Raw genomic sequence first — 54811 nt, forward strand, 5'->3', positions numbered from 1 at the left:
CGATGACGACGCCTATGACTTCGGCCAGGGTGCCGGCTTCTATGTCGACGCGACCCAAGCGCCCTGGGCGGCGCACTTCGCGATGCGGTCCTATATCGAGGAGGAACTATCAGCGCTGGTCGCCGCGGAATTCCCGGCCGACATGGATCGGCAAGGCATCACCGGCCATTCGATGGGCGGGCATGGCGCGCTCACCATCGCCCTGCGTAATCCGGCGCGCTTCCGCAGCGTGTCGGCGTTCGCGCCGATCGTCGCGCCGGCGCTGGTGCCGTGGGGCGAGAAGGCGCTGGGCGGTTATCTCGGCCAGGATCGCGCCGCCTGGGCGCGATATGACGCCTGCGCGCTGATCGGAAGCGGGGCACGCGTGGACGAATTGCTGGTCGATATCGGCGATGCCGACCAGTTCATGGCCGAGCAGCTGCGGCCCGAGTTGCTCGAAGCGGCCTGCGCAGCGGCCGGAATCCCGCTGACGCTGCGGCGCCAGCCAGGCTATGACCATAGTTATTACTTCATCTCGACCTTCATGACCGATCATGTCGCCTGGCACGCGGAGCGGCTGAAGGCATGACGCACTATGACGTGCTGATCGTCGGCGCCGGCCATGGCGGCGCGCAGGCGGCGATCGCGCTACGGCAGAACGGCTTCACTGGCACGCTGGCGCTGATCGGCGAGGAACCGGAACTGCCCTATGAACGGCCGCCGCTCTCCAAGGAGTATCTAGCCGGCGACAAGCCGTGGGAGCGGCTGCTGATCCGCCAGCCAGCGTTCTGGGAAGAGCGGAACGTCATCATGCTGCTCGGGCAGAAGGTAGTGACGGTAGATCCCGGCGGGCACCGCGTCGCCACCGCTGCGGGGGAAGCGATAAACTATGGCAGCCTGATCTGGGCGACGGGCGGGCATGCCCGGCGGTTAAGCTGCGCGGGTGGCGATCTGGCCGGCGTGCATACCGTGCGTAACCGGGCCGATGTCGACCGCTTGCTCGGCGAACTGCCCCACGTGACGCGCGTGGTGGTGATTGGCGGCGGCTATATCGGCCTGGAAGCGGCGGCGGCGCTGAGCAAGCTGGACCAACAGGTGACGTTGGTGGAGGCGCAGGATCGCGTGCTCGCCCGTGTCGCCGGCGAACCGCTGTCGCGCTTTTTCGAGGACGAGCACCGCGCGCATGGCGTCGACCTCCGCCTCGACGCGCAAGTCGACTGCATCGAAGGTGCCAACCGTGTGACCGGGGTCCGCTTGTCCGACGGCAGCGTCGTGCCCGCCGGCATGGCGATCGTCGGGATCGGCATCATCCCGGCGGTCGAACCGCTGCTCGCTGCGGGCGCGCAGGGCGGCAACGGCGTGCTGGTCGACGCGCAATGCCGCACGTCGCTACCGGACATCTTCGCGGTCGGCGATTGCGCGCTGCACGCCAATCGGTACGCCGAGGGCGCGTGCACCCGGCTCGAGTCGGTGCAGAACGCCAATGACCAGGCAAGCGTCGCCGCCAAGGCGATCCTTGGCCTGGACGCGGATTACGACGCCGTGCCGTGGTTCTGGTCGAACCAATATGACCTGAAGCTCCAGACGGTCGGCCTGTCGGCGGGCCATGACGCGGCGATCATGCGCGGTGATCCGGCAGCGCGCAGCTTTTCGGTCGTGTATCTGCGCGAAGGCCGAGTGATCGCGCTCGACTGCGTCAACGCGGTCAAGGACTATGTTCAGGGCCGCAAGCTGGTGGTCGAAGGTATCGCCGCCGATCCCACCGCGCTTGCTGACGCGAGCCGACCGCTCAAGGACCTCGCTTAACCCCGGCGGACCTGATAGCCTCTACCCACGCTTCCCGAGTGGAGAGACATGCTGAAATTCCTGCCGCGCGCATTTGCCGCATTGGCGCTGTCGGTGGCACCGACCGTCCATGCCCAGACCGTCACTGACTCCGACCCCGCCTTGTGGGTGGTGAAGGACGCGGACACTACCATCTATCTGTTCGGCACGGTGCATGTGCTGAAGCCGGGGCTGAGCTGGTTCGACGAAGCGGTGAAGGCTGCGTTCGACAAGAGCGACCAGCTGGTCGTCGAGATGGTCGAGCCAGACCAGGCGACCACCCAGCAACTGGTGCAACGAATTGCCGTCAACCCTGTTGGGCCGACGCTTACCGAGAAGCTGCCGGCAGACAAGCGCCAGGCCTATGCCGCGGCGATGGCCGATCTCGGCATTCCCGCCGCGGCGCTCGACCGGTTCGATCCGTGGATGGCGGCGATCACGCTGAGCGTCGCGGGGCTTCCCAAGCTCGGCTATGATCCCAACAGCGGCGCCGACAAGGTGCTGACTGCCGCTGCCATCGCAGCGAACAAGCCGGTGCTGGGGTTGGAAACCATCGAGCAGCAGCTCGGCTATTTCGACACGATGCCTGAGCCGTTGCAGGTGAAGTTCCTGGTCTCGACCCTCGACGACTATAGCAAGACTGGCGAGATCCTCGGCGCGATGATCAAGACCTGGTCGGCCGGTGATCCCGAGACGTTGGGCCGGACCATGAACGACGAACTGCGCGACACGCCAGAGGTCGCCCGAATCCTGCTCACCGAGCGCAATGTCCATTGGGCCGATTGGATCCAGAAGCGTATGGCTCAGCCCGGCACGGTGTTCCTGGCGGTGGGCGCGGGGCATCTGGCCGGCACCGACAGCGTTCAGGCGCAGCTCGCCAGGCGTAAGCTGATCGCCACGCGGATCAATTACTGATCCTGCGGACCCGGCGGCCATGACGGGCGTTCGGATCGTTCACTTGTCGGAGCATCAGCATGGCCAAGACTCCAAGACCGCTTGTTGGGCTGGCCGCAGGCGTGGCGGCGGGGCTGGTCGCGTCCGCGGCGATGGCAGCATTCCAGGGGCAGGCGCAAAAGCTGCTGCCGGATCAAGGCGGGAGCGACGATGATCCGTCGACGGTGAAGGCCGCAGACGCCGCCAGCGAAGTCATTGTCGGCGAGCCCGTGCCCGAGCCGTATCGCGAGCAGGCCGGGCAAGCGGTGCATTATCTGGTCGGCGGCGTTTTGGGCGGCATTTATGGTGTGCTGGCCGAGTACAAGCCGGAGGCGAGCGCAGGCTTCGGCACCGCTTATGGCATCGCCACCTCGGCGCTGCTGGACGAAGGCGCGGTGCCTGCCGCAGGGCTGGCGCCTGCGCCGACCGAGACCTCTCTGGTCACCCACATGTATGGGACCGCGTCGCACATGGTCTATGGCTGGGTGCTGGAGTCCGTGCGCGCGCTGATCGCCGGGCGGGGCTGAGCGCGGTATAGCTTAACGGCCCCGGAAATTACTCCGGGAGGGTGTCAGAACAGTTCCGGTTGCCTCGTCACCCGGCGCGTCACTGCGCCGCCGCCGGTGCGCCTGAAATATTCCTGCTCGGCTGTATGACGGACATCGACGTCACGGTCGGTAAGGAAGCCCGCGAGCGACTCCTCGCTGATCTCGTGCCATTCCTTGCCGCGGTCGGGGCCGTAGCGCACGCGCGGCAACAGGCCGGGCTCCTTGGACCACTGGATCAGCTGCTCGACGCCGACTTCGTTGAGCATGTCGCGCAGATGATGCGCGGTGACATAGGCGTCGGGGAAGGCGCGGTGCGCCGGAAGGCCGCGCTCATGCTCCAGCCCGTCGGGCATCCGCCAGTAGCGCAGCATCTGGTTGGAGAAGCCGGGCGAGCCCGGCCACAGCCGCATCGAGCACTTCCAGGTGCAGATCCAGTCGGCCCCGCGGGTGAGCGCGGCGGTGCAATATTGCTCCTCGAAGTCCGACCGATGCGCTGCCAGCGCGACCCGCCGCGGCCAGGGGTCGAGGATCGGTCGCGCGACATCGTGCCAGTATGGCGCATCGGCGACATCCTCGTTTCGGATATGGTGCACCGCCATGGTCAGCGGCGGGATTTGGCGGCCTGGATTGACCAGCCGGTGCCCGCCCTCCCCTTGCAGCTCCCAGCGCCCGTCCGACCCCAGTACGACATCCTGCCAGCCGATCTCGCACACGCCATGCGTGGGAGGAGCCTGGCCGGTGGTTTCGAGGTCGATGACGCGGATGATCTGGGGAGGTGGCGGAGCCATACGGCGGATGTGGGGCCTTGGCGCCGATTTTGCCAGCATCTAAGCCCCTCCCGCAGAACGGGAGGGGCTAGCGTTGGATCAATGCGCCGCTTGCGGCCCGCGCTGAAGGCCGCTCGCGGCCAGCTGTGCATCGATCATCGCCATAAGCCGGTCCAGCCCTTCCTGGCTCTTGGCTTCGGCACGCGCGACCAGCACGTCCTGCGTGTTGGACGCGCGCAGCAGCCACCAACCATCGGCGGTATTCACGCGCGCGCCGTCCGTGCGGTCGACATCGGCGCCTTCGGCTTCGAGCCGCTCGAGCACTTCGTCGATCACGGCGAACTTGCGGCTCTCGTCCACCTGGAAGCGCATTTCCGGCGTGTTGATCATCGCCGGCATGTCGTCCTTGATCTGGTTCATCGACTTGCCGATCGTGTGCACCGCGCGGATCAGCTGGACGGCGGCGAACTGCGCGTCGTCATAGCCGTAATAGTCGTAGAAAGGTTGGGCAAAGAAGATGTGGCCGCTCATCTCGCCGGCGAGCGGGGCGTGCGTTTCCTTCATCTTGGTCTTGATCAGGCTGTGGCCGGTCTTCCACATCACCGGCTTGCCGCCCAGCTCCGCGATGCGATCATACAGCGCCTGGCTGGCCTTGACGTCGGCGATCACCGTCGCGCCCGGCTCGGCCTTGAGCAGCGGCTCGGCAAGCACCGACAGGATCTGGTCGCCCCAGATCACGCGGCCCTGGCCGTCGATCGCGCCGATCCGGTCGCCGTCGCCGTCGAACGCCAGCCCGAAGTCGAGCCCCTTCTCGGCCACCAAAGCCTTGAGGTCGGCAAGGTTCTTTTCCTCGGTGGGATCGGGATGGTGATTGGGGAAGTTGCCGTCCACATCGGTGAAGATGGTGAAGTGCTCGCCCGGAAGCTGGGCAACCAGCTTCTCGATCACCGGACCCGCTGCGCCGTTGCCCGCGTCCCAGCCGATGCGGAAGCTGCCGCCGGCATAGCCTGCAAGCAGGCGACCGACATAGGCGTCTTCGATGTCATAGTCGGTAACAGTGCCTGCGTCGCCCGCTTCGACCGCGTCCCAGTCGCCCTCTGCCGAAAGCCGGCCGAGCCCCTGAATGTCCTCGCCAAAGAACGGGCGGTGCTGGAACACCATTTTGAAGCCGTTGTAATTGCCCGGATTGTGGCTGCCGGTGATCTGGATGCCGCCATCCACCTCCAGCGTCGCTTCGGCATAATAGAGCATCGGCGTGGGCCCCATGCCGATGCGCACCACGTCACATCCGCACGACGTCAGCCCCTCGACCAGCGCAGCCTCGAGCTCTGGCGACGACAGGCGGCCATCGCGGCCCACCGCCACGCGGTGCCCGCCGGCGCGGCGCAGCAGCGTGGCAAAGCTGCGGCCGATCGCGCGGGCGTCCTCGGTCCCGAGCGTCTGCCCCACGATCCCGCGGATGTCGTACTCGCGCAGCGAGGTGGGGTCGAAACGATGCGTCATGATGCCTCCGGGAAGATGTTGCTCGCCCAATCCGCGAAACGGGGAGAAGTTTCAATTTCGGAGGCGTAACAGGTGCCGTTTTCGCGGCGAATGGCGCGCAGTCGCGTCAGCGGCGCAGCAAAAGGTCGCGTGCGGCGTTCACGCGGCGCGTGAGTTCTTCGGATCCGCCGCGGTCGGGATGCACCGCGGACACCAGCCGGCGGTGCGCCGCCTTGATCTCGTCGCGCCCTGCCCCGGCCTGGAGACCGAGGATCGCGCGCGCTTCGGCCTCGTCCAGCGAAACGGCCACCGGCAGACCCCGCGCCCCGCCGCGGGGCTTTGGCGCCCGGCGCTTGATCGGCCGGCCCGCCGTGTAACGCTTGGGTCCCCGCCACAACAGATAGAGTCCATAGACCACCAGCAGCGCGAGGATCAGCTTGACCATCAGGCGACCGCCGGCAGCGCATGCTCGGGCAGCGCCAACCCGGCCATCATCTCACGCAGCTCCTGCCGCGCGGCGACATGGCTGAGGCCCATTTCGCCGAATTCGCGGGCATCGAGCATGGTCAGTCCCTGCGGGAACAGCTCGCGATAGATCACGCGCTCGGACAGGCCGGAGATCACGCGAAAGCCGACGCGCTTGGACAGTTGGTCGATCGCTTCCGACACGCGGCGCATGTTGCGTGCCTCGATATGCTGCATGCGGTTGCGCAGCACGACCCAGTCGATCGTCTCGCCATTGGCGCCCGCGCGGCGCTTGCGCGACTCCCAGATCAGCTCGGAATAGAAGCTCGGGCGCTGCACGCGAAAGGTTTCCGGGTCGACGTGACCGATCAAGTCGAAATCGACGAAGCTGTCGTTCATCGGCGTGACCAGTGTATCGGCGTTGGTCACCGCGATCCGCGCGAACTTGTCGTCGCGGCCCGGCGTGTCGATGACCAGGAAATCGGCGTCCTGCCCCAGCCGGTCGAGCGTCTCGGCGAAGAAGTCCATGCTTTCGCCGTCATGCGTTTCATAGACCGGGATCGGCAGTTCGCGGCCTTTGCGCTTGGCGGTGGCGTGGCGGTTATCGAGATAGCGGCCCATCGTCCGCTGGCGGTGATCCAGGTCGAAGCACGCCACGCGCGCGCCCTTGAACGCCAGCGCGATGGCGGCATGAACGGCAGTGGTGGATTTGCCCGTGCCTCCCTTCTCGTTTGCAAAAACGAGAACGTGCAAGCGCTTAGCTGCCTCGGTCACCCAGAAGACTTCCTTTGTTGATCGCGCCGCCTCCTGCCCATAGAAGGCCGCGCTCCTGCTTTATCGAAAGACCCAAGTCGTGCAAACCGTCCGTCAGCTTCCTGCCCTTCGCGAGGCCGTTGCCGCGTTTCGCGCCGCCGGGGAGCGTGTGGCGCTGGTGCCGACCATGGGTGCGCTGCATGACGGCCATCTGGCGCTTGTGGAAGCGGCAAAGCGCGCCGCGACTCGCGTGATCGTGTCGATCTTCGTCAATCCCAAGCAGTTCGGGCCGAACGAGGATCTGGCGAAATATCCGCGCAAGGAGCTTGCCGACTCGCGGATGCTGTCGACGGCGGGCGCCGACCTGTTGTGGCTGCCGCCGGTGGAAGTCATGTACCCCGAAGGCTTCGAAACCACAGTGTCCGTTGCCGGGGTGAGCCAAGTGCTGGATGGCGCCGCACGGCCCGGGCATTTCGACGGCGTGGCAACCGTGGTCACCAAGCTGTTCAACCAGGTGCAGCCGGACGTCGCGCTTTTCGGTGAGAAGGACTGGCAGCAATTGCAGGTGATCCGCCGCCTGGTCGCCGATCTCGACCTACCGGTGGAGATCCTGGGCGTGCCCACCTATCGCGACGATGATGGCCTCGCGCTCTCCTCGCGCAACGCATATCTGATCGCCGAAGAGCGGGCGCGCGCTGTCGCCCTGCCCCGCGCGCTGGGCTTTGCCGAACGCGCGATCGCCAAAGGCGACGATCCCGAGGGCGCACTGGCGCAGGCGCGCGAGACGCTGGCCGCCGCCGGCTTCGAGGTCGACTATGTGGCGCTGGCCGATGCTGAAACCTTGGGCGATCCGGTCGCGGGCCGGCCGATGCGCCTGCTGGGTGCGGCACGGATCGGGGGCACGCGGCTGATCGACAACATTCCCGTCACTACGAATGAACACGGTTAACCCCGTTAACCTTTTCTTCCGACTTCACCGCCAAAACCACTGATCAGAGGGATCAGATTTTTTGAGGTGACGTCATGGGCAGCAGCCTGAAGAGCGCACGTTTCCTGATCGAAAGCCGGCTGCGCGATGCGGCCAAGGGCGACGCATCAGCGTGCTACGACTTGGGAATGGTATATTCGAGCGGCGCCGATGGCGTCGACGTGAACCTTACCGAAGCGCACAAATGGTTCAACATCGCCGCCGTGTCGGGCAGCAGCGAGGCACAGTTGTGCCGCGCCGAGATCGCCGAGGACATGACCGCACGTGAGATCAACGACGCGCAAAAGGCGGCACGCGCCTGGCTGCGCGGCACGCAGCTGCGCGCGGCCTAAGGTCTCCCCAAATCTCATGATACCTCCCCGGAACAGGGAGGGGGACCATGCGCAAATATGGTGGAGGGGCCGCGCCGCCGCAGGCGCGGGACTTCTCAAGCACAGGGGATAACCGCCGCCGCTGGCTGTGGCCCTTCCACCCCGCAACTGCCTTGCGCGGTCCCCCTCCCCGTGCGGGGGAGGTATCTACTCCTCAGCCTCAGCCTTCTTCGGCGCAGCCTTCTTCGGCGCAGCCTTCTTCGCCGCCGGCTTCTTGGCCGCGGCCTTGGCGGGAGCCTTCTTGGCCGGTGCCTTCTTCTTCGCAGGCGCCTTCTTCTTGCCCTTGGCCGGCGCCGCCGCGGCGCGCGCGTCGATCAGCTGGGCGGCTTCCTCCAGCGTCAGCTGCTCCTTGTCGATCGACTTGGGCAAGGTCGCGTTGGTCTCGCCGTCGGTGACATACGCACCATAGCGGCCTTCCATCAGCTTGATCTCGGCCTCGCTGCGCGGATGCTTGCCTAGCACCTTCAGCGGCTCGCGCGCCGCGCCGCGTGCCGGGCGGCCGCCGCCCGCCGCCGCTTCGGCAAGCTTGACCACGGCGGCGTTCATGCCCGTCTCGAACACGTCAGCGGTGGACTGTAGCCGCGCATATTTACCGGCATGCGCCAGATACGGCCCATAGCGGCCGATGGAGGCGGTGATCGGCTCACCACTCTCGGGGTGATTGCCGATCGTGCGCGGCAGCTTGAGCAGCTTCAACGCCCATTCTAGGTCGAGTTCGATATCCTTGGGGATCGACGCCTTGGGCGCCTCCTTGCCGTCGCCAAGCTGGATGTAAGGCCCGAACCGTCCCGACTTGCGCTCGACCTGGAGCCCGGTGTCCGGGTCGGTGCCGAGCACTTCGGGTGCCGCATCCTCGCCCTCGCCGCCGGGCTGGGCGAAGCGGCGGGTGAACTTGCATTCGGGATAGTTCGAGCAGGCGATGAACGCGCCGAAGCGGCCGCCGCGCAGCGCCAGCTGGCCATTGCCGCAATTGGGGCATAGCCGCGGATCGGAGCCATCGGCCTTTTGCGGGAACAGGTACGGCGCAAGGAACTGGTCGAGCTCGGCGGTGATCGCCGAGGGCTGCTGCTCCATCACTTCGGACGTGCGCGGCTTGAAGTCCTTCCAGAACGCCTCGAGCACTGCCTGCCACAGCGCGCGCCCCCCCGACACGTCGTCCAGCTCTTCCTCAAGCTCGGCGGTGAAGTCGTAGGAGACGTACTTTTCAAAGAAGCGCTCGAGGAACGCCGTCAGCAGGCGCCCGCTTTCCTCGGCGAAGAAGCGGTTCTTCTCCACGCGAACATAGGCGCGGTCCTTGAGCACCTGGATGATCGACGCGTAGGTCGAAGGGCGCCCGATGCCGAGCTCCTCCAGCCGCTTGACCAGCGAGGCTTCGGAGAAGCGCGGCAGCGGCTGGGTAAAATGCTGCTCGGCATTCACTGCCTTCTTTGCCGGAGCGGCGCCTTCGCTCATACGGGGCAGACGGCGGCTGTCCTCGTCGCCCTCATCATCCCGCCCTTCCTCGTACAGCGCGAGATAGCCTGGGAAGAGCACGACCTGGCCGGTGGCGCGCAGCGCGTGCTGGCCGGTGCCGTCCTGCAATTCGATGGTGGTGCGCTCCATGCGCGCCGACGCCATCTGGCTGGCGAGCGCGCGCTTCCAGATCAGCTCGTACAGCCGGCCATGGTCGCCGCTACCGGCCTTGTCCTTGGAAAAGTCGGTGGGGCGGATCGCCTCGTGTGCTTCCTGCGCGTTCTTCGCCTTGGTCTGGTACTGGCGCGGCTTGTCCGGCACGTAGCTGCCGTCATAGCGGGTGGCGACGGCCTTGCGCGCTTCCTGGATCGCACCGCCGTCCATCTGAACGCCGTCCGTACGCATGTACGTGATCGCGCCGTCCTCGTAGAGACCCTGCGCGACGCGCATGGTGTGGCTCGCCGAGAAGCCGAGCTTGCGCGCCGCCTCCTGCTGAAGCGTCGAGGTGGTGAAAGGCGGCGGCGGGTTGCGCGTGGCGGGCTTGGTTTCGACCGACACCACGGTGAAGCGGCCTTCCTCGACTGCCTTCTTGGCGGCGAGCGCGGTGCCTTCGTCGCCGATCGACAGGCGGTCGAGCTTGTCGCCCTTGAACTTGACCATGCGCGCCTGGAACGGCGTGCCGTCCTGTTCCAGTTCCGCGATTACCGACCAATATTCCTGGGGTTTGAAGCTTTCGATCTCGCGCTCGCGGTCGACGATGATGCGCAGCGCCACCGACTGGACACGGCCCGCCGACTTCGCGCCGGGCAGCTTGCGCCACAGCACCGGCGACAAGGTGAAGCCGACCAGATAATCCAGCGCGCGGCGGGCGCGGTATGCGTCGATCAGGTCGGTGTCGAGTTCACGCGGTGCCTTCATCGCCGCGAGGATCGCCGGCTTGGTGATCGCGTTGAACGTGACGCGCTCGACTTCCTTTGGCAGCGCCTTCTTCAGTCGCAGCACTTCCTGGACGTGCCAGCTGATCGCCTCACCCTCGCGATCGGGATCGGTGGCGAGGATCAGTCGGTCCGCCTTTTTGGCCTCGTCGGCGATCGCCTTGAGCTGCTTGCTCTTGTCGGCATAGGTTTCCCACTCCATCGCGAACCCTTCATCGGGGTTCACCGATCCGTCGCGCGGCGGCAAGTCGCGGACGTGACCATAAGAGGCCAGGACGCGGTAATCCTTGCCGAGATACTTCTCGATGGTTTTCGCCTTGGCGGGCGATTCGACGATGACAAGCTGCATGAAGTTCTCGGAAGTCCTTACGTGTACGCGTACGAGAGTGGGGAGCCGACACGGCAGCCGTCAACCCGCGCCACTAAGCCGGGGGCGCGGCGAAGGCCAGCCGCCGGGGCAAGATTTCGGCCAAGCATCGGGAACGGCACGGGATTCGCTTCGTTCTCTCGCAGAATCAACACAGATCAATTGGAGATGAGCGCATGGTCCTTTTCGGCTCCGATGCGGACGGATCCGCGCGCCTGGACCACAGCATGCAGGAAGTGCTGGACGAAACCCAGAAGCTGGGCCTGACGCCGCCCTGGACGCTGTCGCCGGCCGAAGCGCGCAAGCAGCCGACACCGGCAGACGGCGCCAAGCAGGTCATGCGCAACCGCGGCATCGATCCCGACGCGGATCTGGGCGTCGCGACCAAGGACTTCACGATTCCCGGCCCGAGCGGCGCGATACAGGCGCGCCTGTATGGCCGCAAGAACGAGACCGGCACCAAGCCGGTGGTGGTCTATTTCCATGGCGGCGGCTGGGTCATTGCCGATCTCGACGTGTATGATTCGACGCCGCGCGCGCTGGCGCTCGCCACCGACTGCATCTTCGTATCGTGTCACTACCGCCAGGCGCCCGAGCACAAGTTCCCGGCGGCGCATGAGGATGCATGGGCCGCATATAAGTGGGTGATCGAGAACGCCGCCAGTTTCGACGGCGACCCGACGCGAGTCGCGGTGATGGGTGAGAGTGCCGGAGGCAACCTGGCCGCGAACGTGTCGATCCGCGCGCGGGACGAAGGCTTCCCGCTGCCTGTGACGCAGATCCTGGTCTATCCGGTCGCCGACAACGACACCAACAGCACCAGCTATCTCGAAAACGCGAACGCGGTGCCGCTCAACAAGCCGTTCATGGAATGGTTCGTGAGCCATGTCTTCGACGGTCAAGGCCAGACCGAGGATCCACGGCTGAAGCTGGTGTCGGCGAACCTCGCGGGCCTGCCACCGACCATGATCATCGCCGCCGACGTCGATCCGCTTCGTACCGAGGGCAAGATCCTCGCCGCGCGACTTGAGGCCGCCGGTGTCGACACCAGCTACACCTGCTATGAAGGTGTTACCCACGAATTCTTCGGCATGGGTCTCGTGGTGAAGGACGCCGCCGCCGCGCAGACCAAGGTTGCCGCACAGCTGAAGAAGGAACTGCGGGTGGGTATCCTCGGCAGGATCGCTGGCGCGTTCTCGTGACCGGAAAGTAGTTACGGAACCGAGACGAGTGATCCAGCGTATCGTGTGCGGATCACTCGTCCTCGGAGTCCGCCTTGGCCAGCGCGCAGCCCCTGCCCCATCGTCCCTTCGGCCGCCGGCGGTTTTGGATCATCGGGGTCGCGCTCGCCATGCTGTTTGTCAGCGTCGCCATGATAGTGGCCATCGGCAGCCACAAGGCCGAGCCGCCGCCGCGCGTGACTGATCCCATCCAAGCACCGCGCCAGCTTTCCGCCCTTGCCGTTCCGCTCGATGTCGACACCGCCATCCTGTCGCAAGCGCTGGAACGCGAAATCCCGCACACGCTCTGGTCGATCAACCGCCAGGTGAAGGAATGCGTACCGCCGGCGCGGGTCAAGCTGCTCGGCGCCAAGATCAAGGTCACGCCGGCACTGGGCTGCGCCGTGGTCGGCACGGTCACCCGCGCGCCGATCCGCCTGCGTGGGAACGGTGAGGAGATCATCGCCGACGTCCCCATTCACGCCCGGATCAGCGCCCGGGACGTGGGCGGCGTGCTGGCAGGCGAAACCGCAACCGGATCGGCGATGGCGCATGCCCGCATCCGACTGGCCCTGCAGAACGACTGGAGCGTCCGTGCGACCGTGCGGCTCGCTTATGACTGGACGGACGCACCTGGCATCGACTTTCTCGGGCAGCGAATCACCTTCACTGACCAGGCGGATGCCAGGCTTCAGCCGATCGTTCGCGATCTGGAACGCACTCTGCCGCGCGAAGTGGCGAAGCTCGACATCCGCGCTCGCGTTGCCGATGCCTGGGCACAAAGCTTCACGTCGCTACAGCTCAATGCTGACAATCCGCCGGTATGGATGCGGATCACGCCACAGCGGCTGCGCTATGGCGGATATCGTTTCTCGGGCAAGACGCTGCGGCTGCGCCTGGGAATGGAGGCGCTGACCGAGACCTTTGTCGGCCCACGTCCGCAGAACCCCGCGGCAATCCCGCTCCCGCCGCTGTCACGCGAAGGAGGCGGCGAGCAGCTGCGCTTCTTCATTCCGGTCATCGCGGATTATGCGCAACTCGAACCCGTCATCCTGAAAGCACTGGTCAAGCGCTCGCTGCGCCCGTTCCACGTGCCTGGCATCGGACAGGTCGTCGCCCGGTTTGAGAACGTGACCGCCTATGCCACCACTGGCGGACGGCTCGCGCTGGGCATCACGCTCGCGGCGCGGCGCGAAGCCCAGCGCGAACAAACGCGCGGCCTGGTATGGATCACGGCGCAGCCAGTAAACGCGGCAAATTCCCAGCGCGTCGGGTTCACGCAGCTTGCGGTGGATGGCGACACCGACGGCGTCGGTGGCGACCTGCTGGTTCGTCTGGTCAATGCGCCAGGTGTATCGCGAGCGGTGGCGGATTCGCTTACCCAGAACTTCACGGACGACTTTCACGAACTGCTCGGAAAAGTGCAGCGGGCCGTTGTAGAAAAGCGCGCGGGCGATTTTGTCATCCGCGCCGACATCGGCCAGGTGCGCACCGGCGTGCTGCAAGCGGGCGGGCAAGGGTTGTATCTGCCCGTCTGGGCGGACGGCTCTGCTCGAATAACCTATGTACCGAACGGCGGATCGCGTTCGCGCAGGTAGCGGCTTAGGCCAGACTCACACGTGCGCCGGCATGCCGTTCCAGCCGCCCCGCCAGTTCCAGCTCGAGCAGCACCATCTGCACCGCTGCCGGTGCCAGGCCGGCCTGGCGGATCAGCTCGTCGACTGAGACCGGCACTGGTCCGAGTAGCGCTTCCACGGCGCGGCGCTCAACATCGCTGGCATCCTGCGGCGGTGCGTTTCCGAAGCCGAAGGATGGGGAGCGTACCGCGCGCGCATCGATCGGCCGGATCGATTCCAGGACATCGTCGACGGTCTGGATCAGCGTGGCGCCTTCACGGATCAAGAGATTGCACCCTTGCGCACGCGGATCGAGCGGCGAACCGGGAACCGCCATCACGTCGCGCCCCGCCTCCGCGGCTAAACGCGCGGTGATCAGCGAGCCGGATCGCGGCGCGGCTTCCACCACCACCGTCCCCTGCGACATGCCGGCAATGATGCGGTTGCGCGAGGGGAAGAAGCGGGCGAGCGGCTCGGTCCCGGGCGGTTGCTCGGCGATCAGCAAACCTTCGCAGGCCACCTGCTCCTGAAGCTCGGCATTCTCCGGCGGAAAGGTGATGTCGATGCCACTGGCGATCACCCCCACCGTGCCGCCGCCGATCGCGCCGCGATGCGCGGCGGTGTCGATGCCGCGGGCGAGCCCCGACACCACCGTCACCCCCGCCTCGCCCAATCGAAACGCGAGCTCGCGCGCGAAGCGGCATGCCGCCGCCGAGGCGTTGCGCGCGCCGACCATCGCCACGCAGGTCCGCCGGGCAAGCGCCGGGTTGCCGCGCACGATCAAAGCCGGCGGCGCACTGTCGGTCTCGGCCAGGAGCGGAGGATAGCCGGGATCGTCAAGGAACAGATAGGCGGCGCCGAGCCGCTCGACCGCCGCGATCTCACGCGTGATCCGCGCAGGTTCGGAGAGTATCGGCGCCCTGCCGCCGCCACGCGCGGCCAGCATGGGGATCGCGTCCAACGCCGCCTCGGCACTGCCAAAGCGCGCCATCAACTGCCGATAGCTGACCGGGCCGATATTCGCGGAGCGCAGCAGCCTCAGGCGCGGCGCGCGCGGATCAGTCACGCTTGCTGCCAATCCGCGGCTCGGTACCGTTCAACAGCCGGTCGACATTCTCGCGGTGCTTCCACAGCACGATGAGCGCCAGCCCCAGCAGCAGCAGCACCAAGTCAATCCGGCCCCAAAAGGCAGCGCTCACCGGCGCGCTGATCGCCGCCGTCATGCCGGCCAGCGAGGAAATACGCAGCGCCGCCAGCAAGCCGAGCCAGACCGCCGCATAGACCAGGCCTGCGGGCCAATGCAGCGCAACCACGATGCCCATCAGCGTCGCGACGCCCTTGCCGCCGTGAAACTTCAGCCAAACCGGATAGCAGTGCCCCAGGAACGCCCCCATGCCGGCAAGCGGCGCGGTGCCGGGAAACAGCGCCTCGGCGAGCAGCACGGCAGCCGCGCCCTTGCCAAGGTCGAGCAGCAGCGTGGCCGCCGCCAGCCCCTTGCGCCCGGTGCGCAGAACATTGGTGGCGCCAATATTGCCCGAGCCGATCGTGCGCAGATCACCCGCGCCCGCGAAGCGCGTCAGCAGGACGCCGAACGGGATCGACCCAAGAAGATAGCCGAGCAGAATGGCGATCGCCGGCGCTGCCCATGGAATTTGCGTGAACAACAGCATCCCCCTTCGGACCAGAACATAGCCGATACGTGCGGCGGCGCAATGACGTGCCGCAAGCAAAGCGGGACGGCTCGCACCAGCATGTGCCACCCGTTGACGCGCCTTCGCACCATGGCCATTCGCAACGCCATGGCTGACTCGCGCCCGATCCTGTTCTTCGATTCCGGTGTAGGAGGATTGTCGGTGCTGGCACCGACGGCCAAGCTGCTGCCGCACGCGCCGCTCGTCTATGTCGCGGACTCCGCTGGGTTTCCGTACGGCACGCGCAGCGAAGCGGAGATCGCCGCGCGCGTGCCCGCGCTGCTCGGGCGGCTGGCCGAACGCTATGATCCACGGCTGATCGTGATTGCGTGCAACACCGCCTCGACGATCGCGCTCCAGCATGTGCGCGCCGCCCTGGACGTGCCGATCGTCGGAACGGTGCCGGCGATCAAGCCCGCCGCCGAGCAGAGCCGCACGCGCGTGATCGGGGTGCTGGGTACTAAGGCGACGGTGCGCCAGCCTTATGTCGATGATCTCGCCCGACGCTTCGGCGACGACTGCACGGTGCTGCGTTATGGCTCGGCGGCGCTGGTCGAGATCGCGGAAGCCAAGCTGGGGGGGCACAATCCCGATCCGGAGCGGCTGCGTGCCGAACTCGACGGCTTGTTCATGCAGGCCCAAGGCGACCGGCTGGACATGATCGTCAACGCGTGCACGCACTTCCCGCTGCTGGAGGACGAAATGGCAGCAGTCGCGCCGCATCGGGTGACGTTCGTCGATGGCGGTCCGGGCATTGCCCGCCGCGTCCAGCATTTGTTGGAAGGCCAGACCTGGCCGGACGAGCACGCCTCCGGGCGCGCCGTGTTCACGAAGCGCACAGCGCATACCGACGCGCTCGCGCCCGCGCTGGCACGGTTCGGGCTCAGCGCGACGGAGTCGCTCTAAGCAGCCGTTGGCAGCATGACGAGGTTTTGGAGCATCGTGGCATAGCGTTCCGCCATATCAAGGTGCACGCGGCGCGCGATCGAGCCTTTTGCCCGCTCCGCCCGCAACCGCTCTTCACGCTCTCGGCGAGTGAAATAATCGAAGTCATGGCTCGTCATGGCTACGCTCCATTTCAAGCGGGAGAACACTGTCTCTCGGCCGCAAACTTGCTTGAAGCAGCGAGTCGTCTGCGATGGCATTTCCATAGCATTTCCACGCTCCGGAGTCTTGACTGGGATCAACTTTAGCGACGCCAGCGCCGAATTGGGCGGGACGGGGGCCCGGGACAAACGGAACGATCGCCGTGATCGAATTTGGAAATCGCGCGAGACTGGAAACCCGTCGATTTTGAGGGTATTGCCCCCTGCCATGCAAAGCACTGACAGCGCCGTGCCCGCCGTCGATTATTCGCGGGTCTTCAATCAGGCGATTGATCGACTTCATGCCGAGGGGCGCTACCGCGTGTTCATCGACATCCTGCGCAACAAGGGCATGTTCCCCAACGCGCGCTGCTTTGCCGGCCATAACGGACCCAAGCCGATCACGGTCTGGTGCTCGAACGATTATCTCGCCATGGGGCAGCACCCCAAGGTCGTCGCCGCGATGGAGGAAGCACTCCACGATGTCGGCGCGGGCTCGGGCGGCACGCGCAACATCGGCGGCAACACCCACTACCACATCGAACTCGAGCACGAACTTGCCGATCTGCACGGCAAGGAAGGCGCGCTGCTTTTCACCTCCGGCTATGTCTCGAACGAAGCGACGCTGTCGACCCTCGCCAAGATCATGCCGGGATGCATCATCTATTCGGACGAGCTCAACCACGCGTCGATGATCGCGGGCATCCGCAATGCGGGCTGTGAAAAGCGCGTGTTCCGCCACAACGACCTGGCACATCTCGAAGAACTGCTCGCCGCCGACGATCCCAGCGTTCCCAAGCTGATCGCGTTCGAGAGCGTCTATTCGATGGACGCCGACATCGCGCCGATCGCCGAAATCTGCGACCTGGCCGACAAGTATAATGCGCTGACCTATTTGGACGAAGTCCATGCCGTTGGCATGTACGGTGCGCGCGGTGGCGGCATTTCGGAGCGCGAGGACGTGGCGCACCGGCTGACGATCATCGAAGGAACGCTGGGCAAGGCGTTCGGGGTGATGGGTGGGTACATCACCGCCGATCAAGTGATCATCGACGTTATCCGCAGCTATGCGCCAGGCTTCATCTTCACGACTTCGCTGTCGCCGGTGCTGGTCGCCGGCGCACTCGCCAGCGTCAAGCACCTCAAGGCATCGCGCGCCGAGCGCGACGGCCAGCAGGCTGCGGCGGAGCAGCTCAAGGCGCTGATGGCTGATGCCGGGCTGCCGGTGATGCAGTCGACCACGCACATCGTGCCGCTGATGGTTGGCGATCCGGTAAAGGCGAAGAAAATCAGCGACGTCTTGCTCGCCGAGTATGGCGTGTACGTCCAGCCGATCAACTACCCCACTGTACCGCGCGGGACCGAGCGGCTGCGTTTCACGCCGGGCCCCGCCCACAATGAAGCGATGATGCGCGAGTTGGTCGATGCGCTGGTCGAAATCTGGGGCCGGCTGGAGCTGCGCCGGGCGGCATGAGCGACGTCGGCCCTGATGCTGACGGGTGGCTGTTCCTGACCAGCGCGGCGGGCGAGACCCCGATCATCGCGCGGGTGCGTGCCCAGCCGCCGAGCGAAGTGGAGCGGGAGGAGAACCCCGATCTGGTGGTGATCCGCTGGCCGTTCGAAGCTGAAGCTGGCGCCTTCCCCGGCGAAGACCTGCTCGCCGAGATGACGGCGTTCGAGGAACAGCTTTTCGCCGCGATGGATCATGACGGCTGGGGCACCGGCGTTGCGGTGATTACGGCCAATGGCGCGCGGGAATGGCGCATCTACACGCAGGATTTCGAACGCTTTCAGGAAGGGCTCAACGAAGCGCTCGCGGGTGCCGCGCCCTATCCGCTCGAGTTCGCGACGTTCGAAGATCCGGACTGGACCGCCTATACCGAGCTGACGCGCGGCACTGCATAACCGCGCCGCGGGCCTTGCTTCACCCCTGCCGCAGCGCTCCCGCCCAGGCATAGCCGCGCAACAGCGGAGTCAACTCTGCGCGCAGTTGATGCTTCGCGGCGACTCGCTCCAGCACCTCCGGCAAGTCGCGGCGAGGATAGACATGAAAGTCGTTGAGCGACTTGAAGTGCAGGCGCCGCGCGACCGCCGGCAACCGCTCATATTGGCCGAAGTCGATGACGTGCAGGCTCCCGCCCGGCGCCAGCACTCGCGCGCCCTGTTCGATGGCCGCGATCCAGGGTGGGATCATCGACAAGGTGTAACTCATGAACACCCGGTCGACCTGCGGGATGCCGAACAGCGCGCCCAGGTCGAAATCGCCGGCATCGCCCTGCGCCAGCGTGATGCGGTCGCTTAGCCGGTGGCGCGCCACCGAAGCGCGCGCGGTTTGCAGCATCGCCTCGCTGATGTCGAAGCCGAAGAAACGTGCCTCCGGCCAGCGTTTCGCTGCGACGATTAGGTTGCGCGCGGTGCCGCAGCCGATCTCCAGCACCGTTCCGCCGGGGGGTGGCGCCAGCTGGCGGATCAATCGATCGCGGCCGAAGAGATAGAATTTCCGCGTGAAGTCGTAGATGTGGCGATGGAAGCCATAGGTCGTTTCCATCAGCCCCTTCTGGTCGGCAGCCGCTCCTGCGCCGCTCATGCGTGCGGCTTCAGCGTCCAGAGATGCGTCGCGCCGTACACCGCCGAACGATCGCGCCGGGTCCAGTCGTCGCGTAGCGCCTGAGGCGCATAGTCCCACTGACCGAGCAGCGTGTCGGGGATATGCCCTTGGACCACGTCGGGCGCGGCAGCGGTGCGATAGAGCACCCGCGCGCCCGGCTTGGCGGTGCGGGTGATCGCAGTCCACAGCCGGGTCAGCTGCGCGTCGGTCATCCAATCCTGCGCGTCGAGCAGGATATAGCGGTCGAGCGACTGGGCCGGCATCGATTCGAGATACTCGGCCATGTTCTGGTGACGGATCTCGACGCGCGATGCGCGGTCGCGCACCGTCTCGAAATTCCTGGCCTGAAGATAAGGCGGCAGCGGCGCCTCGGGCTCCTCGCCATAGCTGCGGCCGAACGCCTGCCAGGCGTAATAATTGTCTTTCAAATCGAAGTCGCAGGCGAGCTTGCGCAGCCGGTTCTTGAGCGCGCCGGTGATCCCGGCCTGGTCGTCGGCCTTGAGCAAGTCATACTGCGCCGGCGGAATGCCGAACCCGAACAGTGCCGCTGGTTGATCGACCAACCAGCGCAGGAACTTCCTGTCGAAAATCGGCGCGAGCTTGGCGTCGAAGATCGCCCGCTGCTCCTCGATGCTGCGCGCATGGAGGATCTCCTTAGGATCGATGCCATAGCGGCGCGCGAGCCAATGCACGAAGCCGATCAGCTTGCCGAGCAGCCCCTGCTTGTAGAAGCCGGTCTTGAACCCTTCGATCCGGCGCACCCCGGTGGCGGAGCGATGCTCCCAATAGGCGCGGGTCGCATCGTCGAGATGTGGGCGGAGATAGCGCCAATAGGCCTGGACGTTTTCAGCCTTGTCGGCCTGCCCGAAGAAGCGGTGGAACGCGGCATAATCCGGCAGGTGCCGCGCGGCGGCCTGCTTCAGCTTGTTGAGCGCCACGTGCGCGGGGTTGAGGTCCACCGCGGTGATCGCCTTGGGGTTGGCGGTCAGGTAGGAGAAGACATTGCACCCGCCCGAGGCGATGGTGACGACATGGCTGTCGGGCGTAATTGCCAGTGCCTCCATGTCGATGTCGGGATCTTCCCAGATCTGCGCATAGACCAGGCCACGAAAGGCGAAGGTGAAGGCGCGCTCGAGCAGCCCTTCCTTGCTCAGATGTTCGTGACGATGCACCGCGCCGCGGACGGCGCCGTTCTTGGGTGATTTGGCCGCAATACCCATCAGGCTTCCCCGCAAGGACGCTCCACGCACCGGAGCGCTTGGAAGCCGTGCTTAGCGGGCGGGTATGACGATCCGGCGTCCTGCCGTTTACAGATCGGTGTCGCGGAGCGATCATGCCGCTCCGCGACTTGGCCGATCAGCGGGTTTCGTTCTCGATCGAATCGCCAACGCGGTCGGCACGCTGGCCGACATCGTCCGCCGCGTTGCTCAGCTCGTCGCCCGCATCGTCGGCGACGTTGCCGATCGTCGCACCGGCATCGGCGGCCGCGTTCTGCGCCACATCGCTGGCGTCGGACGCGACGTTCTCGATCGCGTCGCCTGCGCGGTCGAGCGAGTTCTGCAGGTTATCGTCCGACGATTGCGAGCATGCCCCCAGGATCAGCAGCGCGGGGGCGAGGGCGAAAATCTGTTTGCGCATGTATCTCTCCAACTAGCCAGGACGGCCACTCCGGCGTAGGAGCGCGCGCATGTCGCGCCGCATCGCCATCGCCTCGGATCATGCCGCCTTTGCCATGAAGGCAGAACTCGCGGAATGGTTGCGTAACGAAGCATGGACGGTGTCCGATCTCGGACCTAGCAGCACCGATAGCGTCGATTATCCTGACTATGGCTATGCCCTCGCGCGTGCGATCGCCGCCGGTGAAGCCGATTTCGGCGTCGCGCTTTGCGGATCGGGCATCGGCATCTCGATCGCCGTCAACCGCGTGCCCGCCGCGCGCTGCGCCCTGGTGTCGGAGCCGCTGTCCGCGTCGCTCGCCCGCCAGCACAACGACGCCAACGTCATCGCGCTCGGCGCCCGCCTGACGGGGATCGAGATGGCCAAGGCGTGCATCTCCGCTTTTCTGTCCACCGACTTTCTTGGCGACCGTCACCAGCGTCGCGTCGAGAAGCTGAGCAACCCGCAAGGAGCCTGACCATGAGCACCAACCCGCAAACGGCAGGGCTCCAGCCCGACGGTTTCTTCACCAAGACGCTCGCCGATGTGGACCCCGCGGTATTCGCCGGCGTCCGGCACGAGCTTGAGCGTGAACAGTATCAGATCGAGCTGATCGCGTCGGAGAACATCGTCTCCAAGGCGGTGCTCGAAGCCCAGGGCAGCGTGTTCACCAACAAATATGCCGAGGGGTATCCCGGCAAGCGTTACTATCAGGGCTGCCACCCCTCCGACGAAGTCGAGCAGCTGGCGATCGATCGCGCCAAGCAGTTGTTCGGTTGCGGCTTCGTCAACGTTCAGCCGCATTCGGGCGCGCAGGCGAACGGCGCAGTGATGCTGGCGCTCGCCAAGCCCGGCGACACGATCCTCGGCCTCAGCCTCGACGCCGGCGGCCACCTGACCCACGGCGCGCGCGCGGCGATGAGCGGCAAGTGGTTCAACGCGGTCCAATATGGTGTGCGCGAGGAAGATCATCTGATCGACTTCGACCAGGTCGAGGCGCTCGCCAAGGAACATAGCCCCAAGATCCTGATCGCCGGCGGCTCGGCCTATCCGCGCCACATCGACTTTGCCCGCTTCCGCGCGATCGCCGATGAAGTCGGCGCGATCTTCATGGTCGACATGGCACACTTCGCCGGTCTGGTCGCGGGGGGCGTCCACCCGACACCGTTCGGCCACGCCCATGTGGTGACCACCACCACGCACAAGACGCTGCGCGGCCCGCGCGGCGGCATGATCCTGACCGATGACGAGGCGATCGCGAAGAAGATCAACTCGGCCGTCTTCCCGGGCCTTCAGGGCGGCCCGCTGATGCACGTGATCGCCGCCAAGGCCGTGGCTTTCGGCGAAGCGCTCCAGCCGGACTTCAAGAGCTACGCCGCCGCAGTCGTCGAGAACGCAAAGGTGCTTGCCGCCACCCTCAAGGAGCGCGGCGCTAACCTGGTCTCGGGCGGCACCGACACGCACCTCGCGCTGGTCGACCTGACCCCACTGGGCGTCACCGGCCGCGATGCCGACGAGGCGCTCGAACGCGCGGGCATCACTTGCAACAAGAACGGCATCCCCAACGATCCGCTGCCCCCGGTCAAGACCAGCGGCATCCGCGTCGGCTCGCCAGCCGGCACCACCCGCGGCTTCGGCACGGGCGAGTTCCGCGAGATCGGCAACATGGTCGCCGACGTGCTCGACGGCCTGCGCACCAAGGGTGAAGCCGGCGATGCCGCGGTCGAGGCCGATGTGAAGGCCCGCGTCCGCACGCTCTGCGAACGCTTCCCCATCTATCCGGAGATGTAATTGCGCTGCCCCTTCTGCGCCAATGAAGACAGCCAGGTAAAGGATAGCCGCCCCACCGAAGACGGGGCGGCGATCCGCCGGCGGCGCCAGTGCGAGGCGTGTGCGGCGCGCTTCACCACGTTCGAGCGCATCCAGCTGCGCGACCTGACCGTGCTCAAAAGCGGGGAGCGGCGCGAGCCGTTCGAGCGCGACAAGCTGCTGCGCTCGGTCTCCACCGCCTGCCGCAAGCGGCCGATCACCGCGGTGCAGATCGAGAAGCTGGTATCCGGCATCCAGCGCCAGCTCGAGACCCAGGGCGATACCGACATCCCGTCGCAGCGCATCGGCGAAATGGTGATGGAAGGGCTCAAGGGCCTGGATTCGGTCGCTTATATCCGTTTCGCCAGCGTCTATAAGGACTTCCGCGAAGCCAGGGACTTCGAGGAATTCGCCGGCAGCGTGAACGAAGTCGCCAAGCCATGAACCCGGTCATCGTCCTGGTCCGCCCGCAATTGGGCGAGAATATCGGCAAGGCCGCGCGCGCCATGCTCAACTTCGGCCTCACCGAGATGCGGCTGGTCAGCCCGCGCGACGGCTGGCCCAACCCCAGCGCCGGCCCTGCCGCAAGCGGCGCCGACATCGTGCTGGAAAAGGCGCAGGTGTTCGAAACCGTCGCAGACGCAGTGGCCGACTGCGCCCATGTCTATGCCACCACGGTACGCAAGCGCGGCGTCACCAAGCCGGTGGTGACGCCCGAAGTCGCCGCCAGCGACATCCGCGCCGGGCGGGGCCGGGCGGCGATCCTGTTCGGCCCCGAACGCTCAGGGCTTGAAACGGATGACGTCGCGCTCGCACGCACGATCATCACCGTGCCGATCAACCCCGAATTCGGATCGCTCAACCTCGCCCAGGCGGTGATCCTCGTAGCCTATGAATGGTCCAAGGGCGCCGCGCTCGAAAGCCCGCCGATGACCGACCTGGATCCACCTGCATCGCAGGAAGAGCTGGAAGGCATGATCGGCCATCTCGACGCGATGCTCGAGGATAGCGGCTATTACTTTCCGCCCGACCGAGTCCCCACCACGCGCCGCACGCTGCGGACGATGCTGACCAAGCCGGGCTGGTCGAGCCAGGAAATGCGAACGTTCCGGGGCGTGCTGTCGGCGCTCAACGGCAGGAAACGCCATCGAAGCACCGGCGACGCCGAATAGTTCGATTCCAGTTTGCCCGCCGGGCGGAAACTGTATGATGCACAGCTTCTGTACTTGTGGGAGTCTGCCGATGCGTCCCTTTCTGCCCGCTATATTGCTGATCGTTGCTTCACCAGCGCTCGCGCAACAGAACGATGCACCTTCCAGCCCGAAGCCCGGAACGGCGGAAAAGAAGATTTGCAGGCAAGTCCAACCTACCGGATCGCGCATGCCCAAGCGGACGTGCCACACCAAGTCGGAATGGGCGACGATCGACGCGAACAACGCCACCGACGCCAGCAGGGTGCAGGCCTATCAACGCGACCGCGGCGGGAACTGAACGGCTGCGGTTGCCGCCTGGTCGTTAACTGCACCAACGGTTCGCAAAGCAGCCCGGCTCAGCGGGCGGCGCTGCGCCGGTCAAAGCGATCAAGCTCATAGGCGATCGATGCTTCGACCAGGTTCTCCCACAGCTGCGCCACGGCGGCTTCGGGTATACCTGCCGCCCGCGCCTCGCTGACGGCATTGTCGATCACTTGGCGCTTGCGGGCCTCGTCGCGCACCATGTCCCGCTCCGGCTTGATGCGCGCCGCCGCGTCCATATAGCCGAAGCGCCGCTTGAGCAGCGCGACCAGTTCGCGGTCCACCGCGTCGACTCCCGCGCGAACTTGGGTCATCGTCTGACAGGCTTGCGGATCGCGGATCTCGTGCATCGGCGCTCCATGCCGACCCCTACGGGCGCTGTCCAGCTTGACTCGGCGGACCCCCGCCGCTAACGGCCACCGCTTCGCAATGGCCCTGCACCCCGGTGAAGCGGTGGCCCTGCCCTCCTTGTGAGATCAGCAGGCGAAGACCGGGACCAACGTTGTTAGCATTTGCCAAGGATTGAATATGTCGAAGCGCCACAGCGCCAAGCACAAGCTCGATCGCCGTCTCGGCGAGAACATCTGGGGCCGGCCCAAGAGCCCGGTCAACAAGCGCGAATACGGTCCCGGCCAGCACGGCCAGCGCCGCAAGGGCAAGATGTCGGACTTCGGCATCCAGCTGCGCGCCAAGCAGAAGCTCAAGGGCTATTACGGCGACATCACCGAGAAGCAGTTCAAGAAGACCTATGAGGAAGCGTCGCGCCTGAAGGGCGATACCGGCCAGAACCTGATCGGCCTGCTCGAGCAGCGCCTCGACATGATCGTCTACCGCGCCAAGTTCGCGCCGACGATCTGGTCGGCCCGGCAGATCGTCAACCACGGCCACGTGTTGGTCGATGGCGAGAAGTGCAACATCGGTTCGCGCCGCATCAAGCCCGGCCAGACCGTGTCGCTCTCGTCCAAGGCCCAGGAAATGGCGCTGGTGATGGAAGCGCAGGCCCTGTCCGAGCGCGATGTTCCGGAATATGTCGCACCCGACGGCGCCGCCAAGATCACCTTCAACCGCGTACCGACCCTCGACGAGGTTCCCTACCCGGTGAAGATGGAGCCGAACTTGGTCGTCGAGTTCTACTCGCGCTAAGTCTCGGGCGTCAGCCGAAACAATGGAGGGCGGTCCCGCGGGGCCGCCCTTTTTGCTTGGCAAGGCTTAGCGCGGCAGCGCCAGAGCCGGCGAATAAGCAAACGTTGCGCATGCCGTGCTTGGCGGAGAGCCCCCGCATATGCTCTCGGTGCGCTGCTGTGGCGGTCCCCTCAGCGGGAAATCGGCTGGTAATGTTGGATTTGCCCTGCTCTCATCCTTTTCATGCCCGTTCGACCTCCTTCTGCCCGCCGCACGAACCTGCGCCAGACCGCAACTTCCTCAACTTCACCAGCGGCGGAATGCCTCGAAAGCGGCCGGAATCCTCGGATTGTTCAACCAACCAAAAGGTTGGTTGTCGGCGCACCCCTCCGGCCCCGCGCTGATTCGCAAGTTCGCCCCGGCACCGGCTCTTCCCTCCGTCTTCTCCGCCTGTCAGACTGCCGCCTCTCACCTTCGTCAGGAGCCTGCATGCGCCTTGCCGCTTCCGCCCTTGCCCTTCTTTTCGCCGGCACGGCCGCTTCGGCGCAGACCGCGCCGGCCATTTCGCTCGACACGCTCAAGACCGTCACCAGGACGCTCTCGTCGGACGAATATGAAGGCCGCGCGCCTGCCACTGCGGGTGAAGACAAGACCGTGCGCTACCTGGTCGAGCGCTTCCAGAAGGCAGGGCTCAAGCCCGGCAACAAGGGCAGCTGGGTGCAAGACGTGCCGCTGGTCGAAATCACCGGCAGCAACGTCCAGCCGCTCACCTTCACCGGCGGGAAAACACCGGTCAGCCTCGACTATCGCAAGGACATGGTGATCGCGACCTATCAGGTGACGCCGCGCACCGACGTGAAGAACAGCGACGTCATGTTCGTCGGCTATGGCATCAACGCGCCTGAGCGCGGCTGGAACGACTATGCCGGCATCGACGTGAAGGGAAAGACGGTCGTCATCCTGATCAACGATCCCGACTGGCAGATCCAAGGGCTGGACGGCCCGTTCGGCGGTCGCGCCATGACCTATTACGGACGTTGGACTTACAAATTCGAAGAGGCTGCGCGCCAGGGTGCCGCCGCCGCGATCATCGTCCACGATACCGAACCCGCCGCCTACGGTTGGGGCGTGGTCCAGTCGAGCTGGACCGGCCCGCAGTTGGAACAGGATACCCCGGGCAACCACATGGACCAGTCCAAGGCGATCGGCTGGATCCAACAGGACGCGGCCAAGGCGCTGTTCGCCAGCGCGGGGAAGGACTATCCGGCGCTGATCGAAGCAGCCAAGCACAAGGGCTTCAAGGCGGTACCGCTGGGCGTGAAGGCCTCGCTCGGCTTCGACAATACGATCCGCCGACAGGCGTCGAAGAACGTCGTCGGCATCCTGCCCGGAACCGCTAAGCCCGACGAGGTCGTGCTCTACTCCGCGCATTGGGATCATCTGGGCCGCTGCGACGCAGTGAACGGTGACGACATCTGCAACGGTGCGCTCGACAACGCGTCGGGCACCGCCGGGCTGGTAGCGCTGGCTGAAGCGCAGGTGAAGGCGGGCCCAGCCAGGCGATCAATGGTGTTCCTGGCGGTAACGGGTGAAGAATCCGGTCTGCTCGGCTCCAAATTCTATGCCGAGAACCCGGTCTATCCGCTCGCAAAGACGGTGGGCGGCGTGAACATGGACGGCGTCAACAATATTGGCCGGGCCAGGGATTTCGTGCTGATCGGCGTCGGCAAGTCCGAGCTGGAGGATCTGGTGAAGCCGATCGTCGCGGCGCAGGGCCGCGTGATCGTCGCCGAGCCGACGCCCGAAAAGGGCTCCTATTACCGTTCGGACCATTTCAGCATGGCCAAGCTCGGCGTGCCGATGCTGTATGGCGAAAGCGGCGAGGACCTGCGCGTCGGCGGCAAGGAAGCGGGGCGCAAGGCGTCCGAGTCCTATATCGAGCTGCGCTATCACAAGCCGCAGGACGAATATTCCGACAGCTGGAACTGGGACGGCGCATTGGAGGATCTGGGGATCTTCTACACGCTGGGCCGCCAACTGGCGGAAGGCAGCACCTGGCCGAATTGGTACCCCGATGCCGAATTCCGCGCCGTACGCGACAAGAGCCGGGCAAGCGTGAAGTGACTTCGATCCTCCCCGGCACGGGGAGGAATCGAACGCCACCCCTCCCCTTCCCCCCTTCAACCCACTACATGGCGCGCCATGACTCTCCGTCCCCCCGCCGAATGGGCGCCGCACGACGCCGTATGGATCGGCTTTCCCAGCCACGCCGAGCTGTGGCTTGAGGATCTGGAACCCGCCCAGGCCGAAGTCGCCGCCTTCGCCAACGCCGTCCATGCCGATGGCCGCGGCGAGCGGGTCATCCTGGTCGCCGCCGATGATCGGGCCGCACAGGCCGCGCAGCGCCTCGCGCCGCATGCCGAGGTGGTGGTCGAACCGTTCGGCGACATTTGGCTGCGCGACACCGCCGCAATCCTCGACGGCAGCGGCACCGCGCACGACTTCGACTTCAACTATTGGGGCGGCAAGTACGACCTGCCCGGCGATGAGGACATCGGCGCACGCCTGGCGGCGCGTGCCCAGCTCAAGGCCGAGCGCCATGGCTGGATCCTCGAAGGGGGTGCGATCGACGGGGACGGTACCGGTCGGCTGGTGACGACCGAACAGTGCCTGCTCAACCCAAACCGCAATCCCGGCCTCAGCCGCGAGGACATCGAGGCGCGGCTCAAGGCCGATCTCGGCTACACCTCGATCCTGTGGCTTGGCGAGGGACTGGCCAACGATCACACCGACGGCCATGTCGACAATCTGGCCCGTTTTGTCGGTGAGAACCGGCTTCTGGTGCCGCAGGGCACGCAGGACGATCCCAACACTGTCATCTATGAGGACGCCGCCGCCCGCGCCGAGGCAGCCGGGACCGAAGTGGTCCGCTTCCCCTCCCCCGGCCGTGTGCTGGACGAGGATGGCGAGATCATCCCGGCGAGCTACATGAACTTCTACATCGGCAACGCCGTCGTGGTGGCGCCGGTCTATGGCCAGCCGAATGACCAGCCCGCGCTCGATGCGCTGGCGGCACTGTTCCCCGGCCGCGACATCGTCGGCGTACGCGCCGACCATATCTTGACCGGTGGCGGCAGCGTGCATTGCATCAGCCAGCAACTGCCCCGGCTCTGAAGGACGACCAGATGACCCAGATCACCGTCGGCGCGCTGCAGCTCGCCTTTACCAACGACATCGACGCCAACATCAAGGCAGTAAGCGAAATGGTGCGCGAGGCCGCCGGCCGCGGCGCGCAGGTCGTGCTGCCGCCCGAATTGTTCGAAGGCGAGTATTTCTGCCGGGTCGAGGACGAAGGCCTTTTTTCCAATGCCAAGCCGGTCGATGAACACAAGGCGGTGCTGGCGATGCAGGCGCTCGCCGCCGAGCTGAACATTCACATCCCGACCAGCTTCTTCGAAGCCGATGGCCCGCACCATTATAACAGCCTGGCGATGATCGGCCCGGATGGAAAGGTCGCGGGCGTGTACCGCAAGAGCCACATTCCCGATGGCCCGGGCTATGAGGAAAAGTTCTATTTCCGCCCCGGCAATACCGGGTTCAAGGTGTGGAACGGCCCGGGCGCAAAGCTGGGCGTCGGGGTGTGCTGGGACCAATGGTATCCCGAAACCGCCCGCGCGATGATGCTGATGGGTGCCGAAGTCCTGTTCTACCCCACTGCGATCGGCTCGGAACCGCATGACACCAGCCTCGACACCGCACGGCTGTGGCGCCGTGCGATGGTCGGGCATGCGGTTTCCAACGTCGTGCCGGTGGTCGCTGCCAACCGCGTCGGCACCGAACATGACCAGACCTTCTACGGCACCAGCTTCATCACCGACGAGCGGGGCGACATTCTGGCCGAGCTCGACCGCGAGGAGACCGGCATCATCACCGCTACGCTGGACCTCGATCGGGTGAAGCGTCACCGCGCCGCCTTCGGCTTCTTCCGCGATCGCCGGCCGGAGCTGTACGGCAGGCTGGTTGCCGACATCTGAGCCGGGGAGTGGCTGCCGCACGCTATGTGATCGCGCTGGGTTCCAACCGGCGGGGACGGCATGGCAGCCCGGAACGCGAGCTTGCCGCCGCATTGGTGGCGGTTGGCGGGGTCCAAGCGGTGTCACCGGTCCTGCGAACCGCGCCACTGGGGCCCTCGAAGCGCCGCTACGCCAATGCCGCGGCCGTGATAGAAAGCGACGAGGCTCCTCCCGCCCTGCTGCGCCGGCTCAAGGCGATCGAACGACGCTTCGGCCGGCGGCGGGGACAAATGTGGAGCAGCCGAGTGATCGATCTCGACATCGTGCTGTGGTCGGGCGGTGCTTGGTCGAGCGACGGACTGACGGTGCCGCATGCCGCGTTTCGGCAGCGGCGCTTCGTACTCGATCCGCTGCTGCGGATCGTTCCTCGCTGGCGCGACCCCCTGACCGGACGAACGGTCCGGCAACTCGCAACCCGGTTGACCCGCTCGGTTCCGATGCCTAGGTGCGACGATGTGGGTCCGTAGCTCAGTCGGTAGAGCAAGCGACTTTTAATCGAGAGGTCATGGGTTCGAATCCCATCGGACCCACCACTCGAAATGTGACGCCCAGCTAAGTCTGGGCCAATTCCCACTTAAGGTTGGGCCAAGCTCACGTCACTGCTTCAGTGAGGCGGGCCAAGTCTCCTCCGGTCGATCTCAGCCCGATTCGTGACCTCGGGCCTCATTCCCGCACTGCGGCGGCAAAGAAGCCTTAGGCGAGATAGGCGCCGAGTAGTTCGGTGCGGTGACGCTCTGCCCGAGTGATGTAGCGCCACCCAAAAGATTGCGAGTTTGCCCCCTAAAGCTTGCCAACGTCCCCCCATAAGCTTGCGGACTCCTAGTACGCTGATTCTTCCGGGATGAATGAGCTTACGGTGCGATATCAGTACAAGACGGGCACCGAGAAGAAGGTGAAGTCGCTCGAGCTTCCCCTCGCCAATCCTATCCTGCTTGCTGCCAAGATGAAACATGCAGGCAGTCACACCTGCATGTGAAAAGGATTACCCGCTAAGTCTTGAATCCTACAGTATGGATCGCTTTTGGCACGGCAGCGCGCCGAAATGATTTTTCATTATTCCGTAGAGGGAGACCTCCGTGATCTCGCTCCCCTGACCAACCTCGTCCTTGTCGATGAGCCTGAGTTTCCGAGCGGCAGCCACAAGTGCCGAGTGGCTCTGATCCGCCAAGGCAAGGCGTTCCCGCGCGGAGAGCGCGATTTGGGCGATGTTGTCCCATAGATAGCTCTGGAACCGACTGCCGAGCCATTTCCCGTCCTCGAAGTCGTTGACTAAGCTCAGGACACGCTTGTTCAACATCACCTTCAACTGGGCGACATTCATGATCTTCGACAGTGAGACGTCTATGATCGTCTCGAATGCGATCCTGCTCATCCGGCAGAACGCCTCTGAACAGATCGAACGAAGACAATGAAGCGCCTGTCTAAAGGATCGACCACCTGCTGCATCAAGAAAATCGCCAGCCCCAATCTTCTGTTCTCCGGCTCCCAATAAAAAGACGGGGTGTCAAGCATACTAGGTGCGGCCACTTGCATCGCACTTCCTCATCGATGTCGTCCAAAAATTTCGCGGGAGGTGCTGCTCTGGAACAGACACGGACACACGATGGGTCAAGCTTCGGCTGCGGGGAATTCGAGTTCGAATAGCCGTTCGGAGGATCGCCGCCACTGCAAGCCATGATGTTCCCGCCGGGGCTTAAACGATCGATCGCCAAAGTTGGAAAGCGAAGCGGGCGGCCTGAGTAGCGGCTTCTAGGTCAGCGCCAGTGCGAAGCGGGCGGCAGCTCTCGACCAGCTCAAGACATTCAGCGCCGTTGATGTGAGCGGCGGCTCTTGCTGAAACCCGCCATTCGGGTCACGCAAATCAGCCGGTCGGCTTTGCGCCAATTGCTGCCCTTCTAGACGCCTTCTCTGCTTCCCATAACCTGCCGTTCATTCAGGTTGAGATTCACGGGTCCTACGTCAACGTCTGGGTGGGGGAGCTGACCGTTTGCATCCAGGAAAGGATACCGCAAAGCGGAAATGCCTCATCCTCGCGGACTAAGTTCGAGATGTGCAGCCTAATGCGGTCGACGTCAGGGTTCCAGACCGCGGCATCTAAGGGCTAGGCCGACACTTAACCCGCGGCCTGGTGGGTAAACTGTCTGGCAAGGTGGCCTGCTCGCCAAGCCCGCCACATAACTGCCACGCCGACTAGGAAGCAGATGACCAGAGCTGGCAGGGAGGCCTCGGGTCCGAACGAACCGCCGGTCAGCCACTCCGGATAGCCTGCGCGCGCTGTGCTGTTGGCGATTGCTGGACCGAAATCGCCACCGGATACCGCCGCGCCAAAGATATAGCCTTGCGTGAAATTCCATGCGGCATGTGTACCTATTGACACCCAGAGGCGGCCCGTCAGCGCATAAAAGGCCCCCAGCATGATACCCGCCTCGAGTGCGATGCAGACCGCTGCAAAGACCGTTGCATTCGGATTGGCGATATGGCCGAAGCCGAAAAGGGCAGCGGAGCCGGCGAACGCCACCCACGGCCCGAATGCTCGCCAAACCAGGCGCAGCAGGACGGCGCGGATCATGATCTCCTCCACGACGCCGGATTGAATCGCCTTGCCCGCGGCAATCCAGGCCGGAGCAGCACCCAAAGCGCGGATCTGATAAAGCCCGAACAGCGCCATTATCGCCATAACGGCAGCGAACATGGCGGTGCCGATAAGCAGGCCGGCGGTAAGTTCCGGCAGAAGTGGTCGCAATGCAAGCTCCGAAGGCGCGCGGTTTTCGGCTAGCCGAACTGCAAGGCCATAAATGCCCAATCCCACCAGCGCTCCAATGAGATTTGCCACAAGCCGCGCGTAACCCGCTGTCTTGGGCCAGACACCACTCAGCAGTTCCGACGTGGAAAATGCGGTGAAGGCAACCAGGAAGAACAGCGCCACGGCCCATGCAATGGCTCTCAGCCAGCGCAGCCGCCCAGGATGCAAGACCCTGCGCTCACCGAGCGCGATCGAGTGGATACCCTGTCCATTGGTAAGAACGCGTGAGATCCTGCTCGGCAACGGCAGCGTCGAATGCATGTGATAACCCCCCGGATTTGATTGTTTACTTTGAAGGCGACGTGATCTGGCCTTCGCAGGCAATGCGCTCGCCAAATGAGCGGTGTTCCAGGGCGACGATCGCCTCCGTCAGGATGCCGGTAAGCGGCGCGGTAAGCTCGGCGTCCAATTGGTCTGCAGCGGCGTTGGTCGCCGCCCATTGACGCTCCAGAGCCGGGATCATCCTCTCAGCTTTATCAGTAAGGGCGATGATCCGCTCTCGACCATCCTTGCCCGGCTCCAGGGTGACCAGACCGTCCTTGCTCATCTGCGAGACGGTCTGACTTACCGCCGAGTGACTGACGCCAATCCTGACGGCTACCGCTTTGATCGACGCGGGGCCGGATTGCATTAAAGCGCGCAGAATGGGGGTATAGCGGGGCCGCCAGGTCAGAGCCGATGCGCGGTACGTCGCCTCAACTTCGCCGTCCAGCAGCTCGAGAAGGCGACGTACAAGTGTACCAAGGGTTCGGGAAGACGGAGCCATCGCCAGGATGTATAAGTGCTGTTATGTCTGGTCAAGCTCGGATGCTTGCGCGGTTGCCAAGCGCGATGGGTTCAAGCATGCAGATCGCCTGGCAGGGCCAAGTATCTTGAGAACGGCTACTGGGCCGGTTGTCCGCTGCTCGGCTGCCCTTTCTGCGTCGGCTCATGTCCAGAGTTGGATGTAGCCGCTAACTGCCTTGAAGATGACCGGCCGCTTCCGAGCAGCGCTGCGGCGATGTCGAACGACCGACGTTTGATGGACACCGGACCGGCGGCTTTTGAGGGCCTATTCGGATAGCCGCGATTGGTCGAGTGGAGTCACTAGGCCCTTTCCGCGAGCCGTTCATGAGCGCGCACCCCAATGCCTCCGGTTTACGGTCATGGATCCTGCGTGCTCAATCAATTGAGGTGCCCGGCCTTAGTGGCAAGTCTCTGTAACGTCGCGACGTGGAGCCGGAATGCCTTCGTTCCCCTTCCAGTCGCGCTGATCCAGGTCCGTTGGCGACCATTCACCGTCGCTTTGCGCAGCTCTAAATAGCCCGCCTCACTCAGTTGCGACAAATGCTTGGACAGAACCGAGTCGCTCACGTCCAGCACGTCACGGCCGGTGGCGAATTCGAGCTCTGTCATCTCGGCGAGCAAGGCCATCAGCTGCAGGCGCGCAGGCGGGTGGATCAGTGGGTCTAGCCCGTCAATTGCGCCCCTCGACACCGGCCAACTCCTCCCGATACAGCTGCTCCCAGCGCATGCTGCCTGCGGTGCACACAAGCGCGACGATAACGCCAAACGGCACCGGCGCCCAGGCGATGCCTAGCCGCTGGCGAAGGAACACCGCGATGCCAAGAGCCAGTATCGCCACAAGACCGAGACCGATGGTTAGCCTGCGCGTCGGCCCCGCCCGAGAGCCGCTTACGACGAGCCCGTCGCGGTTGGCGTCGTGGTCGATGACCACCGCGACCGCCAACATGCACAGCACGACACCCAGGATCGGCCAACCGCCGGGCAACGCATAGCTCGCCACCAGCAGCCCCATGAGTAGGCCGGATATGGCGTGCCGGCCCATCGACCAGCGAGCCCTCCGCGCCAATTCTATACGCGCCGCTTGCATTGTTTCCAGCGAGCGGGCCGCTTCCTCTTCGCCGATACGCATCTCTATCCTCGCCATACACAATCTGGAAAGGTGTAACTTGAAGACCTGGAAAGACACAATGGTGCGTCTTCTCTACCAGAGCTCCAATCGCGTAGGTAGCATGGTCGTGTGACGCACATGTGGAATGATCGTATCGACGCCGCTAAAGCCCGGTCATGTTCTCATTCTTTGACCGGCAATATGCCGCCCTCCTATTCGACATGGATGGCACGCTGATCGATTCTTCGGTCGCGGTTGAACGCACTTGGAGAAGTTGGTGCGGGAGGCACGGTATCAACCCGGAGCCGCTGCTTGCCGAATGCCATGGCGTCCAAGACGCCGAGCTAATCCAGCGTTTTGGCGGTGCTGGATTGAGCATCGTGGAGGAAGAGCGATGGCTGCTGGACACAGCGACGGCGGATGTCGAGGGCGTCGTCGCTATCGAAGGTGTTTCCGCCTTTCTCGCGAGGCTTGGATCAACCCCATGGGCCATCGTCACCTCTGCCTCCCGGAAATTAGCGGCAGCCAGGCTTGGGGCCGCTGGGATACCGTTGCCGAAGATTATCATAGCAGCGGAGGATGTCTCGCGTGGGAAGCCTGATCCCGAAGGCTTTCTCAGAGCTGCCCGGGAGTTGGGCGTTGAAATTACGGAGTGTCTGATTTTTGAGGACTCAGCCGCCGGTGTTGCCTCGGCCAGGGCCGCTGGAGGATCTTTAGTGATTGTCGGCGGCCTTGTAGATGCTGAAGCTCACGAAGGGGAGATGGCAAACTATTCAGATGCTTAGGGATACTCGCGCATTCACAGCGCAAGCTGAACGAAGCTGAGATGCAGCGCTAGCTCCAGCGGCATCGGATCCACGCGATCGGCTTCGGCTGCTACGCGCTGACAAGCCCGTTTACAGGAGCCAACCCATGACTTTCTAGGCCTCGTCCAAGCTGCGGATGTCCGACGTAGTTGGAGCTGTGTGAGGACGGCCTTGAGGAAGTGGCCGAGGTGACGCGAGCGACGCTGGTTGTTCAACCCTGCATCGCGGCGGTGGACCCTGTTGAAGTTCGCCTCCAAAGCGCAGCGAGAGCGGCACGCAGGCGTCGCATAGCCGTCGAACGTCAGCCCGTGTTGAGGGCTAGAGAGCGGTGACTCAGCGTCTGACCTGATGGTCAGCGATTTGTGTCGAAGGCTGCGTGAACAATGAAGTCCGCCTTCTGAATCGCTCCCATAGTCTTGGCGACGGAGGTGGGTGGAGTGTAGCATCTCGGGAACCCGAGAAATAGCCGGGGTCCGCCAGAGCCAACGCGATGCGATGCTCTATCATCTGCGCCATCTCGCAGCGAGCAGCATGCAGAGGCCGCTTCCGCAGATCGGCCCCAGCCCCATCAGCGTCACAAGAGCCGTCGTGTCGCCCCTTCGAAAATCGATAGTGTCGAATGCAGCACCTAAACCGAGTGCTCCTGCCGCGAGTCCGAGCTTCATACTGCCGGTGAGCAATCCGAAGCTCCAGCCCTTGCCGCCATTAGTCCGTTCGATCGCGTCCCCGAAGGACGCCCAGATCGCAATAGCCACGCCACCGCTGCCGGCGCCGATCGCGAGGGCTGCTAGCGGGGCAGCCACTGATCCTTCTGCAGCGGTCACCCAGAACATCAATCCCCCCATCAACAGGATTGAACATGCGAGCATGACGATCTCTCGACGCGTGTAGCGGCGGGAAAGCGCTGACCAAGCCGGTTGCGACAACATGGAACCGAGCGGAACACCGGCGCCGAGAAAGGTGCCCCAGAACATGGAGTTGTTCAGATAGTGAATCAGATAGGGCTGTGCTTTGCTGAAGATGGGGATCGTGAGCGCGGTTCCGAAAGCTAGGGCTAGCGGAAGGTGACACCCCCTTGGCAACGGTTCCCAAGCGCTTGTCCGCCCCGCGTCGGCCACTCCAGCCTCGCCTCGCGTGCCGCGGTGCAGGTAGAGAAGCCCAGCGCTGCCCGCGCCGCATATCGAAAGCGCAACTGCAATGGCGAGGAACCAAGGGCCAAGCTGGGACACGTGCGAACCTCCACTTCTGGCGAGCCAAGTGGTTAGCGCAGCGATGACCAAGGCAGCCAACCCGCTCAGGCCGAGGCGCAGCGCCGATACGGAGGTGCGGTCCCGCTGGGTAGTGGTTGCGACGCCAACCATCGCGTTCTGAGCTTGGTCGTAAATGGCATAAGCGCAGCGAAATGCGACGGCGGCGCAGAGAATGAACGCGAATCGCGAAGCTGGCGCGATCCAGCAGTTGAGGAATACCCCCGTCAAAGTGACGGCGCTGACGCATGCGCCTGTCCATTGAAGCGTGGCCGCCCCATGTGCCGTCGAGAGCGCATTCGCGAACGCCAGATCTGTGAGCGGGTCTAGTAGCGCACCGACAAGAAGGCCAATGCCGATCACCCACCCCATCGCCCAGGGGCTCAGCCCAGCAACTTCCGTAAGGTAATAGGCGAATACAATCTCGCTGGCATACCAGATCAGGCTCTTGCCGAAGTGGGCCAAGCCATACACGGCCATTTGCCTCCCGTGCTCATCCGGGCTCAAGACCAGCCTATCGTTGGCGCGCGGAAGATTTGGCATGGACGCAGGCGAATGCACCGCCCGCAAGACGGCAGCATGACTATCAGCGATCTTTGATGCGGCGGTTGAAGTTTATTGCCCCGGCCGACGTTACCCTTCATCCGCAACCTCGCGAGGATGAAAGCGAGGCGGATGACAAGACAGCGGCCGGAGATCAGTCTAACGGCGGAGCAGAAGCGCATTGTCTGGCGCCTTCGCACGGAGGGTCCCACGCCGCGCATCGTGCTGGCGAACGATCTGGGCATCTATTCCGGAGCAATGACGCGGATAACGCGAGAGATGATCGCGATTGGCGTTATCGAGGAAACGTCACCCGACGCCACGCCGCGCGGCAGGCCGGTAGTGCCACTCACCATCTCGGGACGCGCCGGATACGCCGCCGGGGTGACTGCCCATCCCGGCTGGATCGAACTGACGCTCGTGGACTTCGCCGGAACGGTGATCGCGCGAGACGTCGAACCCTTCGACAGTCCCGATCCCGGACCTTTTGCGGATGCGGTGGAGCGACGGTTGCGCGGTCTGGCAATGACTCACGGGCTGATGCGCTCGCGTTTTCTGGGAATCGGCGTAGCCGCGACTGGGCCTATGACGGTGCACGATCCGAACATCCGATGGGCGGTGCCATGGCTGTCCGGATGGCGGCAGGTGGAGCTGGAAAGCTACTTCGCGGATCGGCTTGGCATGAACGTGCGCGTCGAGAATGACGCGTCTCTCGCCGCGCTTGCAGAATATTACCACGGGGAACTGATGCGGAGATGCCGGACCGCACTCGTGTTCTTCCTCGGCCACGGCGTGGGGGGCGGAATCATCTTAGATCGTGCCCTGTTCCGAGGCGCGCATGGCAACGCTGGCGAAGTTGGCATGCTGTTCCCGGGTGACAAGCCACGCCCGTCAGGCATCGACCTTCTTGCCAATCTCCAGCAGGCAGGTGCGAAAATCCATTCTTTGCTTGAGGTCGCCACCGTTCTCGAAACGCATCACGAAGTGGTTGAGGAATGGATCGAGCGGGCGGCCGTTCAACTGGAGGATGCAGTTGCTGCCGGGGTCGCTTGGCTCGACCCAGACACCATCGTCCTTTCTGGCGCGCTGCCTCAACAGATCATGGATCGACTTGGAACACGTCTGGGGCAAGGCAGCTGGGCCCAAGATCATCCGATCACGCCCAAACCCGTTCTTCGCGTCACCCAGCTGGGTAGCTGGGCAGTGGCGGTCGGAGCGGCGCTTCTGCCGATACACGAGATCGCCTGATTTAATTGTTAAAAGAAAACTAAATCTGTCATTTCGGTCTGACAGGGCCTCCTCGGCATTATCCAGGGGGCTTACATGATCACCCATACCTTCAACCGCAATCGCGAATGGCGGACTCAATCTGCCAGAACGCGCACCGTGCTTATGCTCGCAAGCGCATCTGTCTTCGCCATCTCCGCTCCGGCATTCGCGCAGGACGCGCAGGTGCCCACACCTGCAGCGCAGGACGCGCCTTTGCCTGATGCAGCCAACCAGGAGGACGGTGGCGATATCGTTGTCACGGGCGTTCGCGCGAGCCTCAGTAGTGCGCTTAGCACGAAGCGGGACGCGACCGAGTTCGTCGATGCTCTCGTGGCCGAGGACATCGCGAAATTCCCCGACAGCAACTTGGGCGAGGCGCTTCAGCGGATCCCCGGGATCACGGTCGAACCCAACGCTGGAGGCGATCTGGGGTCTTCCGTCGGGGAAGGCGGCACGATCAACGTCCGAGGCTTGCAAGCCAACTTCACGCAGGTTCGCGTGAACGGATTGATCGCCACAAACCCGGGCACCGAGCGGGGTTTCTCGTTCAACGTGCTGGGCTCGGATCTGATCTCTTCGGCCGTCGTCCGCAAGACTCTGACCGCCAAGGATGACGAAGGTGGCCTGGCCGGCACGGTCGACCTTAAAACCTACCATCCGCTGGAGTATAGGGACCGCATTCTTTCAGTTACGGTGCGGGGCAATTATGCCGACCAGTCGGAGAAGCTCAATCCGGCAGCTACGGTGATTTTCGCCGACCAGTTCGCGGATGGCCGCTTCGGCATTGCCGCAGGGATCAGCTATGACTACCGCGACATCGTCGAGAACCGGCAAGGCCACGGTTTCACTCCGCTCATCAATTCCATCGGCGGCAATGCGTCGAAGCTCACACCAACCCAGCGGGATATAGCCAACGCCACGCTGATCCCGCTTGACCCCGCCGTGTTCTTGAACACGCAGGCCCGGCACCGCCTCAACGCCACGCTTTCGCTTCAGGCGATCCCCATCGACGGATTGAAGCTCAGCTTCGACAGCATCTACGCCAAGCTGAACAGCAAGGGTAACAACATCCGTCTCGATTTTCCGATCGAGGGCGCGCCGGCGACACTGGTTCCGGTCGACCTCACGCGGGACGGAGACGTCTTCCGATCCGGCACCTTCCCGGCGTCCAGCCAATTCATGCGCATCATCGACAATCAGATCGAGCGTCGCCAGGAGGTGTATCAGGGGGCATTGTCCGCCGACTGGGAAGTCGATCCAACTCTGACCGTGCACACGCAGCTCGGCTATTCGAACGCGGTCGAGGATTTTTCGCGCTGGAACCAGATAGATCTGCGCAGCGCCTTCACGAACATTTTCTACACCTTCGACGGCACCGGTGTGACCGCCACGCCAGCCCTTGGTGACAAGACGAACCCGGCTCTCTATACCGAGCTCAACCGCATCCGCGACCGGCCGTCTTATGACAGCGACCGGCAACACAGCGCGGATCTCGACTTCATCTGGAAGGTGGGCCTGGGCCCAATAACCTCCATCGAGTTCGGCGGCGGCTACCGCGACAGGACGAAGTCGTTCCGCTCCTATGATGGACGCGCCGCAGGCCTGCCGAGTTCGTCAGTCGCGAACCTGTCCAGCTTCTTGAATTATCGGCCTATCGACATCTCGGGCGATGCCGCCCAAGTCGCACCCGGGGTGATCCAGGTGGTCAACCGCGATCAGCTGATCGGCCAGGTGGCACCCAATGGTTATGCAGTGCCCGAAGTGCTGAGTGCGCACTATGACATCACCGAAGAGGTGGCGTTCAGCTACGCGCTCGCCCGGTTCGCAATCGGCGGGCTTAGCGGCAACGCGGGCATCCGCTTCGTGAGGACCGACCAGACCTCGATCGGGTACCAGGTGGTAGGCGGCGCTACTCTGCCCGCCCGCTTTACAAATCGGTATGCCTACGCACTGCCGAGCGTGCAGCTTCGGTACGATCTAACGCCAACGCTCGTGGCGCGAGCTTCGTTGTTCAAGTCGCTGACCCGACCGGAGCTGGCGAACATACAAACGGGGCGCCGCGTCGACACGTTCAACGGCGGCTCGGGCACCGCCGGGAACACAGAGCTGAACCCCTTCACCGCATTGAACTATGACGCTGGGATCGAGTGGTATTTCGGACGAGATGCGCTCGTGTCCGGATCCTACTTCCGCAAGGAGCTGAGCGGCTTCGTTGAGACCCTCACAGAGCGGGTTACGCTTACCGACCCGGTTGGGACGCCGTACACGATCTTTCTAACACGCCCGATCAACGGCAATCCGGCGGTGATCCAGGGCGTCGAACTTTCTGCCCAGGCTCCGTTCCGTTTCCTGACCGGTAGCCTTCGTAACACCGGCATGCTGCTGAACGCGACCTACACGGACGCATCGGGGAAGTTCGCGGCCGGAGATACCCGCAATCGTGCGCTACCCTTCGTCTCCAAATACAGCTTCAACGTGATCGGATATTACGATGCCGAGCCGTTCAGCCTTCGCCTCGCCTACGCTTGGCGCGACCGATATGTGACCGGCAGCAGCGTGGGCAGTATTGCGACCTCACGCGAACCTTATGGGCAGCTTGACCTGTCAAGCACCTACACCCTGAGAAGAAACCTGTCGGCAACGGCCAATGTCCAGAACCTGACGAACAGGCAGGATATCACCAGCGTAAATCTGCGGCCCGATCTGCAGGCCGGAGTCCGCCAGGTCGGACGCCGCTACAGTCTCAGCGCGACATACAAATTCTAACCCCACCATTTCGCGAACGAAGGACCCTCAAGATGTTTCAACTCATCGGTTGGGCCGCTGCGCTGACGGCGGCCCTGACTGCAGCCACGTCCGGAACGATTGCCGCTGAGCGGACCGACCGCACGACAGCGATACGCGCCAAAATTCTCGATCCTCAGGCAGGCCCGGTGATCATTGCGCATCGTGGCTGCCACAATCCTGCGCCTCGTCACGGCCTGGCGAGCACGCCTGAAAATTCCCTCGCGGCGCTCGAACAGTGCATTGAGATCGGCGTCGACGTCATGGAGACCGACATACGCCGCACCCGCGACGGCTACCTGGTGATCATGCATGATGAAACGGTTGATCGCACTACCAACGGGCATGGTCGCGTTTCGGCAATGACAATTGCGCAGATCAACGGACTGCGTCTGCGTGAGAATGAGGGCGGCGAGGGCGCCGCTCTGACGGACCAGCGCGTCCTGACTCTCGATCAAATGCTGACGCATGCCCGAGGCCGCATCATCCTCAACCTGGACGTCAAAGACGCAATCTTTGGCGAGGTTGCGGCTGCGGTTCGGAGAGCAAACGCCGTCGAGCGGGTGATCGTCAAGGCATACGCGGGGATCGCCAGCCCACCCTTGGCAGATCTAGCACCCTATGATGCCGCGCCCTTCATCGCCATCCTCTCCTCGGCCGACGCAACCGGCGCCGAACTCCCCACGGTTCTAGCACAACAGGGCCGCGCGCGGGTCCGGCCCATCGCTTATGAAGTGCCTCGCATGCCCGTCCGAGCTTTGCCGCCGCTGGCGGCTGCCGCACGATCGGTGAAGGGGCGCCTTTGGGCAAACAGCCTCTGGGAGGGCGCCGTCGAGGGCGTAGGCGGAGACATAGATGCTCTACGCGACCCCGATGCTGTCTGGGGCCGACTGGTTCGTGGCGGCGTAACCATGATCCAAACTGATGAGCCGGAGGCGCTGCGCGCCTACATCAAGCCAAAGGAGCGGTGATGATTTGAGAGGCGCTGACACGTCAGAGCCGTATCCCGAGCCGAGGATTGGATACCCAGCATGGGCTTAACCGAACTTTTGCTATCGATCGCAATCCGATCAGGGGGCATCACATAAAAGGGGCACAGATATACGGTAGCGACGATCATGCTGGCAGTCGGGTGGTCTGACGCAGGGGCCGCAGCTTACCATCTGATGTGCCGGGGCCGGCCCAGAGATAGTCGCCGGTCAGGTTGATGTGCTGCCATCCGAGCGGGGAGAGGTGCTGGAGCAGGGCGGGCGGCACCGGGCGACCCTGCCGATCGAGGTGACGCATGGCGACTTCGAGGTAGGTGGTGTTCCACAGCACGATCGCGCCGGCGACCAGATTGAGCGCGCTGGCGCGGTGTCCCTGGGCTTGCAGGCTGTGGTCGCGGATGCGGCCGGTGCGATGGAAGAAGATCGCGCGCTTGAGAGCGTTCTGCGCCTCGCCCTTGTTCAGCTCGCGCGTGGCCTGGCGTCGTTCCTCGGGACGTTCGATCCAGTCGAGCGTGAACAGCGTGCGCTCGACGCGACCGATTTCGCGTAGCGCCAGCGCCAGACCATTCGCGCGCGGGTAGGAGCCGAGCCGTTCCAGCATCACCGATGCGCTGGTGACGCCGGTGCGGATCGAGGTCGCAAGCCGGATCACGTCCGTCCAGTGATCGGCGATCAGCGCCTCGTCGATCGGCTGTGCCGCGAGCGGAGCGATGTCCGGTCCGGGCCGCATGTCGGCGAACAGGTGCAGGCGTCGGGCGGCGATATTGGGGATGCGTGGCGCGAAGCGGAAGCCGAGCAGGTGGCATAGCGCGAAGACATGATCGGAGACGCCGCCCCCATCGGTATGGTGGCGTTCGATCGCGAGGTCGGCACCGTGATGGAGCAGGCCGTCTAGGACATGCGCCGCTTCGCCGGCACCGGCAGAGATGACCCTGGAATGGAACGGCGCGTAACGGTCGGAGACGTGCGTGTAGAAGGAGACGGCGGGATCGCTGCCCTTGTGCGGGTTGATCGCGCCGGTTGCCTGCGCCCGCCTGTCGAGCGGGAAGTTCTGCCCGTCCGAGCTGGACGCGGTGCCGCTGCCGAACATCGCCGCGAGCGGCATGCGGTGCTGTGCCTCGGCCAGTCTCGCCAGCGCCGTGCCATAGCTATCCTCGCGCAGGTGCCAGGCGGAGAGCCATCCGAGCTGGCGCTGCGTTACCAGCCCGCAGGCTTCGGCCATGCGAGCGTGGCCGAGATTGGTAGCATCGGCGAGAACGGCGGTGAGGATCGCGCGCGGATCGTCATGCGGCCGACCCGTCGTCAGATGGGTGAAGCAGTCGGTGAGGCCGGTCCAGCGATCCACGTCGGCGAGCAGGTCGGTGATCCGGATCGACGGCAGGTGCGCGTAGAGCGGGGCGAGCACGCCTTCCGCTTCGTCGGGCGTGATCGCCCGCAGGGGTGAGATACGCAGACGACCGTTCGCGAGCTGCACGTCCTCCAGCGTATCGGCTGCAATCTTCGCTTCGACCTCTGCCAATCGACGCGCGAGCAACGCCTTGCGTTCGGCCAGCCAGCCCATGGGCGTATCAGCGACGGGCACGGGCAACGGCCCTGCGTCGCGCATCGCGGCGAACACCGGTGCAGGGATGAGCTGTTGTTCGACGGCACGATAGCGTCGGCTGCCCTCGACCCACATGTCGCCGGCGCGCAGCCGATCGCGCAGCTCGGCCAGCACGCAGAACTCGAACGTCCGCCGATCGAGGACGGCGCGGTCGATGCGTCGTCGCCAAGTTGTGCGAAGGAAACCCAGCGCCACGCCGGGTGGCAGCTTGCGCAGGTGACCGCTGCCGAGGTCGCGCATGACGGCGACGGCATGGGCGAGCGGAGCGCAGGCCGGCACCGCGCCGAACGTGAAGGCGGCGACGAACGCCGGCCCGATCTGGCGGAGAATAGGTGCGTTCGAGCGGGCAAGCTCGACCGGATCGAGCGGGTCCGGACGGACGAGGTGGCGTGCTTCCTCAACCTCCGTCGCCAGTGCGTGCCAACCAATGATGCTCTCGACGGCTGCGAGAGGGTCGGCCCTCTCGGCGCGCGCCGTCATGATCGCCTCGCCGAGCTGGGCGAGCAGGCGTATCTTGGTATTGATGGTGCGGCGGTCGCGCTTCAGCGCAGCCTCTTCGCGACGTTCCGCACGTCGGAACAGCTGTCCGAACAGACGCTCGAACATCAGCACGGCATCGTCGGTCAGCGTCACCTGCGTCTCGATCGCGGTGGCGACCAGCACCGCACGCCTGCGTACCGGGTTGAGCGTGGCGAGATGCTGGGCGGTGAGCCGGGCGCCTTCCTGTGACAGGCGACGCAGCCGCTCGGGGTGGATCGCGGCAACGAGCCCTGGATCGAGGTGGATGGCGCGCAGGATCGCCAGACGGTCGAAGATCGCGGCAAAGGTGCGACGCCCCGGCTTGCCTGGCGGCTGACGTACCCACGCCAGCACGCTGGTTGATGTCCGGTCATGCCGGTCCAGCAGCGCATCGAGCCGGTCGCGCTGCATGACGGTGAGGTTCCGGGTAAGCAGGTCGCCGACATGGCGCTCGGCATCGAGCAACGCCTTGCCGACCAACCGCTCGACAGGCGTGATGCCGGGTACGATGATCCGGCGCCGACGCAATTCATCGAGCAGCAGCCTCGCCAACGCCGCGCCATTGGTCGTCGTCAGCGCGGGCGGTAGGAGCCACGCCTGTAGCTCGGTCCGCACCGGCCGGGAGAAGGGCTGGAAGCCGAACACATCGCGCAGCGTGTCGAGCTGCTCGTAGCGGGTCGGACCACGCGCCGCATAGTCAGCCAGCACTTCCGGCGCGATGCCGAGCTGCTCGCCGACGAAGGCGAGCGGGGCGTGGCGAATGACCTCGCCCGGCCGAAGCAGCCGCCCCGGATAGCGCAACCCACATAGCTGGATCGCGAAGCCGAGCCGGTTGTGCGGGCGCCTGCGGCTGACGATGATGCGCAAATCCTCCGCGCTCAGCGTCCAGTGCCGGACCAGCGCGGCTTCGTCCTCTGGCAAGGCGAGGAGGTCGGCGCGCTGCGCCTCTGTCAGGACGGAGCGGCGCGGCAATTGGGATCAGGCCTTGGCGGGGGCGGTCCACCCGATCCGCGCTAGCGTATCAATCAGCGTCGAGCGAGCGACGCCGAAGTTGCGGCACACCGCGGCCTTGCTGGCCCCGCCGTCGAGTGCGGCGGTGATCGCCTCGATCTTCTCTGCATCAATCATCGGCGGCCGGCCGCCCTGCCGTCCCCGACGTTTTGCCGCGGCGAGCCCGGCCATGACCCGCTCGCGGGTCAGCGCGCGTTCGTACTGCGCCAGCGCGCCGAACATCGAGAACAGCAGCTCGCCATGTGGCGTGGTCGTGTCCATCGCCTCGGTCAGCGAGCGGAAGGCAATGCCGCGCTCGCGAAAGTCGGTGATGATTGACAGGAGGTGCGGCAGTGAGCGCCCGAGCCGGTCGAGCTTCCACACCACCAGTGTGTCGCCTTCCTTCAGCCAGGCGAGGCAGGTCTTGAGGCCAGGACGATCGTCGCGTGCGCCCGACGCTCTGTCGGCATGGATGTGGCGCTCATCGACGCCGGCCGCGATCAGCGCGTCGCGCTGGAGATCGACCGATTGCCGATCGTCGGCCGACGACACCCGCATGTACCCCACCAGCATGTGCGACAAACCCTTCCGACCCGGTTTCCGCATGGTAGGGCAAAACGACAGGGTTTGTCGTGCAGTTTTGGCCTACTCTGGCCTCCGGTTCTGACCGGCTCGGCCTGCCCCCTCGGAAATCACCTGTTTGTCGTTGCCGTCACCCCGTCTCCGAGGAAGTCGATGACGACCCGTGCGAATGCTTCGGGCTGATCCAGCATGACGAAGTGAAAGCTGCCGTCGATCCGCTTAAAGCTGACGTGCGGGGTGGAAGCGTAAGCATTGCGGAACGTCGCATCGATATTGGACGCCGGCACGCCGTAGATGGGATCATAGGCATAGACGACCTCCACCGGCGCAGTGATGCGGCCAAGTTCGGGGCGCAGATCGGTGGTCATCAGCTCGTAGGTGGCATCGATCACGGTCTTGCGGTCCGACCTGATTCCCGCCGCGATCAGGGCGGGCCGGACCGCCTCCGTCTTGGCGAGACGGGCGATGGATGCGGATTGCATGGCTTCGGCCTGTGTGGCCGGTGCCGCCAGCATTGCGTTGCGAAACACGGCTGCCTGCGGCTTGACGCTGTCGCTGGTAGCGGCCGGATCGATCAGCAGGCTGTAGAACGGCAGGGCATCGACGATCAGCAAGCGCCCGACCCGATCGGGATAACGCGCACCCAGCATCAGCGCCACCTCACCGCCCAGCGAATGGCCGATGATGGTTGGTGCCGTGAGGCGTTCACGTCGAATGTAATTAGCGATGGCTTCAGTCGTGGGGGCGGCGACCCGCCCGTCTGGATCAGGCACCGCAGGTAATCCCGCGAAACCCGCGACCTGCACAAGGTGGAGTCGATGGCCCTGCCGCAACCGGGCAGCGAGGCCAGCCCATACCTCGCGTGAAGATGCCAGACCTGGGATCAGGATCACGTCCGGTCCGGTGCCCTCGACCGTTACCGAGATGCGGTCTGACTCAACCGTCGCTGGTGGGGGTGAGGCTGACTGTGCCGACGCCATCGACGCCGATGACAAAGCGATCCCGATCGCCGCGAGCATGGTTCGCGCACGCATGACATTCTCCCTGTTGCAATAGTTATGGTTCGAACACGTCTTCGATCTTGAGGCCGAACACGCCGGCAATGGTGAAGGCGAGCGGAAGGCTCGGATCGTAGCGGCCGTTCTCGATCGCGTTCACCGTCTGGCGCGACACGGACAGCGCGCCGGCGAGGTCGCCTTGGCTCCAGTCACGGGCAAGCCGCAGCTCCTTGATCCGGTTGTTCACCGGTAGCGTCGAATGGCGATCAGCGAACCGATGCCCCACAGCGTGCCCATGATGGGCCAGACTGCAAAGGCTCGCAGATGCGGCAGTCCCGCTCCCTCGGCGAAACCCCAACCGAAGGTGATGAGTGCGGTGCCGAGGAAGGAAATGGCGATCGCATCAAACTGGATGCGCCGCTGCATTTCGTCCATCCGCCACAAGGCGCGCAGGATCGCCCATGCCGCTGCAAAGGCACCGAGCATCGGGGCTAGGTTGATCGCTAGCTTCAAGGCACCCGTAGGCTCTATCGCTCGCTCGACCGCTGCGGCACCGAAGAGCAAGGCTGCGTACAGTGCGAACGCGCTCCCCAACTCGATCAGATATTGCTTGGATCGGAACATCCGTACCACTCCCTGTAAAACACCTTTTACAGAGCAAGTAAGAGCCTGTCAAACGTCCTTTCCATTCCCTGCCGCTGACAATCACGGAGCTGGCGTTGCTACCGTATATCCGTGCCCCTTTTATGTGACGCCCCCGCTTTGTCGATGGCGAATGACGAGACCTGGTGGTTAGTTGACGTTCAATCAGAAGCTACCCCGTCGGCAACCTCACGAGTTCTCGCGGGGCAGCGCACACCAGTCGCCTGCCGTAGACGGGCGTAGAAGGACACGGCTCGCCGACCAAGCGTCCGGCTCCTCGGTGCCATTCAGACCTTCCGCCCAGAAACGGTGCTCGAAACTGCACTCGGCTTTGAAACCCTTGATAATCCAACGGCAGGAAGCATTCCGTACCTCCACCCTCCCAGCTACCATCTCGTACACGCCGCAGTCGCCGTCCTCCTTGCACGCACAGTGCTCAGAACGCAGCGAAGTGGAGTCAGGCAGCGCCGTAGCACGCGGAACTGCTGCGCACCCCCCAAGAGAGGCAGCCATAGCACCGAGACATAGTCTCGCAGCTAACGAGCTTAAGCGGATCATGTCCGCTAAGGTCGCTAATTCTGAGAGTGTTCGCAACTGGGTCGTTCGCTACGGATCAGTTCTGAATGTCCGCATCTGGGGCGTTAGCCGCCGTGCCTTCAGTCGGTGGTGGAGCCTGCGATGATCGTGAGCCGTTGTATTTCCGGGATGTGGACGCTAAACAGGAAGACGCCCCACCATTCCATTCCGGGCGCGAAGTAATCCGATACGTCAGGCAGATTGGGGCTGGTCCAGTCCCGTATCGCACTTTGCTGCGTGGCCGGCAGGATAAAGTCCCTGATGTCGTCAAAGACCGACTGCACCTCGCTCGGCTTTCCCTTCAATCCATAGGGTGGATTCGAAAACGCGTACGCGAACTGCCCTCCGACACCGGCCTCGGGGCAAGCCGCAGCCCCGGACATAAATTTCACGCCGTCCAACTTCTTGAGCTTCGGATTATGCAGTTCCGATCCGTCAGCCAACTTGTAGCTGCCGACCTTCAGCAACATTCCGCTCTCAAGATCGTACCAGTCGCCGAAAAAAGCTCGCTCACGGATCGGCTTGCACCCCAATGCTCGCAGCTTTGCTTCACTGAATGTGCCGGCGTGCCTTATCGCATGGGGAATTGCTGTTAGAATTTCCTGCTCGGTGCCGCCGGCATCGTCGAAAACTGCGAAGTCCAACACCCCCAACATCTTGCTGTAGCGCTTAAAGGCGGGCGGGAGGTTCTCGACGCGTTTCATAGCGCGCTTCTACGACACGGGTGCGACGTCCGCTATTGGGCGATTTTGTTGAAAAACGCTCAGGCGCGCCGGAAGCAGCTCGCGATGAGCAAGACTCGTTCGCAACGCCGCCCAACGGTGCACGATCGTGACTTCAAACCGGCGTTCATCGCAACGACGTTACGCGGTCAGCGTTGCTGTCGGTTGCATATCGAGTTTTTCAACAAAATCGGGCGGAAGCGGAAGAGCGGCTTTTAGCGTCCGCTTTGCCGGCGCGGAACGTCGTGGTGTGATGGGAAAGAGACAGTCAGCTTCCCGCGGCGAGAAGGCGTATAGCGGGCGTCACAAGTCTCGCCGTGCATGACGTCCGGAAAGTCGACGATCGGTTCAAATGTACGGTCGGACCACGCAATCGCCTTAGCTAAACGGAGTGCTTCACTCGTTAGCGTTCTGACAGCTTCCATTGCAGCCTTGTGATAAAGTCACCTGAGACGGTGCGGCCGTCCGCATCTCGAGCTGGATTGTACTTGAGCTTACGAAGCATCGTACATGTTGCCTCGTCCAGGCTTGGAGATCCGCTGCTATCTAAGACTTTGCACCCTAGGGCGCTTCCCCTTTTACTTATAGGAAGCAATACCTGGGTACTGCCCTCCTGCTTAAGGCGAAGCGCCTCCTTGGGATAATCATCATCAACCATGAACGAACCAGCTGGAACGCGTGGCGATGGCGCTTTACTTCGATCCGGTGAAGCGGCTTCCTCAGGATGCAGAAGTCCAAAGATCAAAGCCAAAACTATGCCAGCGTACATGGGGGCCCTTCAGATTGCGCGCGACGGCTACAGTCTCATGAGACGACGTGCAACTGCACTGTGCCGCGGCATGAACCGGAGCAGTACTAGATCCCAGTTAGGCGGAGGAACGGTCCAGACCGGACGCTTACGCTCATGGCAACGTTTCGGGACCGTTTTCGTTAATCAGCCGACGGAGGGGAAACTTATGGCTGAAAACCCAGCATTTTACCGTGACCGCGCACGTGAGCAGCGGGATGCGGCTGAAGCGACTACCTTGGCAAATGTCCGCAACCGCTGCCTCTCGGCCGCTGAATCCTGGGAGCGGATGGCCGAGCGAGGCGAAGGCATCGGCCGCCGCCAAGCGGAACGCTTGGTTGCAGCCACACCGGCTGAGTAGCCAACACTATCATCCTGTCACACTGAGTACCTGCCGGCTGCTTGCTTAGAGCAACCGGCACACCGTAGTGCAGCCTATCAACCAAGAGAGCACAGTTCGCATGCGAGTAGAAGTTCGCGATAACAACGTCGACCAGGCCCTGCGCGTCTTGAAGAAGAAGCTCCAGCGCGAAGGCGTCTATCGCGAGATGAAGCTGCGAACGCACTTCGAGAAGCCTTCTGAGAAGCGTGCGCGTGAGCACGCAGCAGCGGTTAGCCGGGCCCGCAAGGCCGATCGCAAGCGGGCTGAACGGGATCGTTGATCTCCCCCGCGGACGTGGCGGAATGGTAGACGCCGGGGACTTAAAATCCCCTGCCCTTCGGGGCGTGCGGGTTCGAGTCCCGCCGTCCGTACCAGTGTCGAGATTGCAACTGTGCAGAATGACCGCGGACCGTAAGGCTCCGCATGGGAGCCCTACGGCAGAATTTCGATCAGCTGTTGTCGGTACCTGACGTTTTCACGTCTTCGGCTTCGTTTCCTTTGGGAGGCGAGGCCACCGAAACGCCGGTGGGATTGATTGTGTCGCCACCTGGGTTCTTCTGATCTTCCTGATCGTCAGGTCCTGTCGAATTGGGCATATTGCCAGCCATATCGCGCGCTCCTGTGTTGCTACGCCTAAAGAACGCACGGCACCTGCCGAGGTCCCCGTGCTGAACAGCACGGCGCTCGCTTCGTTAGCCGCCGTTAACCAAGTCTTTACGTATTTCTTCTGAGGATGGCGCATCGATCCGGGGGGCCGGAGAGTAGCAATGACCGTATCAGTAGGTCTGATCCGCGAACTGGAGCGGGTTCAACGTTTTGCGCAGGATCTGAGCGATCCTCGCTCATACGCGGCGCTTAGCCGCTACCGTCGGGATCTCGAGGCAGATCTCGGCAAGCAACAGCGCGACAGCGTTCGGCAGCTGATGATCTAGGCCGATCAGGGCCGCGACGTTTTGCCGCGGCCCAGAGGCTGGTTTAGGCGTTGTCAGCCGGCGCGCTTGCCTTGCGCGCAACAGGTGCCTTGGCCTTCGTAGCCGGCGCCGCTGCCGCCTTGGGCTTACGGCCCAGGCCAATCTTCTTGGCGAGATCGCGACGCTGCTCAGCATAGTTCGGCGCAACCATCGGGTAATCCGCCGGCAGGTTCCACTTGGTGCGGTACTGCTCAGGGGTCATCTGGTAGTGCGTCATCAGGTGGCGCTTGAGCATCTTGAGCTTCTTACCGTCTTCCAAGCAGACGATGTAGTCGGGCTTGACCGACGACCGAACAGAAACAGCCGGCTCTTGCTTCACAGGCTCGGGTTCGGCGACCTCACCAAGTCCATTCAGTGCGTTATGAACATTGGCAATAAGCGTCGGGATGTCGCTCACCGAAACACTGTTGTTACTGACATGTGCAGCAACGATGTCCGCGGTAAGGGCTACGAGAGATTGCTCGGAATCGGTCAAAATAGATGTCCTGCTGGGGTGAGCGCGTAATGGCGCCGGCGCCTACTTATACGGGGATGACTGTATCTTCCAGTTCTTTGACTGCTTAGGCGTGTCCAAGAGAGAGACGTTGGAGCTTCTGAAGGAACTCTGCGCCTTCGGGCGTAGCTACAGCAAAGACGTCGCGCTTGTCGGCAGGGTTAGGCGCGCGGCGGGCAAGCCGCAGATCCGTCAGTCTGTTGAGCGCCCGCGTGATCACCGGCTTTGTGACCTTCAGCAGCTTGGCCACTCCCCGGATCGTGTGCGGTCCTTCGTCCATATGGATCAGCATCAACAAGGCCATCTGGCGGTTGGTAAGGTCAGGAACGCCCGATCGCACATAATCGAGAACCGTTGCCTTCCACTTCGTAAGCGGTGCTTCGTACGCTTGTACGTCCATGATGCTGTCCTCTCCTGGTCTTGCTTGCGTGCAGTGATTTCAGGAACTTGCTGCACAACGCGTCGCTCGGGCCAGGTGTCCGCGACTAGCTCCGCCGTCGGATGCCCGCGAGTTCGACCACATCGATCAGCGAAGCGTGCCGCAGCTTGTCGCTTCCTTTGAGGTAGCGGACGCTCACGCGCATCTTAGGCTCGATCCAGCGGGCCTTCTTTGCCTTTGGCATATTTGGTAGCGGCTTTCGACGCTCCAGCTGCTCGACCACTGCGTAGAACAGGTCTCGAATGTCAGCAGGCAACGTCACGGCAGCGCCCCCGACATACTCGAGCCCATCTTTCGTCTCGCGCGCGAGCAATGCCGAGACGGGCTCTCCCGGCGTCGCCTCGGTGCCAACCACGACAAACTCATCATGTGCCCAGGCTTTGGTCTTGAGCCAGTTGCGGGCTCGGCCGCTATGGTAGCGGCTTCCGCGCTTCTTTGAGACGATCCCCTCCAAGCCCATCTGCTCGACGGCTTGGAAGAACGCCTCCCCTCCCCCGCGTACATCCTGGCTGAAGTGGATAGACGCGCCGGCATCGAACCCCCCGACCAGCTCCTCTAGCCGCTCTCGGCGTTGCTCGATCGCCAAGGGACGCACGTTCGTGCCGTCGTGGTGCAGCAGGTCGAACGCCATGAAGACAAGGCTCTCGGGTGCGCGAGTGATCGCCGATCGTAAGCCGCCAAAGTCACAGCGGCCGTGCTGATCCTGGAGCACGACCTCCCCGTCGATGATCGCTCGCCGGCAGCTTAGGCTTGCGGCAGCCTCGACGATTGGGCGGTACTCATTGGTCCAGTCATGGCCATTGCGCGTGTAGGCGCGGACCTCTCCTCCATCGATGACCAGCTGGGTGCGGTAGCCGTCAAACTTTACCTCATGGATCCAGCCATCCCCCTCGGGCGGGGCGTCCACCAGCGTCGGGAGCATCGGCTCGATGAAGGCAAGCGGTGGCTCTGACGCACGCTCCGGAAGCGGTTCGTGCCCAGGCTCCTCATGGTGGAAGACGTCACCCAAATTTCGGCAGTCGACTGCCTGCCCACAGGCCGGGCAGGTGATGAAGTGAATGGACTCTGGCCCATCGGGCGCCGTCACTGGGAGGGCGTTTAGCTCGTGCCGGCTAAGAGGCGGATCGAAGCGCTTCACTGAGTGGAATCGCTCCCCACGCGGACTCGTTCCCGGGGATGGCGTGATGGGACGTGCGTGCCCCTGCCGTTCTACGGTAGGATTGCCCGACAAGGGGGGAGAGTGATGGTGAACCGCAGCATTGTACTGACCGCCCTCGGCTGCTTCTTCGCCGGCGCGGTGTTCGCCGTGCTCCTGTTTAGGTCAGGCTCGCCTTCCGCTCTTACCGGCGATTTGGATTCCGAATGGAGAAAAGCTTCGGTTCAGTTCGACACGAGACTTCGGGAACGCTTCCCGCCGGGAACTCCGATCGCCAGCCTTGCCCGTGAGCTGCAAGAGCAAGGTTTTGCGCCGACATGGTATGAAGTTGGCGGAGAGTATGGGGCAGTTCGCCAAGAGGGAAACTTCCCCTGCTCGGTGGCGGCTCGCGTCTACTGGCAACCCGGTCCGAACAGCACGCTCGCGTCCATCCGCGGCGTTTACCGCGAGGAAGGGTGTCTCTAACGCTTAAGTGTTTCCCCTGCGGCGCATTTCAGCGACATCGCGGCTAAGAAGTTTGTCTACTTCGGAGCCGGGGGGCTCGGCCGAAGGTCGCAGAAGAGCCAGGTCCAGCCATGCTGAGCCTGGCTTTTTAGCTTTCGGGCTGCCGCGAAACGCGAAACGCCCCGCCGGGGGGGTGGCGGGGCGCTCGATGGAACCGGTGCGACGGGGGGGGATAGCGCCGGTAGGAGTGGAACAGCCGAGCCGCCCCTCCGGTTCCAAGCGCAAGGTCAAACGGGTTGCGCGAGGCGTAGAAGCCCGGTGAAGTACCTGCCGTCGAGTCTGCCAGCCAGCGTCAAAGAAGGTGTTCTTACGAGTGCGCGGGAGCGCGCCTAAAGCGGCTTAATCGTGGCAGCAAAGGCACAGGTGTTTGAAAACGAACAATCGGAGAACGAATGACCGTTGACGGGTTTTGGCAGCCTGGTTAGGCTCGGAGCCTGCGACTTAGTCGGCATGGCTTCGCCTGCGATCCGGCCGATTTTCTTCGCGACAAGTTGTGGACGCTACGATTCTTAGTAATGCGAGCTTTATGCTTCATCTTGCCGGATATCCTTAAGACGTTCATCATAGGGTGGATACTATGGATGATGGGAATCAGCGCCTAGTTCTACCAATCAATGACTAGGATACTACATCAGTTCCGCTGCTTGGCAAAGCACAACGTGAGTAAACAGGACTATCTTGCTTTTTTATAGAAATCATGTCCGAGCTATGCTCGCGGGCAAGCCGTAATATAGCTAAAATCATGAGTATTGATCAAGCGGGTCCTCGTACGCTGAACAAGAACAAGCCTTTCTTTGTCCTGCGCTAACACGTGGCCCCTATATAGAACGCCGCTTACGGCAACACAGTTGGGGAACCTGCCGCGCGCCTGACGTATATGGTCAGCGTCGAGCTTTCCGCCTTTAGAGCCGGCAATCAGTCCCGTTGTCGCTAGAAGAAGACCGAACATCCACTTTAGGCTTATTGGCGTGATACGACCTACAAAGGTGAACACCGGGGATGTGATTTGGACAGCGTGCCTAACTCTATTAAACTTAAATATCGCCAAGGCTAGCAGGAGACCGAGGCTGATGCCCACGAACGCGCCAGCCAGCCAGCTAAACCAGTTCTCGAATATCATTGTGAGAATGGCGTAGAGAGTACATTCTACACCCTTTGTGACAAGCTCAGCATGTGTAATCTCGATCAACCCCGGCTTGATAGCGAAGCCTGAGAACAGCGAGTTGTAGTACCCCTGCCCGCTAAAGACGAGAAACCCCGCGATGGCTGTGAACGCAAGCGCCAGGTTCTCCGCGGAAAGACGACTAACTAGACCCCGTGCGGGAGAGCTAGCCGCGGCTATGCCGCTCTCCGATTGCGCATTGTCCGACAACAGCACGACTCCCTGAGGACGATGATTTCTTTCAGGCGTTAATTACGACGCCAGACCCGGCGCGGCTTTGACCAAAGGCTCTGAATTAGGTCCCCTAGAGTTTGCAAAGCTTAGGGGTCATTTGCAATGCTTAGCAGAACGAGGCGATCAGCTGGACGGTGACAGCCGAAAATCAGACGGCTCCGTTACAAAGGCGGTTCGCTTTGGTTATGCCCTTCGAGGACCGGCAAACAGCTGGTCCTTTATCGGGCGCCAACCCACTCAAAAAGGACTGAGTGGTGAGAACCACGTATAGCGGACCAAACAATGTTCACCCGTGAGCGTTCGGTCTGGGCCGTTCGTTTTTAAGAGCGGACTGTCCGCACGGGTAGTGCGGATGCCATGCCCCCCAGAGAGCTGCCTGAACGCGGGCTAACAACCTTATTCAGCTTTGTTGCACATGAACTTGGGCAATCGGGGGACATCGAAGGCGGCGCTCAGCC

Annotated in this window: 58 protein-coding genes and 2 tRNA genes (1 of these 60 cut by a window edge); 30 read left to right on the top strand and 30 right to left on the bottom strand. The window is 63.7% G+C overall.

Translation table 11 applies throughout. The features are described from left to right. The 4 genes in view from fghA to FHT02_RS13770 are tightly spaced (at most 59 nt apart) and all read left to right on the top strand, a layout consistent with a single transcriptional unit that may run on beyond the window. Positions 1 to 568 carry the 3' portion of an S-formylglutathione hydrolase gene (gene fghA, locus FHT02_RS13755; protein WP_281393196.1) on the top strand. 272 nt of this gene lie to the left of the window's left edge, so 568 of the gene's 840 nt are visible here — the last part of the coding sequence; its start codon lies beyond the left edge, outside the window; the stop codon is at positions 566 to 568. After that, positions 565 to 1785, top strand: a complete 1221-nt coding sequence (locus tag FHT02_RS13760) for an NAD(P)/FAD-dependent oxidoreductase (RefSeq protein WP_184088577.1) — start codon at positions 565 to 567, stop codon at positions 1783 to 1785. The genes fghA and FHT02_RS13760 overlap by 4 nt, the downstream gene beginning before the upstream one ends. A 48-nt stretch (positions 1786 to 1833) precedes the next feature. Next, positions 1834 to 2718, top strand: coding sequence for a TraB/GumN family protein (locus FHT02_RS13765; protein WP_184088580.1), 885 nt, complete (start codon positions 1834 to 1836; stop codon positions 2716 to 2718). 59 nt (positions 2719 to 2777) lie between these two features. Then, positions 2778 to 3263 (top strand): DUF1440 domain-containing protein, encoded by a 486-nt coding sequence (locus tag FHT02_RS13770; protein WP_184088583.1) that lies wholly within the window; start codon positions 2778 to 2780, stop codon positions 3261 to 3263. Between the two features lie 44 nt (positions 3264 to 3307). Here FHT02_RS13770 and FHT02_RS13775 read toward each other — a convergent pair whose 3' ends face one another. The 4 genes from FHT02_RS13775 to FHT02_RS13790 all read right to left on the bottom strand — a co-directional run bounded on the left by FHT02_RS13775 (position 3308) and on the right by FHT02_RS13790 (position 6772). Next, a complete protein-coding gene (locus tag FHT02_RS13775; RefSeq protein WP_184088586.1) occupies positions 3308 to 4072 on the bottom strand; it encodes a 3'-5' exonuclease in 765 nt (254 codons plus the stop codon). Positions 4073 to 4150: 78 nt separating this feature from the next. After that, positions 4151 to 5554 carry a phosphoglucomutase/phosphomannomutase PgmG gene (pgmG, locus tag FHT02_RS13780; protein ID WP_184088589.1) on the bottom strand — a complete coding sequence of 468 codons (1404 nt, stop codon included), beginning with the start codon at positions 5552 to 5554 and terminating at the stop codon, positions 4151 to 4153. Positions 5555 to 5660: 106 nt separating this feature from the next. Continuing rightward, positions 5661 to 5978, bottom strand: a complete 318-nt coding sequence (locus tag FHT02_RS13785) for a J domain-containing protein (RefSeq protein ID WP_184088592.1) — start codon at positions 5976 to 5978, stop codon at positions 5661 to 5663. After that, on the bottom strand, positions 5978 to 6772 hold the full coding sequence (locus FHT02_RS13790; protein ID WP_184088595.1) for a division plane positioning ATPase MipZ: 795 nt from the start codon (positions 6770 to 6772) through the stop codon (positions 5978 to 5980). The genes FHT02_RS13785 and FHT02_RS13790 overlap by 1 nt, the downstream gene beginning before the upstream one ends. Positions 6773 to 6851: 79 nt before the next feature. Between FHT02_RS13790 and panC the strand changes: the two genes are divergently transcribed. Together panC and FHT02_RS13800 are read left to right on the top strand one after the other, a co-directional pair. Further along, complete coding sequence (gene panC, locus FHT02_RS13795; RefSeq protein WP_184088597.1) at positions 6852 to 7700, top strand: pantoate--beta-alanine ligase; 849 nt, start codon at positions 6852 to 6854, stop codon at positions 7698 to 7700. Between the two features lie 74 nt (positions 7701 to 7774). Further along, positions 7775 to 8071, top strand: coding sequence for an SEL1-like repeat protein (locus tag FHT02_RS13800; protein ID WP_184088601.1), 297 nt, complete (start codon positions 7775 to 7777; stop codon positions 8069 to 8071). 186 nt (positions 8072 to 8257) lie between these two features. Here the strand turns inward: FHT02_RS13800 and topA are convergent, their stop codons facing one another. Further along, the gene (topA, locus tag FHT02_RS13805; protein ID WP_184088604.1) at positions 8258 to 10846 is read right to left on the bottom strand and encodes a type I DNA topoisomerase; all 2589 of its coding nucleotides are present in this window, start codon (positions 10844 to 10846) and stop codon (positions 8258 to 8260) included. Positions 10847 to 11040: 194 nt separating this feature from the next. On the opposite strand from topA, the gene FHT02_RS13810 reads away from it, so the two are divergent. Both FHT02_RS13810 and FHT02_RS13815 read left to right on the top strand, forming a co-directional pair. Then, positions 11041 to 12066, top strand: a complete 1026-nt coding sequence (locus FHT02_RS13810; RefSeq protein ID WP_184088607.1) for an alpha/beta hydrolase — start codon at positions 11041 to 11043, stop codon at positions 12064 to 12066. Between the two features lie 170 nt (positions 12067 to 12236). Further along, positions 12237 to 13682, top strand: a complete 1446-nt coding sequence (locus FHT02_RS13815) for a DUF4403 family protein (RefSeq protein WP_246352399.1) — start codon at positions 12237 to 12239, stop codon at positions 13680 to 13682. A 4-nt stretch (positions 13683 to 13686) separates the two neighbouring features. On the opposite strand, the gene dprA is transcribed toward FHT02_RS13815, so the two are convergent. Further along, on the bottom strand, positions 13687 to 14766 hold the full coding sequence (gene dprA / locus FHT02_RS13820; protein WP_343056948.1) for a DNA-processing protein DprA: 1080 nt from the start codon (positions 14764 to 14766) through the stop codon (positions 13687 to 13689). Further along, entirely contained in the window at positions 14759 to 15364 is a 606-nt protein-coding gene (gene plsY, locus FHT02_RS13825) for a glycerol-3-phosphate 1-O-acyltransferase PlsY (protein WP_246352401.1), read from the bottom strand. Before plsY ends, dprA begins: the two co-directional genes overlap by 8 nt. Positions 15365 to 15499: 135 nt before the next feature. On the opposite strand from plsY, the gene murI reads away from it, so the two are divergent. After that, positions 15500 to 16297: a glutamate racemase gene (murI, locus tag FHT02_RS13830; protein ID WP_184088613.1), complete on the top strand. Its 798-nt coding sequence runs from the start codon at positions 15500 to 15502 to the stop codon at positions 16295 to 16297. Here the strand turns inward: murI and FHT02_RS13835 are convergent. Beyond that, complete coding sequence (locus FHT02_RS13835; RefSeq protein WP_184088616.1) at positions 16294 to 16455, bottom strand: hypothetical protein; 162 nt, start codon at positions 16453 to 16455, stop codon at positions 16294 to 16296. The genes murI and FHT02_RS13835 overlap by 4 nt on opposite strands. Positions 16456 to 16705: 250 nt before the next feature. On the opposite strand from FHT02_RS13835, the gene hemA reads away from it, so the two are divergent. Continuing rightward, on the top strand, positions 16706 to 17950 hold the full coding sequence (hemA, locus tag FHT02_RS13840; protein WP_184088619.1) for a 5-aminolevulinate synthase: 1245 nt from the start codon (positions 16706 to 16708) through the stop codon (positions 17948 to 17950). Next, a complete protein-coding gene (locus FHT02_RS13845; RefSeq protein WP_184088622.1) occupies positions 17947 to 18381 on the top strand; it encodes a DUF695 domain-containing protein in 435 nt (144 codons plus the stop codon). The genes hemA and FHT02_RS13845 overlap by 4 nt, the downstream gene beginning before the upstream one ends. A gap of 19 nt (positions 18382 to 18400) precedes the next feature. On the opposite strand, the gene FHT02_RS13850 is transcribed toward FHT02_RS13845, so the two are convergent. From FHT02_RS13850 to FHT02_RS13860, 3 genes are all read right to left on the bottom strand, one after another. Continuing rightward, complete coding sequence (locus tag FHT02_RS13850) at positions 18401 to 19063, bottom strand: class I SAM-dependent methyltransferase (protein WP_184088625.1); 663 nt, start codon at positions 19061 to 19063, stop codon at positions 18401 to 18403. Next, positions 19060 to 20304: a BtaA family protein gene (locus tag FHT02_RS13855; RefSeq protein ID WP_184088628.1), complete on the bottom strand. Its 1245-nt coding sequence runs from the start codon at positions 20302 to 20304 to the stop codon at positions 19060 to 19062. Before FHT02_RS13855 ends, FHT02_RS13850 begins: the two co-directional genes overlap by 4 nt. Before the next feature lie 136 nt (positions 20305 to 20440). Beyond that, complete coding sequence (locus FHT02_RS13860) at positions 20441 to 20722, bottom strand: hypothetical protein (protein WP_184088631.1); 282 nt, start codon at positions 20720 to 20722, stop codon at positions 20441 to 20443. 49 nt (positions 20723 to 20771) lie between these two features. Here FHT02_RS13860 and rpiB point away from each other — a divergent pair, with 49 nt between their 5' ends. From rpiB to FHT02_RS13880, 4 genes are read left to right on the top strand one after another with little or no spacing between them, the layout of a single operon-like run. Further along, positions 20772 to 21218 (top strand): ribose 5-phosphate isomerase B, encoded by a 447-nt coding sequence (gene rpiB, locus FHT02_RS13865; protein WP_184088634.1) that lies wholly within the window; start codon positions 20772 to 20774, stop codon positions 21216 to 21218. Positions 21219 to 21220: 2 nt separating this feature from the next. Further along, a complete protein-coding gene (gene glyA / locus FHT02_RS13870; protein ID WP_184088637.1) occupies positions 21221 to 22531 on the top strand; it encodes a serine hydroxymethyltransferase in 1311 nt (436 codons plus the stop codon). Next, positions 22532 to 22993 (top strand): transcriptional regulator NrdR, encoded by a 462-nt coding sequence (nrdR, locus tag FHT02_RS13875; protein ID WP_184088640.1) that lies wholly within the window; start codon positions 22532 to 22534, stop codon positions 22991 to 22993. Beyond that, the gene (locus FHT02_RS13880; protein ID WP_184088643.1) at positions 22990 to 23721 is read left to right on the top strand and encodes an RNA methyltransferase; all 732 of its coding nucleotides are present in this window, start codon (positions 22990 to 22992) and stop codon (positions 23719 to 23721) included. Before nrdR ends, FHT02_RS13880 begins: the two co-directional genes overlap by 4 nt. Before the next feature lie 377 nt (positions 23722 to 24098). Here the strand turns inward: FHT02_RS13880 and FHT02_RS13885 are convergent, their stop codons facing one another. Next, a complete protein-coding gene (locus FHT02_RS13885) occupies positions 24099 to 24413 on the bottom strand; it encodes a chorismate mutase (RefSeq protein WP_184088645.1) in 315 nt (104 codons plus the stop codon). A 178-nt stretch (positions 24414 to 24591) separates the two neighbouring features. Between FHT02_RS13885 and rpsD the strand changes: the two genes are divergently transcribed. The 7 genes from rpsD to FHT02_RS21935 all read left to right on the top strand — a co-directional run bounded on the left by rpsD (position 24592) and on the right by FHT02_RS21935 (position 30234). Beyond that, the gene (gene rpsD / locus FHT02_RS13890; RefSeq protein ID WP_184088659.1) at positions 24592 to 25206 is read left to right on the top strand and encodes a 30S ribosomal protein S4; all 615 of its coding nucleotides are present in this window, start codon (positions 24592 to 24594) and stop codon (positions 25204 to 25206) included. 468 nt (positions 25207 to 25674) lie between these two features. Beyond that, positions 25675 to 27309 (top strand): M28 family metallopeptidase, encoded by a 1635-nt coding sequence (locus FHT02_RS13895; RefSeq protein WP_184088662.1) that lies wholly within the window; start codon positions 25675 to 25677, stop codon positions 27307 to 27309. Positions 27310 to 27387: 78 nt separating this feature from the next. Further along, on the top strand, positions 27388 to 28359 hold the full coding sequence (locus FHT02_RS13900; protein WP_184088665.1) for an agmatine deiminase family protein: 972 nt from the start codon (positions 27388 to 27390) through the stop codon (positions 28357 to 28359). Positions 28360 to 28370: 11 nt separating this feature from the next. After that, complete coding sequence (aguB, locus tag FHT02_RS13905) at positions 28371 to 29219, top strand: N-carbamoylputrescine amidase (protein ID WP_184088668.1); 849 nt, start codon at positions 28371 to 28373, stop codon at positions 29217 to 29219. Between the two features lie 8 nt (positions 29220 to 29227). After that, entirely contained in the window at positions 29228 to 29725 is a 498-nt protein-coding gene (gene folK / locus FHT02_RS13910; protein ID WP_184088671.1) for a 2-amino-4-hydroxy-6-hydroxymethyldihydropteridine diphosphokinase, read from the top strand. Further along, positions 29716 to 29791 (top strand) — tRNA-Lys (locus FHT02_RS13915). The genes folK and FHT02_RS13915 overlap by 10 nt, the downstream gene beginning before the upstream one ends. 308 nt (positions 29792 to 30099) lie before the next feature. Beyond that, positions 30100 to 30234 (top strand): hypothetical protein, encoded by a 135-nt coding sequence (locus FHT02_RS21935; RefSeq protein ID WP_281393200.1) that lies wholly within the window; start codon positions 30100 to 30102, stop codon positions 30232 to 30234. 27 nt (positions 30235 to 30261) lie between these two features. On the opposite strand, the gene FHT02_RS13920 is transcribed toward FHT02_RS21935, so the two are convergent. The 5 genes from FHT02_RS13920 to FHT02_RS13940 all read right to left on the bottom strand — a co-directional run bounded on the left by FHT02_RS13920 (position 30262) and on the right by FHT02_RS13940 (position 33976). Further along, positions 30262 to 30630 (bottom strand): Hachiman antiphage defense system protein HamA, encoded by a 369-nt coding sequence (locus FHT02_RS13920; protein ID WP_184088674.1) that lies wholly within the window; start codon positions 30628 to 30630, stop codon positions 30262 to 30264. Positions 30631 to 31371: 741 nt separating this feature from the next. Further along, positions 31372 to 32322, bottom strand: a complete 951-nt coding sequence (locus FHT02_RS13925) for a CPBP family intramembrane glutamic endopeptidase (protein WP_184088687.1) — start codon at positions 32320 to 32322, stop codon at positions 31372 to 31374. Positions 32323 to 32347: 25 nt separating this feature from the next. Then, on the bottom strand, positions 32348 to 32827 hold the full coding sequence (locus FHT02_RS13930) for a MarR family winged helix-turn-helix transcriptional regulator (RefSeq protein WP_184088690.1): 480 nt from the start codon (positions 32825 to 32827) through the stop codon (positions 32348 to 32350). 398 nt (positions 32828 to 33225) lie between these two features. After that, positions 33226 to 33537, bottom strand: coding sequence for a transcriptional regulator (locus FHT02_RS13935; protein ID WP_343056949.1), 312 nt, complete (start codon positions 33535 to 33537; stop codon positions 33226 to 33228). Continuing rightward, positions 33518 to 33976 (bottom strand): hypothetical protein, encoded by a 459-nt coding sequence (locus tag FHT02_RS13940; protein ID WP_184088693.1) that lies wholly within the window; start codon positions 33974 to 33976, stop codon positions 33518 to 33520. The genes FHT02_RS13935 and FHT02_RS13940 overlap by 20 nt, the downstream gene beginning before the upstream one ends. Before the next feature lie 155 nt (positions 33977 to 34131). On the opposite strand from FHT02_RS13940, the gene FHT02_RS13945 reads away from it, so the two are divergent. Further along, positions 34132 to 34740, top strand: coding sequence for an HAD-IA family hydrolase (locus tag FHT02_RS13945; protein WP_184088696.1), 609 nt, complete (start codon positions 34132 to 34134; stop codon positions 34738 to 34740). Between the two features lie 524 nt (positions 34741 to 35264). Here the strand turns inward: FHT02_RS13945 and FHT02_RS13950 are convergent. Further along, the gene (locus FHT02_RS13950) at positions 35265 to 36551 is read right to left on the bottom strand and encodes an MFS transporter (RefSeq protein WP_343056950.1); all 1287 of its coding nucleotides are present in this window, start codon (positions 36549 to 36551) and stop codon (positions 35265 to 35267) included. Between the two features lie 132 nt (positions 36552 to 36683). Between FHT02_RS13950 and FHT02_RS13955 the strand changes: the two genes are divergently transcribed. From FHT02_RS13955 to FHT02_RS13965, 3 genes are all read left to right on the top strand, one after another. Next, the gene (locus FHT02_RS13955; RefSeq protein ID WP_221239483.1) at positions 36684 to 37799 is read left to right on the top strand and encodes an ROK family protein; all 1116 of its coding nucleotides are present in this window, start codon (positions 36684 to 36686) and stop codon (positions 37797 to 37799) included. Between the two features lie 75 nt (positions 37800 to 37874). Continuing rightward, positions 37875 to 40586, top strand: coding sequence for a TonB-dependent receptor (locus FHT02_RS13960; RefSeq protein ID WP_184088704.1), 2712 nt, complete (start codon positions 37875 to 37877; stop codon positions 40584 to 40586). Positions 40587 to 40618: 32 nt separating this feature from the next. Continuing rightward, positions 40619 to 41575, top strand: coding sequence for a glycerophosphodiester phosphodiesterase family protein (locus FHT02_RS13965; protein ID WP_184088707.1), 957 nt, complete (start codon positions 40619 to 40621; stop codon positions 41573 to 41575). Positions 41576 to 41720: 145 nt separating this feature from the next. On the opposite strand, the gene FHT02_RS13970 is transcribed toward FHT02_RS13965, so the two are convergent. The 7 genes from FHT02_RS13970 to FHT02_RS22240 form a co-directional block, all read right to left on the bottom strand. After that, complete coding sequence (locus FHT02_RS13970) at positions 41721 to 44687, bottom strand: Tn3 family transposase (RefSeq protein ID WP_184088710.1); 2967 nt, start codon at positions 44685 to 44687, stop codon at positions 41721 to 41723. Between the two features lie 6 nt (positions 44688 to 44693). After that, a complete protein-coding gene (locus FHT02_RS13975) occupies positions 44694 to 45278 on the bottom strand; it encodes a recombinase family protein (protein ID WP_184088713.1) in 585 nt (194 codons plus the stop codon). A gap of 119 nt (positions 45279 to 45397) precedes the next feature. Then, a complete protein-coding gene (locus tag FHT02_RS13980; protein WP_184088716.1) occupies positions 45398 to 46321 on the bottom strand; it encodes an alpha/beta fold hydrolase in 924 nt (307 codons plus the stop codon). Between the two features lie 22 nt (positions 46322 to 46343). Continuing rightward, positions 46344 to 46532, bottom strand: a complete 189-nt coding sequence (locus tag FHT02_RS13985) for a helix-turn-helix domain-containing protein (RefSeq protein ID WP_184088719.1) — start codon at positions 46530 to 46532, stop codon at positions 46344 to 46346. Then, positions 46529 to 46909, bottom strand: a complete 381-nt coding sequence (locus tag FHT02_RS13990; protein ID WP_184088721.1) for a hypothetical protein — start codon at positions 46907 to 46909, stop codon at positions 46529 to 46531. The genes FHT02_RS13985 and FHT02_RS13990 overlap by 4 nt, the downstream gene beginning before the upstream one ends. A 674-nt stretch (positions 46910 to 47583) precedes the next feature. After that, a complete protein-coding gene (locus FHT02_RS13995) occupies positions 47584 to 48207 on the bottom strand; it encodes a hypothetical protein (protein ID WP_184088724.1) in 624 nt (207 codons plus the stop codon). A 421-nt stretch (positions 48208 to 48628) separates the two neighbouring features. Then, positions 48629 to 48994: an energy transducer TonB gene (locus FHT02_RS22240; RefSeq protein ID WP_221239484.1), complete on the bottom strand. Its 366-nt coding sequence runs from the start codon at positions 48992 to 48994 to the stop codon at positions 48629 to 48631. Between the two features lie 479 nt (positions 48995 to 49473). Here FHT02_RS22240 and rpsU point away from each other — a divergent pair, with 479 nt between their 5' ends. Together rpsU and FHT02_RS14010 are read left to right on the top strand one after the other, a co-directional pair. Then, on the top strand, positions 49474 to 49674 hold the full coding sequence (rpsU, locus tag FHT02_RS14005) for a 30S ribosomal protein S21 (RefSeq protein WP_184088730.1): 201 nt from the start codon (positions 49474 to 49476) through the stop codon (positions 49672 to 49674). A gap of 8 nt (positions 49675 to 49682) precedes the next feature. Then, positions 49683 to 49768: transfer RNA gene (locus FHT02_RS14010), tRNA-Leu, on the top strand. A 75-nt stretch (positions 49769 to 49843) separates the two neighbouring features. Here FHT02_RS14010 and FHT02_RS14015 read toward each other — a convergent pair. After that, a complete protein-coding gene (locus FHT02_RS14015) occupies positions 49844 to 50002 on the bottom strand; it encodes a hypothetical protein (protein ID WP_184088733.1) in 159 nt (52 codons plus the stop codon). Positions 50003 to 50161: 159 nt separating this feature from the next. Between FHT02_RS14015 and FHT02_RS14020 the strand changes: the two genes are divergently transcribed. After that, positions 50162 to 50326, top strand: a complete 165-nt coding sequence (locus tag FHT02_RS14020; RefSeq protein ID WP_184088736.1) for a hypothetical protein — start codon at positions 50162 to 50164, stop codon at positions 50324 to 50326. Positions 50327 to 50369: 43 nt separating this feature from the next. Here the strand turns inward: FHT02_RS14020 and FHT02_RS14025 are convergent, their stop codons facing one another. The 3 genes from FHT02_RS14025 to ligD form a co-directional block, all read right to left on the bottom strand. Beyond that, positions 50370 to 50843: a Ros/MucR family transcriptional regulator gene (locus tag FHT02_RS14025; protein ID WP_425506440.1), complete on the bottom strand. Its 474-nt coding sequence runs from the start codon at positions 50841 to 50843 to the stop codon at positions 50370 to 50372. Positions 50844 to 50925: 82 nt separating this feature from the next. Further along, positions 50926 to 51258, bottom strand: coding sequence for a MarR family transcriptional regulator (locus FHT02_RS14030; RefSeq protein WP_184088742.1), 333 nt, complete (start codon positions 51256 to 51258; stop codon positions 50926 to 50928). Positions 51259 to 51343: 85 nt separating this feature from the next. Next, entirely contained in the window at positions 51344 to 52384 is a 1041-nt protein-coding gene (ligD, locus tag FHT02_RS14035) for a non-homologous end-joining DNA ligase (protein WP_184088745.1), read from the bottom strand. 156 nt (positions 52385 to 52540) lie between these two features. Between ligD and FHT02_RS14040 the strand changes: the two genes are divergently transcribed. Continuing rightward, positions 52541 to 52918, top strand: a complete 378-nt coding sequence (locus tag FHT02_RS14040) for a hypothetical protein (protein ID WP_184088748.1) — start codon at positions 52541 to 52543, stop codon at positions 52916 to 52918. Positions 52919 to 53663: 745 nt separating this feature from the next. Here FHT02_RS14040 and FHT02_RS14045 read toward each other — a convergent pair. Then, on the bottom strand, positions 53664 to 54329 hold the full coding sequence (locus FHT02_RS14045) for a hypothetical protein (protein ID WP_184088749.1): 666 nt from the start codon (positions 54327 to 54329) through the stop codon (positions 53664 to 53666). Positions 54330 to 54811 lie beyond the last annotated feature (482 nt).

The organism is Sphingomonas xinjiangensis (genome assembly GCF_014199255.1).
Classification (GTDB): domain Bacteria; phylum Pseudomonadota; class Alphaproteobacteria; order Sphingomonadales; family Sphingomonadaceae; genus Sphingomonas; species Sphingomonas xinjiangensis.

Bases quoted from the DNA above. Each gene is read 5' to 3' on its own strand.
- murI (WP_184088613.1), top strand. From the start codon at position 15,500: ATGGCTGACTCGCGCCCGATCCTGTTCTTCGATTCCGGTGTAGGAGGA.
- FHT02_RS13990 (WP_184088721.1), bottom strand. From the start codon at position 46,909: ATGTTCCGATCCAAGCAATATCTGATCGAGTTGGGGAGCGCGTTCGCA.
- FHT02_RS13995 (WP_184088724.1), bottom strand. From the start codon at position 48,207: ATGAAACGCGTCGAGAACCTCCCGCCCGCCTTTAAGCGCTACAGCAAG.
- FHT02_RS13900 (WP_184088665.1), top strand. From the start codon at position 27,388: ATGACTCTCCGTCCCCCCGCCGAATGGGCGCCGCACGACGCCGTATGG.
- rpsD (WP_184088659.1), top strand. From the start codon at position 24,592: ATGTCGAAGCGCCACAGCGCCAAGCACAAGCTCGATCGCCGTCTCGGC.
- FHT02_RS13855 (WP_184088628.1), bottom strand. From the start codon at position 20,304: ATGGGTATTGCGGCCAAATCACCCAAGAACGGCGCCGTCCGCGGCGCG.
- FHT02_RS13940 (WP_184088693.1), bottom strand. From the start codon at position 33,976: ATGCGTATCGGCGAAGAGGAAGCGGCCCGCTCGCTGGAAACAATGCAA.
- FHT02_RS13925 (WP_184088687.1), bottom strand. From the start codon at position 32,322: ATGCATTCGACGCTGCCGTTGCCGAGCAGGATCTCACGCGTTCTTACC.
- FHT02_RS13955 (WP_221239483.1), top strand. From the start codon at position 36,684: ATGACAAGACAGCGGCCGGAGATCAGTCTAACGGCGGAGCAGAAGCGC.
- FHT02_RS14020 (WP_184088736.1), top strand. From the start codon at position 50,162: ATGACCGTATCAGTAGGTCTGATCCGCGAACTGGAGCGGGTTCAACGT.
- FHT02_RS13895 (WP_184088662.1), top strand. From the start codon at position 25,675: ATGCGCCTTGCCGCTTCCGCCCTTGCCCTTCTTTTCGCCGGCACGGCC.
- FHT02_RS13815 (WP_246352399.1), top strand. From the start codon at position 12,237: ATGATAGTGGCCATCGGCAGCCACAAGGCCGAGCCGCCGCCGCGCGTG.
- glyA (WP_184088637.1), top strand. From the start codon at position 21,221: ATGAGCACCAACCCGCAAACGGCAGGGCTCCAGCCCGACGGTTTCTTC.
- FHT02_RS13845 (WP_184088622.1), top strand. From the start codon at position 17,947: ATGAGCGACGTCGGCCCTGATGCTGACGGGTGGCTGTTCCTGACCAGC.
- FHT02_RS13920 (WP_184088674.1), bottom strand. From the start codon at position 30,630: ATGAGCAGGATCGCATTCGAGACGATCATAGACGTCTCACTGTCGAAG.
- FHT02_RS13975 (WP_184088713.1), bottom strand. From the start codon at position 45,278: ATGCTGGTGGGGTACATGCGGGTGTCGTCGGCCGACGATCGGCAATCG.
- topA (WP_184088604.1), bottom strand. From the start codon at position 10,846: ATGCAGCTTGTCATCGTCGAATCGCCCGCCAAGGCGAAAACCATCGAG.
- FHT02_RS13850 (WP_184088625.1), bottom strand. From the start codon at position 19,063: ATGAGCGGCGCAGGAGCGGCTGCCGACCAGAAGGGGCTGATGGAAACG.
- FHT02_RS13860 (WP_184088631.1), bottom strand. From the start codon at position 20,722: ATGCGCAAACAGATTTTCGCCCTCGCCCCCGCGCTGCTGATCCTGGGG.
- FHT02_RS13885 (WP_184088645.1), bottom strand. From the start codon at position 24,413: ATGCACGAGATCCGCGATCCGCAAGCCTGTCAGACGATGACCCAAGTT.
- aguB (WP_184088668.1), top strand. From the start codon at position 28,371: ATGACCCAGATCACCGTCGGCGCGCTGCAGCTCGCCTTTACCAACGAC.
- FHT02_RS14015 (WP_184088733.1), bottom strand. From the start codon at position 50,002: ATGGCTGGCAATATGCCCAATTCGACAGGACCTGACGATCAGGAAGAT.
- FHT02_RS21935 (WP_281393200.1), top strand. From the start codon at position 30,100: ATGAATGAGCTTACGGTGCGATATCAGTACAAGACGGGCACCGAGAAG.
- FHT02_RS13800 (WP_184088601.1), top strand. From the start codon at position 7,775: ATGGGCAGCAGCCTGAAGAGCGCACGTTTCCTGATCGAAAGCCGGCTG.
- FHT02_RS13810 (WP_184088607.1), top strand. From the start codon at position 11,041: ATGGTCCTTTTCGGCTCCGATGCGGACGGATCCGCGCGCCTGGACCAC.
- FHT02_RS13760 (WP_184088577.1), top strand. From the start codon at position 565: ATGACGCACTATGACGTGCTGATCGTCGGCGCCGGCCATGGCGGCGCG.
- FHT02_RS14030 (WP_184088742.1), bottom strand. From the start codon at position 51,258: ATGGACGTACAAGCGTACGAAGCACCGCTTACGAAGTGGAAGGCAACG.
- FHT02_RS13835 (WP_184088616.1), bottom strand. From the start codon at position 16,455: ATGACGAGCCATGACTTCGATTATTTCACTCGCCGAGAGCGTGAAGAG.
- FHT02_RS13965 (WP_184088707.1), top strand. From the start codon at position 40,619: ATGTTTCAACTCATCGGTTGGGCCGCTGCGCTGACGGCGGCCCTGACT.
- FHT02_RS13880 (WP_184088643.1), top strand. From the start codon at position 22,990: ATGAACCCGGTCATCGTCCTGGTCCGCCCGCAATTGGGCGAGAATATC.
- FHT02_RS22240 (WP_221239484.1), bottom strand. From the start codon at position 48,994: ATGTACGCTGGCATAGTTTTGGCTTTGATCTTTGGACTTCTGCATCCT.
- pgmG (WP_184088589.1), bottom strand. From the start codon at position 5,554: ATGACGCATCGTTTCGACCCCACCTCGCTGCGCGAGTACGACATCCGC.
- FHT02_RS13785 (WP_184088592.1), bottom strand. From the start codon at position 5,978: ATGGTCAAGCTGATCCTCGCGCTGCTGGTGGTCTATGGACTCTATCTG.
- FHT02_RS13945 (WP_184088696.1), top strand. From the start codon at position 34,132: ATGTTCTCATTCTTTGACCGGCAATATGCCGCCCTCCTATTCGACATG.
- hemA (WP_184088619.1), top strand. From the start codon at position 16,706: ATGCAAAGCACTGACAGCGCCGTGCCCGCCGTCGATTATTCGCGGGTC.
- FHT02_RS13765 (WP_184088580.1), top strand. From the start codon at position 1,834: ATGCTGAAATTCCTGCCGCGCGCATTTGCCGCATTGGCGCTGTCGGTG.
- FHT02_RS13770 (WP_184088583.1), top strand. From the start codon at position 2,778: ATGGCCAAGACTCCAAGACCGCTTGTTGGGCTGGCCGCAGGCGTGGCG.
- FHT02_RS13980 (WP_184088716.1), bottom strand. From the start codon at position 46,321: ATGCGTGCGCGAACCATGCTCGCGGCGATCGGGATCGCTTTGTCATCG.
- rpiB (WP_184088634.1), top strand. From the start codon at position 20,772: ATGTCGCGCCGCATCGCCATCGCCTCGGATCATGCCGCCTTTGCCATG.
- FHT02_RS13960 (WP_184088704.1), top strand. From the start codon at position 37,875: ATGATCACCCATACCTTCAACCGCAATCGCGAATGGCGGACTCAATCT.
- FHT02_RS13775 (WP_184088586.1), bottom strand. From the start codon at position 4,072: ATGGCTCCGCCACCTCCCCAGATCATCCGCGTCATCGACCTCGAAACC.
- FHT02_RS14040 (WP_184088748.1), top strand. From the start codon at position 52,541: ATGGTGAACCGCAGCATTGTACTGACCGCCCTCGGCTGCTTCTTCGCC.
- rpsU (WP_184088730.1), top strand. From the start codon at position 49,474: ATGCGAGTAGAAGTTCGCGATAACAACGTCGACCAGGCCCTGCGCGTC.
- FHT02_RS13950 (WP_343056950.1), bottom strand. From the start codon at position 36,551: ATGCCAAATCTTCCGCGCGCCAACGATAGGCTGGTCTTGAGCCCGGAT.
- FHT02_RS13930 (WP_184088690.1), bottom strand. From the start codon at position 32,827: ATGGCTCCGTCTTCCCGAACCCTTGGTACACTTGTACGTCGCCTTCTC.